The organism is Streptomyces sp. NRRL F-2580 (assembly GCF_000720115.1).
Lineage (GTDB): Bacteria > Actinomycetota > Actinomycetes > Streptomycetales > Streptomycetaceae > Streptomyces.
In genome coordinates, this window is record NZ_JOIR01000020.1 from 1 (window position 1) to 57671 (window position 57671).

Sequence of the window (57671 nt, forward strand, 5' to 3'; positions counted from 1 at the left end):
CTGGGCACCTTGCGTTCGACGCCCTGCGGGGATCACCCCGACACACACCCACCCCCGTCCCAACCGGCGGCTGCCCCGATCCCTCGGCCCCGCACCGCTGACCCCACCATCCAGTGCTGACGCACCATCCGGCCTCGCCGCACAATTCAACCTCGCCGCACCACTCCAGCCTCGCCGGCGTTTGAGGCGCGGGGCCCGGGGCGGAGCCCCGATCTTTGAGCCGCACCATCCAGCTGCGCCGCACCGCCCCAGCCTCCGCCGCACCATCCAGCCTCGCCGCACCACTCCAGCCCCGCCGGCGATTGAGGCGCGGGGTGCGGGGCGGAGCCCCGGGCTTTGCGCCGTGCCATCCGGCCTCACCGCACCATCCAGCCCCGCCGGCGTTTGAGGCGCGGGGTGCGGGGCGGAGTCCCGGTAGGGTGCGGCGGGGCTAGCCGGCGAGTTCGCGGGCCAGGGCGGCCAGTTCGGCGCGCCAGCCGCGGGGGATCCGGGCCCCGGCCAGGGCTTCGTCCGCGCGGACCACGAGCGCGGCGATGGTCTCCTCGGCCCGGTCCCGCGCCTGCCCGTCGAAGAACACGTCGCGCAGGAACTGGGCGTCGCCGTCGAAGCCCGGGCCGCCGCTCAGGAATCCGCGGATCCGCCAGGCCGCGTGCACGGCCCGCGCGTATTCCTCGTAGGCCTCGGCCAGGTCCTCGCGCCCCGCGAGCCCGGCGCCGATCAGCAGCGCGTGCCGCAGCCCGTACCAGCCCGCGCCGCACCCGCTGCCGCAACCCTCCAGGCACTGCCCCGGCCAGGCGTCGTCGAGGTACTCGGTCGCCGCGGCGGCCTCCATGTGCGCGCCGATGGCCCGCTCGGCGCGCAGGTCGTCCCACAACCGGCGGGCCTCGTGCGGCAGTCCGACCGCCAGCCGGTCCCCGTAGGCGAGGGCCAGATCCCCCGCGAGGACGGCGGTGCCCTCCCCGAACCGGCGCGGTTCGCCCCGCCAGCCGTTGCGTTCGTGCTCGGCGGCATGGCTGATGTGCAGGGTCGGGATGCCCCGGCGCAGCGGCGCGTTGTCCCGTACGTCGGCCCGTATCACCAGGCAGGTGTCGAGCAATTCGAGCGCGGCAGCCGCGGCCACCGCCTCCTGCCCCTCCGGGTCGCCACCGGCGGCGAGGTACCCGGTGAGGCAGATCGCGGGCCGGGCCCGTTCCCCGCCGGCCTGGACGAGCTCGGCCACGCCCATCACCAGGACGGCGCTGCGCGGGTCGGACGTGCGCCGGGTGCGGTGCTCCTCGGCGAGCAGTCCGGCGAGTCGTTCCTCGACCCGGTCGATCATGGCGTCACGCACCTGTCCGGGCGACGCGGTGCGCCACGGCTGGTCGTGTGTCGGTGTGGTCATGGTGCCCTCCCTGCGGGCTACGTCCTCATGACCGACTTTCCCGCACACAGGGCGCGGAAGCCACCGAAGAGCGCGCACAGACAGGTTCCGGCGTGCGCGGCGGGGGCCGGGAGTGCCTGGTGTCTGCCACGCCGGGGCGGGGAGGGATTGGCTTGCCATCACCTTGTCATACGGAGCCCCCGCCGCCTCGGACGAGCTCCGCGACGCCCGACTGGAGGTCGGCCGGGAGGGCTTGGCGGCCGGGAATGTTCAGTTTGCGGTAGACCCGGGTCAGGTGTTGTTCCACCGTGCTCACGGTGATGAAGAGCTTCTTCGCGATCTCCCGGTTCGTGTGGCCGTGCACCGCGAGCAGGGCCACCCGCCGTTCCGACTCGCTCAGGCTCGCCACCAGTGCGGCGTCCGGCGCCCCGGTCGTCTCCTGCGCCTCGTCGTCCTCACCGGTGTGGCCGGGCAGGATCTTCACGCACAGCGCCTCGGCCCCGCCGGCCTTGGCCAGGTGCCAGGCCCGGCGTTCGACCATGGCGGCCCGGGCCGGTTCGCCGACCTCGCGCAGCACCTGGCCGAAATCGCCCATGGCGCGCGCCAGTTCGTACTGGTCCCCGGAGCGCTGCAGTTCCTCGACGGCCCGGGCGAGCATCGCCTGGCGCTCCCTCGGCTCGCGCAGGGACGCCCGCAGCCGCAGCGATGTGCCGCGCACCCACGGGTCGGCGGCGTCCCGCGTGGTGAGCTGGTCCGCGAGGAACCGCTCGGCCTGGTGGGTCTCGCCGAGCCGGAGCAGTGCCTCCGCCGCGTCCGTGCGCCAGGGCAGGACCCGGGGCCGGTCCAGGCCCCACCGCTTCATGTGGCGGCCGATGTCCAGGAAGTCGCCGAGGGCCGCGTGGAACCGGCTCGTCGCCAGCGCGTACTGGCCCCGGGCGCGCAGGTGGCCCAGCACGTGGACGCTGCCCGCCAGTTCGCCGGGGACGGGCCGGCTGAGGGCGGCGGCCGCCTCCTCGGGCCGGCCCATGGCGATGCGGGCCCGGGCCAGCGTCCCCGCCACCGCGCTCAGCAGGATGCTGCCGCGCCGGCCCGGCGCCGAGCGCAGGACCTCCTCGGCGGTGTCCGCGGCGCCCGTCAGGTCGCCGGCGCGCAGTCGCGCCTCGGCGAGCAGACCGGCGAACACGGCCCGCCAGCCGCCGGCTCCGCGCCGCGTCGCCTGCCGGACGAACTCCTCGCACCAGGGCAGCGCGCGGGCCGGGCCGTCGAGGTAGAGCAGGGTGCGCAGGGCCTGCGCCACCGGTTCCACCGTGCCCTCGGCGAGGGTGGCACCGCGCAGGAACAGTTCGGCGGCGCGGACGGCCGTGCCCTCCTCCGCCTCGCCCGGCAGGGTCCACAGGGCGGCCGGGTGGACGGCGGTGCGGGCGGGGCGGGCCGCCGGGTGCGGCCCGGCCTCGGCGTTCCCGCGGCGGGCGGAGGCGGCCCACCGGGGGAACGCCGAGAGGCCGTCCAGCGGGTCCTCGCCCGGTGCGCCGGCGCGGCGCCCGTCGGCGGGCGCGAGCCGTTCCAGTACGTCGACCGCCGCGTCGATGCGGCCCTGGGCGGCCAGCGCCCGGGCCAGCGAACCGAGCGCGCGCGGGTCCAGCCGGCCCCCGGCCACGACGGCCAGCGGGGCCGCGAGGTGGTGTTCGGCGGCGGCCGGGTCGGTGCGTCCGGCGACGGTGCTGAGCCTGACGCTCACCTCGGCGCGCAGCGTGTCGTCCGGGCAGGCCTCGTGGGCGAGCCGCAGGAGGGCCTCGGCCCGGTCGGGGTCCCCGTCCGCGGCGTGCTGGTCGGCGGCGGAGCGCAGGACGGGCAGCGCCCATTCCGCACGGGTGTGCCGTGCGGCGAGGAGGTGTGCGGCGGCCGTGGTGTCGGGGGCGCCCGACGCGCGGGCCAGCAGGGCGGCTTCGCGGTGCAGGGCCGTTCGGGCGGCCGGGTCCATCCGGTGGAGTACGGCGGCCCGCGCGGCGGGGTGGCGGAACCCGCCCGCGGGGGCGAGCAGACCTGCGGCCTCCAGTGCCGCGAGCGCCCGGGCCGCGGTGGCCTCGGCGGCGCCGGTCAGCCGTGCGAGGTGGGCGGGGGTCGCCAGGTCGTCGAGTACGGCGATCGGCTCGGCCAGGTCGGCCGTGGCGGAACCGCTGTGGTGCAGGCAGGCGAGGACGGCCTCGGCGTAGCAGTCGCCGGGCAGGGCCCGCGGGTCCTGGAGCAGGGCCCGCAGCAGCAGCGGGTTTCCGCCGCTGGCCTCGTACAGCCGGCCGGCCTCCGCCTCGGTCCGGTCCGCCAGCATCGCGCGGACGGCCTCGGGGGCGAGCCGCTCCAGGCGCAGCCTCGCGAAGTGGGGCAGCCGGATCAGTTCGGTGCGCGGCAGCGGGTCGTCGCCGTGTTCGTGCGCGGACTCGGCGAGCACGAGCAGGACCGCGGCCTGCCGGGTCCCGCGCGCGAGGTGCAGCAGGTAGCGGCGGGACAGCTCGTCGACGTGGTGCAGGTCGTCGACGCAGACGACCACCGGGGCGGCGAGGCTCAGTTCGCGGACGGCGTTGGCGAAGGCCCGCATGGACTCGACCCGTTCCGCTTCGTCCGGCGACGCCGGCGGCGGGGGGAGCGCACCGGCCGGGGCGTCGGCGGTCAGCTGGCGCAGGACGCCCAGCGGTTGGCCTTGTTCGGCCGCGGTGCCGATGGCGCGCAAAACGGTTCCGCCGCGGATCTCCGCTTGTCCCGCGGCCGTTTCGAGGAATTCGCTCTTTCCGCAGCCGACCGCACCCTCGACGAGCAGAATTCCGGAATTCCCTGCCGCGCAGCCGGAAAGCAGCGCATCTAATAGGGCAATTTCCTCGGCGCGCCGGAACAAAAGCATAAGAGTCCCCCAGTGCCCCTGTTCCGCGCATTCGGCAGGAAGGCGCGAGCACGGAAAGGGACTGTTCGAGCGTGGAGCGAGCAGGAATTGACGGTCAGTCTAGGCGGGGACGGTACGGCCCACACTGTCCGGAAGTTGCCACGCATCAATTCCCGCGGCCGGGGGCGGGGAAGATACGGCGCGGGATGTCGCGCGGGTGGCCGGGCCTCTGCCACTCCCGTGGATAGCCCACGGACACCTCCTCGAAGCGCACGCCGTCGTACCAGGTGGTGCGCGGGATGTGCAGGTGGCCGTAGACGACGGCGGCGGCCCGGAACCGCGTGTGCCAGTCGGCGGTGAGCTCGGTGCCGCACCACTGGGCGAACTCCGGGTGCCGCAGGATCCGGGTGGGGGTGCGCACGAGCGGGAAGTGGTTGACGAGCACGGTGCGCAGGTCGGGATCACAGGCGGCCAGCCGCTGCTCGGTGACGGCGACCCGGGCCCGGCACCACGCCTCCCGGGAGGCGTAGGGGTCGGGGTGCAGCATGAACTCGTCCGTGCAGACCACCCCGGCCTCGTACGCCTGCTCCAGGGCTTCTTCCCTGGTGGCGGCCGTGGGGGTGCGGAAGCTGTAGTCGTACAGCAGGAAGAGGGGGGCCACGATCAGCGGGCCGCCCGGCCCCGCCCAGACGGGGTAGGGATCCTCGGGCGTGTGCACGCCGAAGGAGCGGCAGATCTCGACCAGCCGCCGGTAGCGCGCCTCCCCGCGCAGGGGGTGCGGATCGTCCCGTACGGTCCACAGTTCGTGGTTCCCGGGCGCCCACACCACGGTGGCGTAGCGCCGGGTGAGCAGGTCGAGCACCCATCGGAGATCGTCGAGCGACTCGCTCACGTCGCCGGCCACGATGAGCCAGTCGGCGGGACTGTCGGGATAGAGCTCCTCGACGATCCGGCGGTTCTCCGGGAATCCGACATGGAGGTCGCTGATACCCATGAGGTTTCCGTGCGGCATTCCGTGAGTGTGCACGGCCGGAGGCGACATGAACACCCCTTCCCTACCCCTCAATTGACGAGAACGAACCCCTGTTCGGGCACATGGCAGGGAGATGGCAATGCCCGCCCGGTCACCCGGCAGTGCCCCCGCAGGCACCGGTTGCACGGCCCGGTGGATGGCAGCAGCCTGGGAGAGAACCGGGGTTACTCCGGGTCAGTCCGGTTGACCTGGCACTTCGTTCCTGTTCGTGGCGGGGCGACGGCGCGAGCGTGGGAGCTGTCAGACCGAAACAGCGACCCGAGGGAATGCCGTGCTCACAAAGCTCCTGCCCGCGAACGTCGCGACCGCCGAAGCCACCACCGACCCTGCCGACGTCTTCCTCTACCCCGAGGAGGAGCGCCTGATCCGCAACGCCGTACCCAAGCGGCGGCTGGAGTTCGGGACCGTCAGGTGGTGCGCCCGTCGCGCCATGGGACAGCTGGGCCTGCCCCCCGCTCCCGTGGTGCCGGGCCGGCGCGGTGTCCCGCAGTGGGCGCCTTCGGTCGTGGGATCCATGACCCACTGCGCCGGTTTCCGGGGTGTGGCCCTCGCCCGCAGCACGGAGTTCGCCTCCGTGGGCGTCGACGCGGAGCCCAACGCCCCCATGCCGGAAGGCGTCCTCGCCTCGATCGCCCTGCCCGATGAGATCCGCCTCGTACGGGAGCTGGCGCGGGCGGTGCCCGAGGTGGCGTGGGACCGGCTGCTCTTCAGCATCAAGGAGGCCGTCTACAAGACCTGGTTCCCGCTCACGGGCCAGGAACTCGACTTCACGGACGCCCTGGTGAGCGTCGATCCCGGACAGGAGACCTTCCACGCCAGGCTGTTGCCGGACCCCTCCACACTCTCCCCGGCCGGGCCGACCGCGTTCAGCGGCCGCTGGTCGGCGGAGAACGGCGTACTGCTGAGCGCCATAGCGGTGCCGGCTGCCCGGCTCGCCGCCGTGGGCGCTCCGGTACGGAGAAGCGCTCCCCGCATCTGCCGTGCGGGGAGCGCTTCCTGAACCGCTAGCCGTGGGGGCCGGTCATCCCCATCGGTCGTCGTCCGGTACGACACCCACCTCCGGGGTGCCCCCATCGAGCGCGACGGCGATCACGGACTCGGCGGACACATTCGACGCCACCTGGCCCGCCACGGCCTGAACTCCCAGCGCTAATACCACACTCGTCACTACAGTCAAGCAAATCGAAGATACCTTAACGGAAATAGTTCTCACGACTTCCCCCAGTCGAAGATCGAGTTCCACTCCACCCGCACCGCCGGACACTTCCGACTCAGTGGCGCCGGGTGATGCGAACAGACTGCTCGATCTCGATCAGCCCCGCCAAGGGCGGTACGTTGGCGTAAAGTTACGTGGCAGCAAATACACCAACCAGCGGGGGCTGAGATGTTTACAGGGGAGGGCTCGGATTCGGGGTTCGCCGAGCTGGACGACGTCAGCGCCACCGCGTACGGTCTCGCGGTCGAGTGCGGCCGCTTCGTACGCGATCAGATCGCCGAGCAGCTGTCACTGACGACCGAAGAGGTCGTACGGGTGGAACAGGTGCTGACCGGGGTGCGCCTGTTGCAGTCCATGCCGGGGAACGCCAACGAGCTCACCCCCGTCACACCCGATGTCGCGGCCGCCTCCCTGGTGGGGCCCGCCGAACGGCACATACGCGACCTGCAACAGGCGGTCACCGATGTCCGGGCCAAGCTGCTGTCCCTGACCCCCCTGTACTTCGAGGGACGCCGCCTGCGCAACCGGCTGGAGGCCTTCGACGTCATCACCGACGTCTCCCGGATCCAGGCGATGCTCGACCACCTGAGTCAGAACTGCAAGAGCGAGCTGCTCACCGTCCAGCCCGGTGGCGCACGCCCGGCGGATCTGCTCGCGCAGGCCAGGGACTCGGCCCTCTCCACCCTCTCCCGCGGCGTCCGGATCCGTACCATCTATCAGCACACCGCCCGCAATGACCTGCCCACCCGCTCCTACGTCCGCGAGGTCAGCGAACAGGGCGCGGAGATCCGCACCGCGGACGAAGTCATCGACCGGCTGATCATCTACGACCGGGAGGTCGTCTTCCTGCCGGAACGCACCCATGGCGACAGCGCGCCCGGTGCGGCCATCGTCCGCGAGCCCACGCTCGTGGCGTTCCTGTGCTCCGTCTTCGAGTACCTGTGGGACGGCGCGTCCCCCTATGTCGTCGACTCCCAACGCTCCCCGGCCTCCTCGGACGAGCTCAAGTGGTCGATCATCAGGCTGATGACCAAGGGGTACAAGGACGAGATGGTCGCGCGCCGGCTCGGCATGTCCGTGCGGACCTGCCGCCGCCACATCGCCGAGATCACCGAGGAGCTGGAGGCCACCAGCCGCTTCCAGGCGGGCTACAACGCCGCCCGGCAGGAGATGCTCTCCGGGGGGGCGGTCCCCTCCCTGTCGTGATCCCGGCAACGTGGCCTCAGAGGCCGCCGCCCCCGCCGTACGGCGCCTCGCCGTTCGCCCGCTCCTCGTACGCCCGCTCCTCGTGCGCCGTCTCGTCGTATGCCGTCTCGTCGAGCGCCTCCGTGATCGCGTCCACGCAGTCCTGGTCGAGCATCGTGGTGACGTGGGCGTCCTGGAGCCGGCCGAAGCCCGCGTCGTACACCGCCGCACTGACGACGTAGCCGTCGGCGACCGGGAACGTACGGAAGATCCACTCGTCCCCGGTCCCCGAGGTCCCGTCCGGCCGCTGGACCCGCACGGCCCTGCCGTCCGGGCCGAATCCGAACTCCGTGAACCGGAACTGCATGCCCTGGCCGATGGCCTTGCTGTAGGCCTCCTTGAGGGTCCACAGCCGTACGAGCGCGTCGTTGCGCTCCGCCTCCGGCATCCCGGAGAGCAGCACCGACTCGTACGGCGTGCAGATGTGCCGGCCCAGCCCGCCGGCGTGCATCTCGCGGTCGGCCCGTTCCGCGTCCACCCCGATGAGGCCGGTGGTCGTCAGCCCGACGAGCAGCAGGTCCTCGGTGTGGCTGAGGCTGATGTCGATCTGGTCGCAGCCGCGCAGGTACGGACGTCCGGTCGGCCCGTAGGCCAGTTCCAGGTCCGCGGGATCGCTGTCGAGCACCGCGCTCGCCGCGTACTTCAGGAGCATCCGGGAGGCGGTGTAGCGGTCGCGGACCTCGGCGTGGGTCAGGTCGAGGTAGCGCGTCCAGTCCCGGCCGAGCAGCTCCCGCAGCCCGTCGCCGGACGGCACACGCGGTTCCAGGTCCCTCAGCCACGCGTAGACCAGCGCCGTCCCGTGCGTGGCGAGGTCCTCCCGGACCCGGTCCCACGAGTCGCCTCCCGGCACCACGGCGACGGGCGCGCCGAGCGGGGGGCCGAGCGAGGGGCTGCCCGGGGCAGTCATCCGTACTCCTTCACGAGGGTGTGGATCTCCCGGAGGCGGTGCGCCTCCAGCAGACGGTGTACCGGTACCCGGTGGCCGGACTCCTCCAGGAGGGCTACCAGACGAAGCAGGTTAAGTGAGTCCCAGCCGGGCAGGTCCACCAGTGCGGTGTCCGCGCCCTCGGGAATCGCGATGTCCAGGCCGAGGTCGTCACGGACCGTCCGCAGGAACCCGTCGAGGCTATCGATGCTCATCGGTCCCCCTTCCCCCCGGGGTTTCGGTGATGCGCACGTGCGCGGGTACTTCCGGTACCCGCGCCAGGTCGTGGTGGAACCTCACCGCCGCGTCCGCCGGCCCGCCGGTCCCCACCCGCGTGAAGCCGCAGGACGGGTAGAAGTCGCGGGCGCGGTGGTTGCGCGCGGTGGGGACGTACCGGGCGGTCACCCCGGACAGTCCGAGCGCGCGGGCCCGCTCCAACACCACGGCCAGGCAGGCCTGTTCGACCCCGCGGGCGAGCACCCGGCAGCTGAGCCACATGTTGTCCAGGTGCAGCACCCCTTCCGTGACGGTCCCGAGCACCGCTCCGACCAGGCCGTTGTCGCCGAACCGGTCCGCGCTGCGGGCGGCGAGCAGCAGCCGCGCCGGGTCGGCGGCCAGGGCCGTCAGCCCGGACTCCGGGTGGCCCCCGCCGGCCAGGTTGAACTGGTGTGTGCGCAGGGTCAGCTGGGACATCCGGGCGAACTCGTGGGGGCGGGGCGGGCCGAGCCCGACCCGGACCTCCAGCGCCCGCAGGAACTCCTCGTGCGAGCCCGAACCCGCGTGCAGCGCCCGGCGTTCACGCTGCCTGTGGTACTCGCCGGTCCGGGCCCGGTCCTCGTCGGTCAGCCGCGGGGTGTCGAACCAGCCGTCGGCCAGCAGCCGGGTGATGTGCAGCGCGGGTTCCTCGTCGAGCGCCACGACGGCCACTTCGGGCGTCCCGTACCGTACCCGGGCGCGCTCGGCCGGTGAGTCGTCGGCGAAGACGAGGGCGTCCGTGCCGAGGTCCAGTTCGCGGGCGATGTCGGCCAGATTGGCGTCCTTGGGCGCCCAGTTGGCGTTGATCCGTACGAAGTCGCCCTCTCGCAGCACCAGATCGGGGTGGGTGCTCAGCGCCCGCAGGACCGGGCCCTCGTCGTTCTTGCTGCTGACCGCGAGGAGCACGCCTTGGGAGCCGAGCTGTTTGACGCACTTCTGGAAGGCCCCGAAGGCCTCCCCGCGCAGGGTGCCGGCCGCCGCGATGCCCTCGGGCCCCTCCTCGCCGAGCACCCCGTCCCACAGGGTGTTGTCGAGGTCGAGCACCAGGCACTTGCGGACCCGGCCGGCCTGCGCGCGGGCCAGGTGCCCCACCTCGCGGGCATACGCGGCGAGGAGCTCCGCACCGAGCCGGACCTTGGCGTGGCCGGCCAGCCGCGGGTCGGTGACCGGCCCGCCCTCGCCGATCAGCGGGTCCAGGTCGATCACCACGAGCCGGCCGTCGGGATCGGACTCGGTGAGCCGCAGCAGCCGGGCGTTGAACTCCCGCCAGAGCGCGCCCAGGAGGGCCCGGGAGCGGTGGTCGATCAGCTGGTGGCTGCGGTCGCGCGGCAGCGGGACCGTGTTGAGCACCAGGGTCCCGGGGGCCCCTTCGGCCAGCGCGGCGCACCGGCCCAGCGCCTCCTCGGCCGCGCGTTCCACGTCCTCGGGCCGCCACACCGCGGGGACCTGCGCGAAGACGGTCTCGGCGTCGAGCAGGCACAGGGTGAGGTCCGGCCGGGCCGTCCGCAGCTCGCCGCCGGGGTCGGTCAGGTCGCGCAGGTACGTGCCGTGCTCGCCGAGTACCGGCTTCAGCAGCAGCCCGTGGCGGGCCAGTTCGCCCCGGAGGGGGTCGATGACGTGGCCGACGGTGGACTGGCCGGTGACCGCCACCGTCACGACGGGGGTCCTCGGGTGGTGGGCCAGCACGGCGTCGGCGTCGAGTCCGCCGAGCAGCCGGCCGGCCGCCGCCGCGGACACCGGCCCTCCCCCTGTCGTCCCGGGCCCGGCCCCGGGGCCGCCCGGCCCGCTCTCCTGCGCGAGCAGCTCGGGTACCTCGTCGTACGCCTTCTCCAGCAGACCCTGCGCGCGCAGTTCGCGCAGCCGGTCCAGTCCCGTCGTCATCGGCGCCTCACACCTTCTCCAGGGCGAACCCGGCCCGGATCCACCTGCTGGACTCCACGCACAGGGCCACCGCCCGGTCCCCGACGGCGAACTGCGGGAGCAGCCGCTCCAGTTGCAGGAAAGGCAGGGCGTTGCCCGTGTTGCCGGTGTCGGACACGCAGGACACCTCCCGGGCGGGGCCGGGCGGCAGCCGCTCGACGATGCGCGCGGTCATCCGCTCGGAGAGCTGGGGCGGCAGCAGGAAGCCGATGTCGTCGAGGCTCCATCCGAGCCCCCCGAGCAGCTCCCAGAGGATCTCCACGGCGATCTTCGGCACGTGCTCCTCGATCGCCTTGTAGTCCTCGGCCAGCATCCGCCGCTCCGAGTCGCGGTCGGTGGTCCCGTACCAGTCCAGGAGCTGGCCCGGCGGACGGCCCTGCCCGGTCCAGGAGTTCAGCACCGCCCGTACGGCGACCCGCTCGCCCTCGGGCTCGTCCGTGAGGACGGCGGCGCCGGCCCCGTCCCCGAAGAGGACGTGGTTGACCAGTTCCTCGGTGGGCATCCGGGCGGTGTCCCGCCGCGGCGACAGGAACCGGTGCGTGACGTCCCCGCCGAGGATCAGGCCGGCCCGGTGGCCGCCGAGGATCAGGGTGCGGCCCAGGTCGAGGGCCTGGACGGCGCCGGAGCAGCCCGCCTGGACCTGGTAGACCGGCAGGTGGTCGAGGCCCAGGCGGTCGGCGACCTCGCTCGCGGTGGTCGGCAGGAGCAGGTCGGGGGTCGCGGTCGCGAGCACCACGAACTCGATGTCGGCGGGGCCCGTTCCCGCGGCGCTCATGGCCTGGGCGCCGGCCTCGGCGCACAGGTCGGCGAGCGAGCCGCGGACCTCTCCGGTGACCGGGTCCCAGCCGAAGTGCCGGGTCCTGGTGCCGACGAAGATGTCGATCCACTCCTCGCTCACGCCCAGCAGCGCACCGAGGGCGCTGTTGTCCACCGGGTCGCCGGGCAGCGCCGTACCGGTCGCCGCGAGGTAGACCGTGGCGCGGTCCGCCGCGTCCGCCGCCTTCGTCGCCTCCGTCGCCCGCGTCATGCCGACCTCGCCAGGAGCATGTCGTCGAGGAAGGCGGCCAGCGACCCGACCGAGCGCAGCGCGGGCAGCATCTCCTGCACGGAGACCTCGCCGACCCGTGGCAGCCTGGCCTCCACCTGGTTCTTGAGCTGCATGATCATCACGGAGTCGAAGCCGAGGTCCTCGTAGAAGCGGGCCTCGCGCACGACGCGTTCCGGCGGGTAGCCGCCGACCTCGGTGACGGCCTGGACGACCGCGAGCAGCACCGGATCGTCGGCGTGGGTCGCGGTGCCGGTCCCGGAAGGCGCGGCGAGCGGCGGGACGGTGACCGGCGGGACGGCGACCAGCCCGGCCGGCTGCGGCTGGGGCTGGGGCTGGGGCTGGGCGGTGTGCACGAGCGCCTGCCGGTCCCAGTGGCGCTGCGCCGACGAGAAGACGTACGGGCTCAGCGCTTCGACGACCCGGTGCCCCGGTTCGTACAGCTCCTCCCAGAGCGGGTCCAGCCCGCCCCGGTACAGGGCGGCGACGGTCGCCGCCAGTTCCCTCCCCGTCGCCCCGGCGCCCGGGGCGGGGTGCAGGAGCTCCGCCGCCGCCGCGCGACCGCTCCGGGCGGCGATCTGCAGGAGCGTGCCGCGCGGGCCGATCTCGATCAGATGGGTGGGGGCGACGTCGGCGACGAGCGCGCCGAGCGCGGTGTCCATGAGCACGGGCTCCTCGATCTGGTCGGCCCAGTAGCCGGCGTCCATGAGCTCGTGGCGCAGCATCCGGCCGTGCCGGGTCGAGGCCACCGGCACGGCGGGCGCCCGGCTGCGCACCGACTCGGTGCGCAGGCCGGCGGCGGCCGGGGCCATCAGCGGCGAGTGGAAGGCGTGGGAGACGGGCAGCCGCTCGACCCGTACGCCGCGCCCCGCGAGCGCCCGCCCGATCCGCTCCAGCGCCTCCAGCGGTCCGGAGACCACGGTGTCCGCGGGGCCGTTGAGCGCGGCCAGGACCGTGCCCGGCTCCGCCGCCAGCAGCTCGGTGAGCCCCTCTGGGCCGGTGGCGGCGGCGATCATGCCGCCGCCCGCGGGCAGTTCGCCCGTCAGGGCGCCGCGCCGGACCACCAGGCGGGCGGCCTCGTCGAGGGGGAGGGCCCCGGCGGTCACGGCGGCGGCGTACTCGCCCAGGCTGTGGCCGAGGACGGCCGCCGGGGTGATCCCGAGCGAGGCGAGGGTACGGGCCAGCGCGCAGCCGACGGCGAACAGCGCCGGCTGGGCGAACTCGGGCCGGTGCACCCGTTCGTCGCCGCTGAGGATCAGCTCGCGCACCGACGTGCCGAGGTGAGCCGCGAGCGCCTCGTCGGCCTCGGCGAGGTGGCGCCGGTAGGCCGGGGAGTCGCGGTGGAGGCCCGCCGTCATGCCGGGGAACTCGCTGCCCTGGCCGGTGAAGAGGAAGGCCACGACCGGCCTGTCCCACGGGCGCCCACCGCTCCCGGCCGCGTCCTGCGGGTCCGCCGCGCGGCGCAGTGCGGATACGAGCTCGTCGGTGTCGCGCACGGGGACCGCGAACCGGTGCGGCAGACCGGTCTTGATCCGGTTGCTGCTCCAGCACAGGGCCGCCGCGCCGCCGCGCGGCCGCCGGGCCACCGCTTCGGCCTGCGCGGCGAGGTTGCGGCGCAGCGCCTCGGGGGTGTCGCCGCTGACGGTGAAGACGCCGACGGCGTCGCGCGCCCCGCCCGTACGGGCTCGCGCGGCGAGCGGGATCCGGGGCGCCGAGCCGAGCACGGCGTGGGCGTTCGTACCGCCCATGCCGAAGCTGCTGACGCCCGCGAGGCTCTCCCCGCGCGGCAGCCGCATCGGGGACTTCAGCAGCCGCATGCCGCGTTCGCCGAGCCGCAGCCGCGGGTTCTCGCGGTCGGCGAACAGGCTGGCGGGGACGATCCGGTGGTGCAGGGCCAGCACGGTCTTGATGAGGCCGGCGATGCCGGCCGCGCCCTCGGTGTGGCCCAGGTTGCCCTTGACGGAGCCGATCGCGCACGGGGTCTCGCGCGGGACCCCGTGGACCGCGCCGAGCGCCGCGCACTCGATGGCGTCGCCGAGTACGGTCCCGGTGCCGTGCGCCTCCACGAAGGCGACCTGGTCGGGGGTGACCCCGGCGCGCCGGTACGCGAAGTCCAGCACCCGCTGCTGCGACCAGCGGTTGGGGGCGATCACCCCGTTGCTGCGGCCGTCCTGGTTGACGGCGCTGCCGCGCAGGACGGCGTAGATCCGCTGTCCGTCGGCGAGGGCGTCCTCCAGCCGGCGCAGCACCACCAGGCCCACGCCGTCGCTGCGTCCGATCCCGTCGGCGTCGGCGCTGAAGGGCTTGCAGCGTCCGTCGGAGGCGGCCAGGCCCAGCTGGCCGTAGACCATGCCCAGAGAGGGCGAGAGCACGATGTTGACCCCGCCGGCCAGGGCGGTGTCGCACTCCCCGGTCAGCAGGGAGCCCGCGGCGAGGTGGACGGCGACGAGCGAGGACGAGCAGGCCGTGTCGACGGCCAGGCTCGGTCCGGTGAAGTTGAAGTGGTAGGAGATCCGGTTCGCCGCCATGCCGGCGCTGCTGCCGGCGCCGAGCAGCGGGGTGACGCGGGCGAGGTCGCTCATGGTGAGGCGGCCCCATTCGCCGCCCATCACGCCGACGAACACGCCGGTCTCGGTGCCCGCGAGGTCGCCGGGGGCGCGCCCCGAGTCCTCCAGCGCCCGCCAGGCGCAGGGCAGCAGCAGCCGGTGGTGCGGGTCCATCGCGGCGGCCTCGCGCGGGGTGACGGAGAAGAAGTCGCTGTCGAAGACATCGGCGTCGTCGATGAAACCGCCGCTGCCGCTGACGGCGGGGAAGTCCCCGGCCTCCCAGCGCTGCGCGGGGACGGGGCCGATGCCGTCCCCGCCGCGCATCAGCAGGTCCCAGTACGCCTGCACGCCCGCCGCCCCGGGGAACGCGCAGTCGATCCCGACGACGGCGATGTCCCCCATCAGTGCCGGCCCCGCGCGTCCGGCGTGCCGGCCGGGAGCGCCGTGGACAGGTAGCCGACCAGGCTGGTCACGGTCGGGTGGTCCCAGAGCAGCGTGGGCTCCACCTCCAGGCCGAACTCGTCCTCCAGGTCGCCGCACAGGCTGAGCGCCGCCACCGAGTCCATGCCGTACTCGGCGAGCGGCACGTTCGGGTCGATCGTCTCGGGTGCGCGCCGCAGGTAGAGCGAGAGCCGGGCGTACAGCCACTCGTGCGGCAGCACGCCGTCGATGGCCGCGGCGGGCCGAGCGGTGGGAACGGTCATCGTGGGACTCCTTCAGTGCGTACGGCGCGTCCGCCGGCCGGCCGGGGGACCGGTCAGCCGGGGAGGGGCGTGGAGTAGAGGTCGTAGCTGATCTGGGTGCTGAAGCGGAGCTGGACCTCGTGCCGGATCCGGGTCTCGCACTCCGCCGGCAGATCGGCGACGCGCGTGCCCAGCCGGCGGGCGATGCGGTGGAGTGCGGCGGCGGCCCAGGACGGGTCGGCGAGGAACGGGTCGGGGCCGTAGCGGCCCTGGTCCCACAGCCCCAGCACGGCGGCCGCGGCGAGCAGCAGCGCGTACCGGTCCATGAGGGCGAACTTGGCGGGCTGGGCGGTGGCCGATGCGCCGGCCGCGTCCAGTCGCAGCACCCGGGCCCGTACGTCGCGGAACTCCTCGACGAGCTGCCCGGCGAGCGTGCGCAGGGCGCTCTCGACGGGGCCGGTGCCGTCGATGCCGGCGCTGACGGCGAGCATGGTCGCGCTGAGGGAGTCCCGGCCGCACGCGAGGCTGAGCCGGTCGGTCCGCAGCGGCGGCAGGTCGCCCCGCAGCCGGAACAGCCCGGCGGGCGCCTCGTCCTCGACGAACCAGGAGGCCCGTGCCAGCCGCGGCATCTGCGGGATGACGGTGGCCTGGCAGGCGACGGTCCCGGCGTGGCCGAGGCTGAGCACCGGTACGTCCCTGACGTGCTTCTGGAAGATGCCGAGGGTGCCCTCGCGGGTGTAGAAGCCGGAGCCGAGCACGATGGACAGGTCGTACATGGCCTCGGTGAGCACGCGGGGCAGCAGGTACTTGAGCGCCGCCGAGTAGACGCTGGTCTCGGCGGGCAGCAGGTGCAGGGCCCGGGTGGCGACGACGGAGAGGGCGTCGTACAGCAGCAGGTTGACGAAGGCGTTGGTGAGCGCCGCGCCGGTGCGGCCGCCGTCACCGCGGCCGCCCGCCTGCCAGCCACCGGAGCGCTCCCGGTCGAAGCGGACGGCGGTGCGCAGGCTGGTGTCGAGGGCCGCCACGGCCGTCGCGGCGATCACGGTCCGGCTGATCTGGAAGGACCGCAGGGCGGTCGTGATCCCGCTTCCCTCCGGGCCGAGCAGGGCGGAGCCGGGCACCGGACAGTCGTCGAACTCGACCCCGGCGAACCGGCAGCCGCGCAGCCCGACGGGGGTCCGGCGGGCTGTCACCGCGGCCCGTGCGTCCGTCAGCTGCCCGGGTTCCAGGAGGAGCACCGAGTGGCTGCGGCTGCCGGGGGCCGGGTCGGTACGGCAGAACAGCACCAGCGCCCCCGCCCGCTCCAGGTCGTTGACCATGGGCTTGCCGCCGCTGATCAGATAGCCGTCGCCGCTGCGGCGGGCGGTGACCTGGCTGCGTACGTAGTCGTTGCTGTGGGCGGTCTCGTGCTGTGCGATGGCCGCCTTGCCGCCGTCGCGCAGCAGGCCCGCGAGCCAGTGCCGCTGCCGGGAGTTCCCGGCGGTCCAGACGTCGGAGGCCGCCATGAAGGTGGTCATGCCGTGGCCCATGGCCAGGCCCACGTCCCGGCGGAAGACCGGGCGCATGATCCTGACCAGGGTGTCCATCCCGTCGAGCCGCCCGCCCAGGGCGCGCGGGATGTACTCGTCGGTGATGCCGAACCCGTCGAGCAGCGCCTCGCCGGCGGCGAAGGGCACCGCGGCCCGGTCGGCCTCCAGCAGCGCGGTGTAGCCGACCGGGTTGGCCGGGTCCGAGGGGTCGCCGAACAGCTCCTCCAGCTCGGCCACCCGGGCCCGGACGGTCCTCTCGCGGTGCTGGGCCACTGCCTGGTCGCCGAGGAGCGACGTCACCACCGTCTTCCTCCGTCCGCTCCTTCCGGCCGCAGCAGGTCCTCCCCGAACAGCACGTCCTCGGCGCGGGCCAGCGCGTACACGTCCGGCGTCAGCACCTCGTACTCGCCGTGCAGGACCCCGTCGAGGAAGAGCTTGCGCATCAGGGTGCGCTGGACCTTGCCGCTGCTGGTGCGGCGTACGGTGCCGGGGCGCACCAGGAGCACGTTGCCGGCCGGGATCTCGAACTCCTTGCCGATCAGGGCCTGCATCCGCTGTGCGACGGTGCGCAGTTCGGCGCTGCCCGCCCCGCGCACCTCCTGGACGAGGACGAGCTGCTCGCCGCCGGCGTCCACGGAGAACGCGGCGCCGGCGCCGAAGGTCAGCGCGGGGCTGACGGTCCGGGCGGCCCATTCGATGTCCTGCGGGTACACGTTGCGGCCGTTGATGATGATGACTTCCTTGAGCCGCCCGGTGACGAACAGTTCGCCGTCTTCGAGCATGCCCAGGTCGCCGGTGCGCAGGAAGTTGCTCTCCTCGCCGTTGAGGCTGGCGAGGAAGGTGTGGGCGGTCTCGGTGGGCCGCCGCCAGTAGCCGCGGGCCACGCTGTAGCCGCGCAGCCAGATCTCGCCGACGGCGCCGGCGGGCAGTTCGCGGTGGGTCAGCGGGTCGACGATGCGGACCTCCATGTCGACCGGGGTGCCGCAGCCGATCAGGGTCTTGACGTCCTGTCCGGATCCGGCGCGGAGCACCTGGTCGCGCTGGAGAGCGGTCCGGTCGAAGTCCCTGCGGACGTGCGGGGTGCCGGGGACCCCGCCGGAGACGACGAGGGTCGCCTCGGCCAGTCCGTAGCAGGGGTAGAGGGCCTCGGGGCGGAATCCGGCCGGGGCGAACCGTTCGGCGAACTCGTCGAGGCTCTCGGGGCGTACGGGTTCGGCGCCGTTGAGGGCCAGCCGCCAGCGGGACAGGTCGAGCGCCGCGATCTGCTCGTCCTTCACGCGGCGCACGCACAGGTCGTAGGAGAAGTTGGGGCCGCCGCCGACGGTGACGCCGTACTCGTCGATGGCCTGGAGCCAGCGCAGCGGGCGCTTGACGAAGGACAGCGGGGTGACCTGGACGCTGTGGCCGCCGAGCCACACCGGGTGCAGGAGGTGGGCGACCAGTCCCATGTCGTGGAAGTAGGGCAGCCAGCTGCCGAAGACGTCCTCGCGGGTGGTCCGGAGGACCTTCTGCAGGGCGGCCTGGTTCGCCAGGAGGTTGCGGTGCGAGACGGTCACGCCGCGCGGTTCGGAGACGGAGCCCGAGGTGTACTGGAGGAACACCAGGTCGTCGGGGCGGGCGTTGACGGGCTGGAAGGCGTCGGCGTCGCCGATGCCGGGCACGTCGCTGACCACGCACAGCGCGTCGGGGCCGGCGTTGCGGGCGAGCCACAGCGCGACCTCGGGGGCGGCGGCCGTCTCGGTGAGGACCACCTTCGCGGCGGTGTCCTTGAGCACGGCGGTGGTGCGGTTGAGCCGCTTGTCGCGGCCGGCCTCGCCCGGCATGGGTACGGGAACCGCGATGGCGCCGGCGTAGAGGCAGCCGGCGAACGCCTTGAGGAACTCGACGGTGGAGGAGTAGACCAGCAGCACCGGCTGCCCGGTCGCCCCGTGTTCCCGCAGGCAGGCTCCGATCCGTCTGCCCTCGCGGTCCAGTTCGCCGTAGGTGAGGTGTTCGGCCTCCACGCCGCCGGCCGTGTCGCGGAGGAAGACGTGTACGTCCTCGTCGGCGAGTTCAGCCGCCCGAACCCGGAGGAGTTCGGTGAAGGTGGCGAAGCGTGACGGTGACATCCGCGGCATCCCCTCGGGTCAGCGGGCCCGTGGAATGGCGGACCTCGATTCCCCCGGATCCTGCGCGCAGGTCCTTAAGGGGCGCTTGCGCCCGCCGCCCGCGCGGCCCGCGGCGCCCGCGGCCGCCCGCTTCCGCGGACCCGCGGACGGCACCCCTATCCCGGTCAGGGGGGTGGTCGGTGTTCTCCGCGCGCCCCCCGGCCGCCTTCAATGGCGGGCACTGCCCAGGGGCCGCCATCGGTGCGCCCCGATGGCCGAGGAAACGGGTGGAGCATGACAGTTGCCGATGTCGGTGTCCGAGTGGCCGAACTAGGAGCGATCAAGGAGTCCGCCGAGCTGGGCCCGTCCCCGAGCGCCTCCGAGGCGCAGCACGCCCGCGGCAAGCTGACCGTGCGCGAGCGCCTCGACCTGCTCTTCGATCCGGGCACCTTCCGCGAGATCGAGCAGTTGCGCCGGCACCGGGCCACCGGTTTCGGCCTGGAGGACCGCAGACCGCACACCGACGGCGTGGTGACCGGCTGGGGCAAGGTCGGGGGCCGCCGGGTGTTCGTGTACGCGCACGACTTCCGGATCTTCGGCGGCTCGCTCGGCGAGGCCCACGCGCAGAAGATCCACAAGGTGATGGACCTCGCGCTGGCGGCCGGCGCGCCGCTGGTGTCGCTCAGCGACGGCGCGGGGGCCCGGATCCAGGAGGGGGTCACCGCGCTCGCCGGGTACGGCGGCATCTTCCGCCGCAACGTGGCGGCGTCCGGGGTGATTCCGCAGATCAGCGTGATGCTCGGGCCGTGCGCCGGCGGGGCGGCGTACTCCCCCGCGCTGACGGACTACGTGTTCATGGTGCGCGACATCGCGCAGATGTACATCACCGGCCCCGACGTGGTGCAGGCGGTGACCGGCGAGCGGATCAGCCACGACGATCTCGGCGGCGCGCAGGTCCATTCCTCCGTCTCGGGTGCGAGCGCCTTCCTCTACGACACCGAGGAGGAGTGCCTGGAGGAGGTACGGCACCTGCTGTCGCTGCTGCCCGCCAACAACCGTGAGATGCCGCCGGCCGTGCCGGCCGGCGACCCGGCCGACCGCCGGACCGGGGCGCTGTCCGAGCTGGTGCCGGCCGATCCGGCGCGCGCGTACGACATGCGGGCGGTGATCGAGGAGATCGTCGACGACGGCGATCTCTTCGAGGTCCACGCCCACTGGGCGACCAACATCGTCTGCGGGCTGGCCCGGCTGGACGGCCACGTGGTGGGGATCGTCGCCAACCAGCCCGCCTCGCTCGCCGGGGTGCTGGACATTCACGCCTCGGAGAAGGCCGCCCGCTTCGTGCAGACCTGCGACGCCTTCAGCATTCCGCTGGTGACGCTGGTGGACGTGCCGGGCTTCCTGCCGGGCAGCGGCCAGGAGCACGGCGGTGTCATCCGGCACGGCGCGAAACTGCTGTACGCGTACTGCGCGGCCACGGTGCCCCGGGTGCAGGTGATCCTGCGCAAGGCGTACGGCGGTGCCTACATCGTCATGGACTCCCGCTCGATCGGCGCGGACCTGTCGTTCGCGTGGCCCACGAACGAGATCGCCGTCATGGGCGCCGAGGGCGCGGCCAACGTCGTCTTCCGCCGGGAGATCGCCGCCTCGGACGACCCGGAGGCGGCGCGCGCGCAGCGCGTCAAGCAGTACCGGCAGGAACTCATGCATCCCTACTACGCCGCCGAGCGCGGCCTCGTCGACGACGTCATCGACCCGGCCGCCACCCGGCAGGTCTTGGCGGACGCACTGGAGGTCCTGCGGGCGAAGCACGTGCCGCTGCCCGAACGCAAGCACGGCAATCCGCCGTTCTGAGCGCGATGGGCGAGCGGGCCGAACCACACGTGAAGATCGTGCGCGGCGCACCGGACGGCACCGAACTGGCCGCCGTCCTCCTCGCGCTGCTCGCCGCCGCCCGGCGGCCGGGCGACGGCGCCGGGGCCGCGCGACCGGCCCGGGCCGGCTGGGGTCCCGCCCGCGGCTGGCGCCCGCCGGGCACCTGGACCGCGCCGTGAGCGGGACCGGCGCATGAACCGGACCGACCCGCGAGCGGGACCGACCCGTGAGCCGGACCGACCCGTGAGCCGGACCGCCTCCCCCCCGAAAGGACACCGACCGACGATGACCCGTACCACCCTGACCTCTTCGACCCTGACGGCGACCAGCGCCTGGCTGCGCCGCTTCCACCCCGCCGAGGACGCCCCCGTGCGGCTGTTCTGCTTTCCGCACGCGGGCGGCTCGGCGAGCTACTACTTCCCCGTCTCGCGGGCCCTGTCCCCGGACGCCGACGTGCTGGCCGTGCAGTATCCGGGCCGCCAGGACCGCCGCCACGAACGGTGCGTGGACGATCTGCACGAGCTCGCGGACCGGGTCTTCGCGGAGCTGCGGCCGTGGTGCGACCGCCCGGTGGCGCTGTTCGGGCACAGCCTGGGCGCGTCCCTGGCCTTCGAGGTGGCGCGGCGGATGGAGGCGGCCGGCGATCCCGCGCCCGTGGCGCTGTTCGCCTCGGGGCGCCGGGCCCCCTCGCGCCCGCGCGCGAACCAGCTGGTCCACCTCGCCCCCGACGCCGAACTGCTCGCCAGGATCAAGGGGATGAACGGCACGGACCCGGCGGTCCTGGCCGACGACGAACTGCTGCGCTCGGTGCTCCCGGCGATCCGCGGCGACTACAAGGCCGCCGAGACCTACCGCTACCGCCCCGGCCCCGCCCTGACCTCCCCGATCACGGTGCTCACCGGGGACAGCGACCCCGAGGTGACCGCCGAGGAGGCCGCGGCCTGGGCCGACCACACGGACGGCCCCTTCTCCTTGTACCGCTTCCCCGGCGGCCACTTCTACCTCAACGAGCACGCCCCCGAGGTGATCTCCCTGGTCCGGCGCGGGCTCGCGTAGCCCCGGCGTTCCAGGACCGGATCGGCGGACAACCCGCACGAGTCGGCGCGTTGACGTGCGCAAAATGATGAAACCCGATCGGCTGTGGGGCGTTAGAGAGGTGGGCCGCCGTTCGCCCGCGGTGCAGACGAAAGTACGAGGAGCACGATGAGAGACCCGAAGCCGGCCGGACGCGGCCGGATGAAGCTGGCAGCCCGATGCCGGGTGGCCACGGAGGCCCCCGCCTTCGGGTTGGTCGTCTTCTGCGCGATCCTGCTCAACGCCGCCCTGATGGGCATGGAGACGTACAGCGGGCTCGCCTCGGAGCACCGCCAGCTGCTGGAGGCCGCGGAGAACTGCTGCCTCGCCCTGTTCAGCCTGGAGATGCTGCTGCGCATCGGCGCGTGCGCGGACCGGCCGAAAGCATTCTTCCGCGACCCGTGGAACCTCTTCGACCTCGCGGTCGTGGCCTCGGCCTTCGTCCCGCTCGTACGGGAGAACACCACCCTGCTGCGGCTGCTGCGGCTGGCCCGCGTACTGCGCACCGCGCGCTTCCTTCCGCACCTGCGCATCCTGCTGATCGCCGTCGGCCGCAGCCTGCCGGGGACCGCCAGCTTCCTGTTCGTCGGCGCGCTGGTGCTGTACGTGTACGCCATGATCGGCTGGGTCTGCTTCGCCGACTCCGACCCGCAGCACTACGGTTCGGTGGGCCGCGCGATGCTCACGCTGTTCCTGCTGACCACCCTCGACGGCCTGACCGACGCCGTCCGGGCGGGGCTGCAGATCTCCCGGCTCAGCATCGTCTACTACGCGTCCTACGCCCTGCTCGCCTCCTTCGTACTGGTGAACGTCCTCATCGGGGTCGTCCTCAACTCCCTCGACGAGGCGCGCGAGATCGAGGACGCGGCCAACCGCGACCGGAAACAGCCGGGGCCGCCGCCGACCGACACGGACGTACGGGACCGCATCGCGACGGCCCGCCGCGCCCTGGACGAGATCGAGGCGACCCTCACCACGGTGGACGGCCGCCCGTCGCGCCGGCTGGAGGCCTCGCACAGCGGGCCCTGAGGAGCCGGGTCACCCGTCCGCGGTGTCGAGGAGGCGGATGTCCCACGTGCCGTCCAGACGTCGGCGGACCGCCCAGCGCCCGGGCTGGTCGGTGAAGGGGGGCACGGCGTCCGGGTTCGCTTCGAAGCGCACGCCCTCGAAGCGGACCCGGCCCCGGAAGGCGGCGTGTCCGAAGTCGACCGGTCCGTGGAACACGGCGCCGCCGGAGACCAGCCCGCGTTCCCACGTGGCGGACGAGAAGGAGACCGGCCCGGCGAAGTCGGCACGGCTCAGCCCGGCCGGACCGCCGAAGACGGTGCGGGAGAAGTCCGCCGTCCCGGTCACCCGCATCCCGTTCAGGTCGGCCGCGGACTCCAGCGCGGCCTGGCCGAAGGAGACCCCTTCGAGGAACTCGGTGTCCGTGAACTCCGCCGAGCCGCGGAAGACCGTACGGCGGAACGTACCCGCACGCTGGAAGAGGCTCCTGTCGAAGACGGCGACGCCGTGGAACACCGCGCCGGTGAAGGAGGCCCGACCCGCGACGGCGGTGCGCACGAACATGGCCCGGCCCGCGAACGCGGCCCGGGAGAAGGAGGCGCGCCCGGAGAACTCGGCGTCCACCGTGTTCCAGTCGTCCACGAAGCGCGCCCGGTCGAAATCGGCCGGGCCGAGCCTGACGCGCCGCGAGCTCGGATGCCGCACGGCCTCCAGGACTTCTTGGAGCAGTCCGTGCTCGAAGGTGGTGCCGCGCAGGTCCACAGGTGACCCCGGTTCGAGCGTCCCGAGGTAGGCCCGCTGCTCCGCGCTCTCCAGATGGGCCAGGCACCGGGCGTGTCCGGGCAGCCGGATCCCCAGGCACCCCGCCGGCTCGGCGTCCGAGGCGCCGACGCCGCAGGTCGGCCAGCCGATGTCCTCGCTCCTCAGCTCACCGGCCTCCGCGAGGGTCGGCCCGAGCCCGGTGGGGTCGCCGGTCCACAGCCAGCCTTCCGACCCGCCGGCGGACGTGCCGAGTGGACGCAGCACGTCGGGCCCGACCAGCTCGCGCAGTTCCAGGTACAGGCGGTGGGACAGGGCCAGAGCCAAGGATCCCGACCCGGACGCGCCCAGGTCTCGATCCGCGAGCCCTGCGTACCGGAGGGCGCGGACCGCATCGGCCATGGCCGGGACCGCGATCGGGCTCACCGCGGCGACGAACTCGGCGATTCCCACGGACACGTCAAGGGAAGGGTGCATGCCGTCCGTCCGCCGGGCACCGAACAGGGCCATGACCCGGGGAAGTTCCGCCAGCAGCCGGCCCGCCTTGCCCAGAGCCCCGGGGCCGTCCAGCGTCAGGACCGCCGGCTCCCCTCCTTCACCGGTGGTCAGCCGCCCGCTCACCTGCGTGTCCCCCATGAGCTGCATCAGGAGGTCGCCCACTTCCCGGTTCGGCGAGCTTCCGGTCGGATACACGCCGTCATCGCGGGGCCGCACGGCCAGGCACACCGTCGGACCGGGATCCCGGATCCCGAGGACCTCCGCCGCGCGCTCCTGCCCGGGCTCGGCCAAGGCGGCCCGGAAGCCCGGCAGTTCCCGCAGTGCGCGGCCCGACAGGAACACCATGCGGTCCGGCCAGACCCCGTGCACGACGCCGACCAGCTCGCCGGCGTGGGAGACGGGGCCGCCGCGGTAGTGCGTCCAGCTCTCGGGCTCGGCGGAGAGCCGGACGAGCTCGCCGTTGCGGGCACCGTCGTTCGGGACCACCTCGCCCGTCAGCGCGACGGATTCGCCCCGGTCCGTGAGGCCGTCGACGCGGACCCGCGCGGTCCCCGCGTCCGCCTCGGCTTCCGCCTCCGCCCAGGGCAACGGCTCCGGCCGGGCCGCCCGGTCCTCCAGGTCCTCGTCGGCCAGCAGCAGGGCGACCCTGGGCAGCGCGTCGTCCCACCACACCGGGCGGCAGGAGACCTCCCGGGCGCCGGCCCGCACCCAGGCGACCGCGCCCCGGGAGAGCGGGCCGTCGCCGACCGTGAGCACCAGCCGTGGCGTCAGCAGGGTGCCGACCTCCTGGGGCTCCGGCATGGCGTCGTAGCGGACGCGTACGACCCGGTCCCGCAGGCCCGGCTCGTGCGGCGGCCCGGCCGCGAAGGGCAGGGCCTCGTCGGCCACCGCGCGGCGGCCCGTCCCTCCCGGGGTGACCCGGACCGCGGTGAAGTCCGGTGCGGGTCGCCGGTTGCGGGACATGAACTCCCAGACGCGGCGGCGCACCAGCTCCCGTACGGCGGCCACGTCCCCGCGCAGCTGCGAGCCGAGCAGGACCTCGCGCACCCCGGGCAGGAAGTCGAACTCCGCCTCCTCGGAAACCCGTTCGGCGCCCCAGGGGGCGAAGAGTCCGCCGAGGGCGACCTCCGCGAGGTGGCCGTGCTCCGAGTCCCGCAGCAGGGAGCGCCGCACCAGCGTCATCACCGGCAGGGTCAGCGGCACGGCTGCCAGGTGCGCGGCGAGCTGCTGCGCGGTCGGGGAGGCGCTCGCCCGGAAGCGTTCCACCACCTCCAGCGCGCTGCGGGCACCGGCCGGGGCGGGATCCTCCGGGGCGTTCGCGGCCCCCGGCTCGGCGTCCAGCCGCAGACAGGCCAGCCGCCGCCACCGGCCGTCGCCGGAGACCACCCGCACCAGCCGGGCCAGGCTGCCCGAGGCGATGCCGACCACGGGTACGACGGCCGCGGCGGCGGCGCGGCGGCGGCCGGCGCCGGACCGCCGGGTGGCCGGGACCTGCTGCCAGGAGCGGGTGGCGGCCGCCGGCCGGTCCGCGCGGACGGCGAAGGGGACGGGCCGGACGGCGCCGCGCGTCCAGAGCCGTTCGGGCAGGACGTTCAGGACGGCCACGGCGTTGTGCGCGCACCAGTGCCGGAGCACGCCCTGCACGGACGCCTCCCGCCAGCCGCCCGCCACGGTGTCGGAGAGGACGAGGATCAGCCGGCGGCCCGCGGGGTCGGCCAGTTCCAGCGGGTTGCGGGGCGGCCCGCCGCGGCGGTGCGTGAGCATCGGGGTGGCGCCGGGTCCGGTACCGGTCAGCTGCCAGGTGCGTACGTCGCGGAAGACCCCGCTGCGGGTCAGGACGCCGCGGAGTTCGTCCACGAGGTCCGACCACAGCAGCATCGAGTGGTGCGTGTCGACGACCAGCGCCAGGTCCAGCCAGCGGCTCTCGGCGGGCCGCAGGACCGGGGTCGGCACCATCCGCTCGATACTGCGCTCGACGGTGAGCTGCTCGTCCAGTTCCTCCCCGGGTCCGCCGATGGAGCGCCGGCCGACGGGGCGCAGGGAGCGCATCAGGGCGAGCGGATCGTCGAGGGAGGCAGCGCGGGGCAGCCGTACGGGCGAGCCCCGGCGGCCCGCGGCGGTGTCGGCCGGTCTTCCGGCGGCACCGGGCGGGGCGGCCGGGAAGAGCTGGACGGCGGGCGTGCCCCCGTCCGGGCGGTCGGGCTCGGGTGGCGGGAGGGCGTCGGGGCCGGCCTCGGGTGAGGCCGGTCCGGGGGCCGGCGGCTGCTCGCCCGTCGGGTCGGCGGCGGGCATGCCGGGCGGGCGGGCCCCGTCCGGGTCCACCCGTGCCGCGAGCCACAGGATGTCGGCGATCTCCTCCACGCCGACACCGGTGCGCGGGCCGCCGTCGTCGGCGCCCTCGGCGAATGCGGCGAGCAGCCTCTCGATCACGCCGTGGGCCCGGTCAGGTGCTGCATGACGGTGGCGAGGAAGCGGTCGCGGTCCCCGGGGGCGGACCAGGCGCCGGCGAGGCGCAGTTGGATGGCGTTGAGGAGCTGGTCGGTGGCGAGGTCCCCGTCCTCGCCGCGGTCGAGGAAGCTCTGGACGAGTTCCTGGTACTCCTCGCCCGCCTCGATGTCGACGCCCAGCCGGCGGCGCACGATGCGGGCGAGCTTCTCCGGTCCGGGCGGCTCCAGGTGGAGGCGGACGCACCGCCGCAGGAAGGCGGGCGGGAAGTCGCGTTCGCCGTTGCTGGTGAGGACGACGACGGGGAAGTACCGGCACTGGACGTGGCCCTGGGTGATCCGCACGCCGGCTTCGGGGTCGTCGTCGGTGCCGATGGCGACGGTGGGGTCCTCCTGGGCGAGACGGGCGAGTTCGGGGATTTGGAAGCCGCCGTCCTCGAAGACGGTGAGGAGGTCGCCGGGCAGGTCGATGTCGCTCTTGTCGATCTCGTCGACGAGCAGGACACGGGGCCGGTCCTGCGGCAGCAGCGCGGTGCCGAGCGGTCCGAGGCGCAGGTAGCGGGAGATCGACGGGGCGGCGGGCACGGCCGCCGGTGCGCCGGCGGGGTCGGCGGCCGGGTCCGGTGGAGGCGGTACGGCCGCCGCGCCGGGCGCCCCGGCGGCGCCCGCCGGGTGCGCGACCGGCGTGCGCAGCTGTTCCAGCCCGGCCTCCTGGAGGCGCCCGATGGCGTCGTACAGGTACAGCCCGTCCCGCAGCACGGTCCGGCTGGTGATCGGCCAGTGCAGTACGGGGCCCAGGCCCAGGTCCGTGGCGATGCCGGCGGCGAGCGTGGACTTGCCGACGCCCGGCTTCCCGGTGACGAGCAGCGGCCGGCGCAGGTACAGGGCGGTGTTGACCACGTCCTTCTCCGCCTCGTCCGGTACGTAGCCCACGCCGCGCCGCCAGGTGCGCTCCCAGGCCGGTCCCTCGCAGCCGGGTGGCTCGTATCCCGGGTCGGGAATGCCGGTGAAGTCCCGCCAGGGGGGCGGGGATCCGGCCTCCAGCCGGGCGCGCCGGTCCTCGCCGGGGCCGCTCCCGTGGTACAGCCACCAGTCCTTCGCCACTGCCTCTGCCTCCATCGTCCGTGTCGCGGTCTGTCGGTGGTCGGGGGTCGGGGGTCAGGCCAGGGACCGGAGGCCCGGCACGTCGTCGGGATCGTCCCACAGGAGCACCAACTGGTCTCCCCCAGGCGGGGGTTGACGGGCGCTCGCGGCGTCGCAAGCCGCGCCCGGGGGGCGCGCGGCGGCGAGCGCGGCCGCCCGGCGCACCTCCCGCACGCGTGCGGGCAGTGCCAGGACGTCGAGCGCGCCGGGGTCGGGCCGGCCGTCCGGCCCGGCCGGTGCGAGCAGGTCGAGGAGCGCGGGCGCCGGTACGCCGCCCCCGCGCCGCCACACGGCCACCGGGACCCCGCCTTCGAGTACGGATTCCAGCAGCACTGCGTGAGACGCCGCCGACGTGTGCGCCAGGACGCAGGCGGGCGCCGGCCCGTCGGCCAGTTCCAACCCGAGCGCGTCCGTGACCTCGGAGTCCTCCACCACCCGGACGGCGTCGGGGTGCCGGCCGCCCCGGGCGCACAGCCACCGCCAGGAGGTGTGCCATTCGGCCCGGGTGTCCGCCCGCTCCTGCGGGCAGCGCACCACCACCTGGTGGAGCTGGCCGAGGGCGTGGGCCCGGCCCCGCGGGCCGCGGGGCACCGGCCACTGGTCGAAGTCGGCGTCGAGCAGTTCGTACGGCACGTGGAACTCGACGCGGTCCACCGCGCGGTACGTCCGCCGGCCGGCCTCCCCGCTCCCGTCCGACGTCGCCCCGATGAGGGCCAGTTGCCGTACGAGTTCCTCCCGTACGGCGTCGAGCCGGACCGGCGCGCCCTCGGACTCCCATATGTGCTCGGTCCGTTCGCCGCGCAGCCACATCCGGGCGAGGTGGCCGGGGCCGCCGTCCGGCGGCGCCTCCAGCCGGACGTGCACGACCGTCCTGTGCGGCGCGGGCGGGGGCTTGGGCACCGCGGGCAGGCCGAGGCGCTCACGGGTGGCGTGCACCCAGTCCGTCAGCCGGCCCGCCCAGGCCTCGTCGCCCGCCTTGGCGGCCCGCTCCGCGAGGAACCGTACGAAGGGCACGGCCAGCGGCATCCCGCCGCGCCCGCCCTGGCGCTCGTCCAGGTCCTGGACCACCTCCAGGAGGCTGTCCCCCGGCAGGCCGCCGCCCACCGGGGTGGTGCAGCCGGCCACCTTGAACGCCCAGGTGTAGGCCTCGTGCGCGCCGCGCGGCAGTTCGCGGCCTTCGAAGAGCTCCCCGAGCCCGTCCCAGGCGGGCTGGTCGAGCCGGGCGGCGCGGGGCGGCCGGGGCCCGGGCGGCCCGTCGTCGAGGAAGGAGCAGGCGTCCCAGTCCCGGTCCACCACGAACTGCGGCAGCTGCCAGCCCTCGCCGCGCTCGCGCAGCTCCTGGAAGGAGCGGTGGATGCTGAGGGCGGCGCCGGGCAGCCCGCTGACGCTCTCCCGCAGGGACCGGTGCCCGATCTCGCCGAGCAGGGCCTCGGTGAAGCGACCGGCCCCGCGCTCGGCGTCGTTCTGCGCTGCCTCGCCCTCCCGGGAGGCGTAGAGCCGGAACTGGCGGCGGCCCGGCACCGAACTGCCGCCGCCGTAGTCGGTGGTGCCGAAGTTCCACCGGGCGTCGCGGGGCGCGTCGACCCGGCAGGAGTCCACGAGTGCGGCCTGGAGCGGGAAGCGGCGCGGTTTGACCAGGTCGGTCCGCCACCAGCGCAGCGCCGAGTCGAGGTTGAGGTGCCTGATCTGGCCGCGGCTGGCGTCGGCGCAGGGCAGCATCAGCTCCTGGCGCGGGCCGAGGTAGCCGTGTCCGGCCCAGAAGATCCACAGCAGGTCGCCTTCGCACTGCGGGAGTTCGTCGAGCAGCACCGCCTTCACGTTCTCCTCGGTCGCCGGACGGTGCGCGGTCCGCAGGGCGGCCATGGCCGGCGTGTCCGTCCAGTCGAGGTCGTCCGGCGCGTCGAGCGGGGACAGCAGCAGCCGGACGTTGCCGGCCGGCACTTCGGCGGGGCCGGTCAGCCAGCGGGCGAAGCGCAGGGCGTCGCGGGCCGGGCCGCGCAGGTTCCAGTGGTGGCTGATCTCGTAGCGCTCGACCCCGGCGACGAGCGCGAAGGTGCGCCGCGGCCCGAGGGCCGGGGGCAGGAAGTCGGCGGGAGTCACCCGATCTCCGCCTCGGCCACCGCCTGTTCGATCCGCTCGTAGAGGGAGTCCTGTTTCCAGTAGGCGCTGTGGCAGGCCGGGAAGGGCTGGCGACTGCCGACCTCGTGGTCGGTGACGCGCGGGTCGCCGGGGAAGACCGGCCCGGCGAGGTAGGAGAGCACGTCCTGGCGGTCGTAGACGTTGAGCCAGCGCGGGAAGCCGTACGGGAGTTTCGCGCCCGGTTCGAGCGCGGTCAGCGCGCCGAGCTCGTGGAGGAAGGGGGCCTGGGATCCGACGGTGACGAGCAGTTCCGCCCCGGGGACGGCCTCGCCGCGGGCGGCGGCGAGGGCGAGGAGGTCCACCAGGGCGATCCCGCCGAGGCTGTGGCCGATGAGTACGGTCGGCGCCGGGTCGGCGGCGATCCGGGCGTGCAGGAACGTGCGCAGGTCGTGGCCGCGGGCCTGGTAGCGCAGGATGTCGCCGAGCGCGGGTGTGGCGCCGACGGTGAGCGAGCCGCGCCAGGCGTTGAGCAGGGGCTGGGTGGTGACCCGCAGGGCGAGCCGGCCCAGGACGGCGGCCGCGCGGGCGCCGGGCACCCGGGCGTCGCCGCCGAGGCGGGTGGTGAGCAGTTCGACGAGGCGGTCCCGCTCGGCGCCGGTGCAGTCGGCCTCGGCTCCGGCGCGGGCCAGCGCGGCGGCGGTCACGGCCCGGGCGAGGGCGGTGGCCAGCTCCCGCGCCTGCGGCTCGTCGGCGGCGCGTGCCCCGGCCCGGGCCGCCTCGGCGGAGCGGGCGGTGGTCTCCAGGGCGGCGGCGAAGCCCGCGGCGAGTCCGGTGCCGTGGAGCAGCGCGCCGAGCTCGTCCCCGGCCCGGGGCGGCGCGGGTGGTACCGCGGCCAGCAGCCCGAGCACCCCGGCCCCGGCGGGCTGGACGCCGGGCATCGCGAAGCCGTCGTCCTCCGCATCGCCGCCGTCCCCGCCGTCCCGGCCCTCCCAGCCGGCCTCGGCGAGGACGCGCAGCTCGCACAGCGGGTCGGCGAGCAGGAGCGCCCACTCGGCCGTCTCGGCGTCCACGGGGTCGGGCTCGGCGTCCGGACCCGGCCGCCGCAGCCCGGGGACGGAGCGGCCGCCCGCGCCGAGGGTCGCGCCGAAGCGGTCGCCCCAATAGCAGGGTTCGACGGCCGCGTCGGGGAATCTCGCCGTCAGCCGCTCCCGTACCAGGGCGAAGAGCCGGTCGTGCCGCTCGCGCCGTACCCCCGTGCCGTGGACAAACAGAAAACGCATCGCCGCCCCGCCCCCCCTACGTACGGTCGCCCCCGCCCGCACCATAGCGCCGCGCGGGTGACAAGGGGCGTGGAACCGGGAGTTCGGGGCCGGTCAGCAGCGCGTCGAGGTCGGCCGGGCCGCGCCCGGGGTTGGCGGCGAAGCCGTCCCTGAGCTCCGGCTTGAGGACGACCGGCCGGCGGCCGGGGTGGGCGTCGTGCCGGCTGCGGATGTCGGCGAGGAAGCCGGCGAGGTTCTGGTGGCAGGCCTTGTCGTAGGCGTCGTGCACACCGACGCCCGTCGATCCCGCGTACGGGAGGTCCTCGGCCGCCCCCGCCGGGGACGCGAGGGCCACGACCGCCGGCAGGGCGGTCACCGCAGCCGCCGTCCGCTTCCGCGATCTCATACCCTGACCCCTGTCGATCAAGGTGGGACGCACAAGTCGCCTGGAGCGTAGGACGGTTGTGTGGACAACGGAAGACCCGAGAATGACACGCACACGACAATGCGGTCGCCTGTGAGCACGGACACGTCCGGTTCCCGGAACCCGGGCCGCCGTCCCCTCATCGAACGAGGAGTCAGAAGTGTCGGTGGGGTGGGAGCAGCAGATGGCCAGCAGGGTTGACGGGCGGAAGCGGGGACGGGAACGGGGGCGGGGGCGGAGCGCACGGGGCTCCCTGCTCCTCGGCCTGCTCTGCACCCTGGTCCTGGCGGGCCTCGGGTACGCAGCCTGGGAGCTGCGCGGCATCGCCGCCAACCGTGCCGACGGAGACCCCGCCCGGGGCACCTACCAGCAGGACCCCGAACGCGCCGACAAGACCGCGGGCGCCGTCCTGGACGGGATCGTCCGGGAGGACCCGGAGGGGGCGACCGACGGCAAGGCCTTCGCCGGGGGCGGCGCCCCGGCGAACTGGCGGACCACCGGCTGGCAGCCCTCCGATCCGCTGGAGGCCCGGCCCGCCCCCGCCGAGCCCGCGATCGGCGCGCTCTTCTCCCCCGGCTCCGACGGCGACCCCGACCACCACTGCTCGGCCGTCGTGGTCCACTCGCCGGCCGGCGACCTCATCGCCACCGCCGCCCACTGCGTGTACGGCGGCGGCTTCCGCACCAACCTCGCCTTCGCCCCCGGCTATCACGACGGCGTGGCCCCGTTCGGCGTCTGGGTGCCCACCCGGATCGACGTCGACCCGCGCTGGACCGAGGACCAGGACCCCGACCACGACATCGCCTTCCTCCGGCTGCGCCGGCCCGGCTACCCCGGCCAGCGGCTGGAGGACGACACCGGGGCCGAGACCATCGCCTTCCGGCCCGAACTGCCCGCGCCCGCCCGCCTCGTGGGCTACCCGAACTACTCCGAGCAGCCGCTGGAGTGCCGCAACACCGCCCGCGCCGCCGGCCCGACGCAGCTGCGGCTGGACTGCGCGGACGTGCCCAACGGAACCAGCGGCGGCCCCGTGCTGACCGACGGCCGCACGCTGATCGGGGTGATCGGCGGCCGCGACGGGGGCGGCGACGACGAGACCTCGTACAGCGTCTACTTCGGTGACGACACGCGGGCGCTGTACGAGCGCGCCACCAAGCCCTGACCCCCGTCGCCGCGGGACGTCACGAAGGATCTTCTGGAAAGTTCTTCCAGTTCCGCGATCTTGCTACGCTCGGTGGCGCAGATTCCGGACAGCACCACGCCCACCGACGGGACCGCAGCATGTCTCCCAAGCAACAACGCGGCGAAGCCACCGTCGACCTGCTCCTGACCACCGCGCTGCGCGTGTTCGCCGAATCCGGACAGCAGGGCTTCACGGTGAACGCGGTCGTCTCGGCCAGTGGGGTCAGCCTCGGCAGCCTCTACCACCACTTCGGCAGCTTCGACGGCCTCGCCGCCGCGCTGTACGTCCGGTGCATGGACATGCTGTGCGACGACATGGTCGCCGCGCTCACCCGGTGCCGCACCGCCCGCACCGGGGTGCGCTCCTGGGTCGCCGCCTATCTGGCCTTCACCCAGGAGCACCGGGACGTCGCGCTGTTCCTGCACGCCTCCGCCTACTCCGGCTACCTGGCGGCCCATGCCGAGGAGATCGGCGCGGCCAAGGCGGAGAAGTTCGCGGCCATCATGCAGTGGCTGGGGGTCCGCATGGAGCGCGGCGAGATCGCCCCGCTGCCGGCCCCCGTGATCGAGGTCCTGGTCATGGGCCCGCTGGCCGAGGCCGCCCGCCGTTGGCTGTCCAGCACCTACGAGATCGACCTCGCCGAGGCCGCCCGCCACCTCCCGGAGCACATCTGGCGCTCCCTGCGCCCCGAACCGGCCTGACCGCCCCGAGGACCACCGCGTGGTCGTGGGCTTCTGGGTGGTTGTCCGTATCGTCGTCGCTCATGCCGCCGAGTCTCCAGCGCGGGCGGCGCCCGGGTCAGGCCCGGGCCGGGGCGCCCGGAGGCGACCCGGGGGCGGACGGACTCACGGCGGGGGCGCCCGCGCGGGCCGCGTCCGGAGTCGTTGCGGGCGGCCCGGTGGTGGCCGCACTCGGCGAGGTCGCTGCGCAGCCGGCCCGGGAAGTGCAGGTCGGCCCCCGCCGGATCAGCGCGGGAGGGATGCGTACGAGACTCCTGTGAGCTTCTCGGACGCCGCCCAGAGCAGTTCGCCGGACTTGTCGTCGAGGGTCCACTTCGCCCGCCAGGACGGCGCCGGCGCTCCGCGCCAGCCGAACCGCGGGCCGATGAACGCGTCCTGGCGGACGCCGGGCGCGGTGGCCGCGTACAGGGTGGGCAGTGCGCCCGAGGAGGTGGGCTGGGCGACGACCGCGTTGCCGAAGGCCGCCACGCGCGAGTTGAGGCTCGGCCCCTCCACCTTCGAGGCTCCGGAGTGCAGGTTGCTGGAGGCGTATCCGGGGTGGGCCGCGGCAGCGGTGATCGTGGAGCCGGCGGCGGTGAAGCGGCGGGACAGCTCGTGCGTGAAGAGCAGGTTGGCGGTCTTGGACCGGCCGTAGGCGACCCAGCGGCGGTAGCCGTGCTCGCCGGAGAGCGCGTCCGGGCCGCCGCCCTCGACGTCGATCCTCCCCAGTACGTGGAAACCGCTGGAGACGTTCACGATCCGGGCCCCGGGGGCGGCCTCCCGGAGCCTGCGCAGCAGCAGTCCGGTGAGGGCGAAGTGCCCGAGGTGGTTGACGCCGAACTGGGTCTCGAACCCGTCGGCGGTGCGCCCGTACGGCAGCGCCATCACGCCGGCGTTGTTGACCAGCAGGTCCAGGGCGGCGTGCCGCTGCCCGTACGCGGTGGCGAACTCCCTCACGGAGGCCAGGTCGGCTAGGTCCAGCGGTAGGAACTCCGCCTCGGCTCCCGGTACTTCCGCACGGAGCCGGACCAGCGCCGCCCGGCCGCGCGCCGCGCTGCGGCAGGCCAGCACGACCGAGGCGCCGTGCCGCGCGAGTTCGCGGGCGGTGACGTAGCCGATGCCGCTGTTGGCCCCGGTGACGACGGCCGTCCTGCCGCTCTGGTCGGGGATCTTGCTGGCGTTCCAGCCGGGCATGGCGGCTCCCTCGTGTCGCGGTGGGTTACCGAGGGTAGACCCTGGCGTCGCGGGGGTGCCGCGAGGGTGCCGCGAGGGTGCCGCGGGGGTGCCGCGGGGGCCTTGCGAGGGTGGGCGCGGCCCCGGATCCGCAGGCCAGTAGGCTGCGGGTCCGTCGTCTTTCCCCTTCCCGTCCCCGAGGTAGCGCGCAGTGAGCTCCGCACCGCCCCCCAGAACCGTCACGGTCGTCGGCCTCGGCGCCGACGGCTGGGCCGGGCTCACCACCGCCGCGCGCTCCGCGCTGTCCTCGGCCCAGGTCCTGATCGGCGGGCCGCGCCAGCTGGACCTGCTGCCGGCCGGGGAGTGCGCCGGTGAGCGGGTGGCCTGGCCGAGCCCGCTGCGCCCGGCCGTGCCGAAGCTGATGGCCGAGCACGCGGGCCGCCGGATCGCGGTGCTGGCCAGCGGCGATCCGATGTTCTACGGGATCGGCCGCGCCCTTGCCGAGGAGCTCGGGCCGCGGTCCCTGCGGGTCCACCCGCACCCGTCGTCCGTGTCGTACGCCTGCGCCCGCCTGGGCTGGCCGGTGGAGGACACCGAGGTGGTCACGGTGGTCGGCCGCCCGGTGGCCCGCCTCGCGGCGGCGCTGCACGACGGCCGCCGGGTGCTGGTGCTCAGCGCCGGAGCGGCGACCCCGAACGAGATCGCTGCTCTGCTTCGAGAGCGGGGCTTCGGCCCGAGCCGGATGCGGGTGCTGGAGCAGCTCGGGTCCGAGCGCGAGGACGCGTACGACGGCCGCGCCGACAGCTGGGACCACGCGCCCGGCGACCCCCTGAACGTCGTGGCCCTCGACTGCCGCCGCGACCCGGCCCATGCCGCACCGCGCCTCGGCGCGACCCCCGGCCTGCCGGACGCCGCCTACGAACACGACGGGCAGCTCACCAAGCGCCACGTCCGCGCCGCGACCCTGTGCGCGCTGGCCCCGGCCCCCGGCGAGCTGCTGTGGGACATCGGCGGCGGCTCCGGCTCCATCGGCATCGAGTGGATGCGCACGCACCCCTCGTGCCGGGCGGTGGCGGTGGAGCGCGTACCGGAGCGGGCCGCGCGGATCACCCGTAACGCGGCGGCGCTCGGCGTACCGGGCCTGCGCGTGGTCGTCGGCGCCGCGCCGCAGGCCCTCGACGGACTCCCGGCCCCCGACGCGGTGTTCATCGGCGGCGGCCTCACCGCGCCGGGCCTGCTGGACGCGGCCTGGGCGGCGCTGGCCCCCGGCGGCCGCCTCGTCGTCAACACCGTCACCCTCGAATCGGAGGCGGTCCTCACCGACCGCTACCGCCGCCACGGCGGCGAGCTGGTGAAGCTCGCGGTCGCGCACGCCGTGCCGGTCGGCGGATTCACGGGCTGGCGGCAGGCGATGCCGGTCACCCAGTGGTCGGTGACGAAGCCTGCCGAGCCGGCCACCGCATCCAAGGAGAAGGATCGAACATGACCGTGTACTTCATCGGTGCGGGCCCCGGCGCCGCCGACCTGATCACGGTGCGCGGTGCCCGGACCCTGGCCGCCGCCCCGGTCTGCCTCTACGCGGGCAGCCTCGTACCGCGCGAGCTGCTCGCCGAGTGCCCGGCGGACGCCCGCCTCGTCGACACCTCGCAGCTGAACCTCGACGAGATCATCGCCGAGTGCGTACGGGCCCACGCGGCGGGCCGGGACGTGGCGCGGCTGCACTCCGGCGACCCGTCCATCTTCAGCGCCGTCGCCGAGCAGATGCGCCGGCTGGACGCGGCCGGCATCCCCTACGAGGTCGTCCCCGGCGTACCGGCCTTCGCGGCGGCGGCAGCCGCCCTCAAGCGGGAGCTGACGGTGCCCACCGTCGGCCAGACGGTGATCCTCACCCGCGTCGCCCAGCAGGCCACCCCGATGCCGCCCGGCGAGGACCTGGCCACCCTGGGCCGCAGCGGCGCGCTGCTGGTCCTGCACCTGGCCACCCGCTACGTGGACCGGGTCGTCGACGAGCTGCTGCCGCACTACGGGGCCGAGTGCCCGGTGGCGGTCGTGGCGATGGCCAGCCGCCCCGACGAGCTGATCCTGCGCGGGACCCTGGCCGACATCGCCGCCCAGGTGAAGGAGGCGGGCCTGGTCCGCACCGCCGTCATCGTGGTCGGCCGCACCCTGGGGGCGGAGCAGTTCCGGGACAGCCACCTGTACTCCCCGGAGCGCGACCGCCATGTCTGCTGAACCCGGCCGCGAGCCGGACCGGCACGTCCTGATCCTCGGCGGCACCACGGAGGCCCGCCGCCTCGCGGAGGCACTGGAGCACCACCCCTCGTACCAGGTGACGACCTCGCTCGCGGGCCGGGTCTCCGCACCCGCCCTCCCGCCGGGCGACACTCGTATCGGCGGCTTCGGCGGCATCGCCGGACTCGCGGGCTGGATCATCGGCTTCGAGGTCACGCACGTGGTCGACGCCACGCACCCCTTCGCGGAGCGGATCAGCTTCAACGCCGCCGAGGCGGAGGCGCTCACGGGCGTCCCGACGCTGGCGCTGCGCCGGCCCGGCTGGACCCCGGGCCCCGGCGACGACTGGCGGTTCGCCGACTCCCTGGAAGAGGCGGCCGCCGCGCTGCCCCCGCTCGGCGGCCGGGCCTTCCTGACCACCGGCCGGATGGGCCTGCACACCTTCGCGCACCTCACCGACACCTGGTTCCTGGTGCGCTCGGTGGATCCGCCGGACGGTCCCGTGCCGCCCCGCCTGGAAGTGCTGCTGGACCGGGGCCCGTTCACCCTGGCCGACGAGCGGGAACTGCTCGCCCGCCACCGGATCGACGTGCTCGTCACCAAGGACAGCGGCGGCTCGGCCACCGCCCCCAAACTCACGGCCGCCCGCGAGGCCGGCATCCCGGTCCTGGTCGTCCGCCGCCCCGCGGTCCCGCAGGGCCAACCGCAGGCGACCTCGGTCCTCGAGGCGCTGCGCTGGCTCGACGCCGATCCCGCGTAGGGCGCGGACGCCGCCCCCGGGCCCGCGGACGGCCCGGACCCGTGAACGGCCCCGGGCCCGGAGGCGGTTCGCCGCCCCGGACCCGGTCAGACGTACGCGGCCGCCCTCACGGGTAGCGGCGCGGGGTCCACGTGATCCGCGACCCGTCGGGCCGCTCGGTGATCTGCGTCTGCGAGGAGCCGATCAGCAGGATCGTACGCATGTCGACCTCGGACGGCTCCAGTTCGGCGAGCGTGACGATCCGCACCGACTGCTCCGCGCCGCCCACGTCGCGGGCGACGACCACCGGGGTCTCGGGAGCCCGCAGTTCCAGCAGCAGCTCGCGCGCCTGGGCGACCTGCCACGTGCGGCTGCGCGAGCCGGGGTTGTAGAGGGCGAGCACCAGGTCGGCCGCGGCGGCCGCGCGCAGCCGCTCCGCGATGACCTCCCACGGCTTGAGCCGGTCCGAGAGGGAGACCGTGGCGTAGTCGTGGCCGAGCGGGGCGCCGGCCGCGGCGGCCGCCGCGTTGGCCGCGGTCACACCCGGCAGCACCCGTACGGGCACGTCCTCGTACTCCGCCTGCCCGGCCACCTCCAGGACCGCCGTGGCCATGGCGAAGACACCGGGGTCGCCGCCGGAGACCACGGCCACCCGCTGCCCGCGCCGGGCCAGGTCGAGGGCGAACTCGGCGCGCTCCGACTCCACCTTGTTGTCGGAGCCGTGCCGGATCTGCCCCGGCTTCACGGGAACCCGGTCCAGGTACGTCGTGTAGCCGACCAGCACCTCGGCGTCGGCCAGCGCGCGCCGGGTCTGCGGGGTGAGCCACAGCGGGCCCGCCGGGCCCGTGCCGACGACCACGACCTCGCCGGGGCCGGACGGCACGCTGCCAGGGTTGCCGATCCGGCTGGGCACCACGGCGACGGCGAAGTAGGGCACGCTCTCCGGATCGGTGTCGGCGAGCCGGCCGGTCCGCTCCCCCTCCATGGTGGCGCGCTCGACGTAGTGGGCCTCGGCGAGCCGGCCGCTGTTCTCCATCGCGCCCCGCACGGCGGGGAAGGTGCGGCCGAGCTTCATCACGACCGCCGAGTCGGTGGCGGCGAGACGGGCGGTGAGCTCCTCCTGGGGCAGGGTGCCGGGGAGGATGGTCAGGACCTCCTCGCCCTCCACGAGCGGGGTGCCGAGCCGGGCGGCGGCGGCGCTCACCGAGGTGACCCCGGGGATGACCTCGGTCTCGTACCGGTCCGCGAGCCGCTTGTGCATGTGCATGTACGAGCTGTAGAAGAGCGGGTCGCCCTCCGCGAGCACGGCGACGGTCCGGCCGGCGTCCAGGTGCGCGGCCAGCCGGGCGGCGGCGGCCTCGTAGAACTCCTCCATCGCGCCCTGGTAGCCGCCGGGGTGGTCGGTGGTCTCGGTGGTGACCGGGTAGACCAGCGGCTCCTCGATGTGCGTCTCGCGCAGGTGCGCCGCGGCGATCGAACGGGCGATGGAACGCCCGTGCCGGGCGCTGTGATAGGCGACGACATCGGCCTCGCCGATCACCTGGACGGCCCGCAGCGTCATCAGGTTCGGATCGCCGGGCCCGAGCCCGACCCCGTACAGGCGCCCCCGGAGGGCCTGGTCGGCGCTCATTCGGCCACGCTCGCGATGGCGTTGACGGCGGCCGCGGCGATGGCGCTGCCGCCCCGCCGGCCGCGCACGATCAGGTGGTCGAGCCCCGAGGGGTGGGCGGCGAGGGCGTCCTTGGACTCGGCGGCGCCGATGAAGCCGACGGGGACGCCGATGACGGCGGCCGGGCGCGGAGCGCCCTCCTCGATCATCTCCAGCAGCCGGAACAGCGCGGTCGGGGCATTGCCGACGGCGATCACCGAGCCTTCCAACAGGCCGCGGTCACGCCAGACTTCGAGGGCGGCGGCGCTGCGCGTGGTGCCCATCTTCGCGGCGAGATCCGGCACCGCCGGGTCGGAGAGGGTGCAGATCACGTCGTTGCCGGCGGGCAGCCGCTTGCGGGTGACCCCGCTGGCGACCATCTGGACGTCGCACAGGATCGGCGCGCCGGCCTCCAGCGCGGCGCGGGCGCGCAGCACCACCTCGGGGGTGTAGCCGAGGTCCTGCGGGAGGTCGGTCATTCCGCAGGCGTGGATCATGCGTACCGCGACCTGGGCGACCGAGGCGGGCAGGCCGGAGAGGTCCGCCTCGGCGCGGATCGTGGCAAAGGACTGGCGGTAGATCGCGGCGCCGTCCTTCTCGTACTCGAACACGGTGTACTCGCTCATTTCTGCACTGAGTCGGGGAGGTTGTCACGTACGTGATCTGCGTGGCGGGCGTCCGCGAGGGCGGGGGCGAGCTCGTGCTCCGGTACGCCGTGTCGCGGTGCGCGGCCTTCGAGGTGGAGGTCGTATCCGGCGGGGGTGGCGACCAGGTCCACCCAGGCGGAGCCGCGCGGGTGCCCGCAGCGGCGCTCGCAGCCGGACCAGTGCACGGGCAGCGGCCCGCGGGCGCGTTCCATGACGGCGCGCGCGTCGGCGCGTACGTCGGCCAGGGACTTCGCGCAACCGGGCTTGCCCGTACAGGCGGTGACGGACCGCCAGGGGCTGTCGGGAGCCGTGACCAGCCCCGCGTCCGCGAGGCCGGCGAGCGCGGCGGCGGCCGCGGGGCCGGGCAGTCCGGGGGTCACGATCCCGCGCCAGGGAGTCAGCCGGATCCGGCCCGTGAGGCCGGCGAGCCGACGCCACTGCGCGGTGGTGAGCCGCCCGAGCGGCGCGAGAAGGGAGAGCGAGGCGGTGCCGTCGGGCCCGGGCACGACACCGGGCTCGGGCGGCCGGGCGGACGGGGCGGACGAGGCGGACCGGGCGGACGGGTCCGGCGTCGCCACGACGGCGCGGAGACCGGCATCGCCCAGCCGCTCGGCCAACCGGGCACCGGACAAGGCGTGTTCGGGAGCCAGCTCGGCAACGCGCCAGACCCGGGTACCGGCTTCCCGGACGGCGTCGAGGAAGTACTCGGCGGCCACCAGCGCGGCCCGCGGCGCGTCCTGCGCGGAGACGAGCACGGCTTCCCTCGGGTCCCCCGCCCAGAGCAGGGCGCTCCCTCCACCGCACGGGACGAGGTTCACGTCCGCGTCGAGCGAGGTCACGTCGCCCCGGCCGTCGTCGAGGGCGAAGAGGAACCGCCCGGACAGCCCGGCCGCCGCTTCGCTCGCGCACAGCAGCGCGTCCAGCTCCGCGACCCAGGGGGACACATCGGGCAGGCCCAGCAGGTCGAGGCCGGTGAGCGGCGAGCAGACGATGTTGCGTACCCGCTCGTGCGTGGGCGCGGGCAGCAGCCCGGCGGCCGCCAACAGCCCGGCCAGTTCCCCGCCGCAGCTCTCGCCGAGGCCGCGCAGTTGTACGTTGCCGCGCGAGGTGAGGTCGAGGTGGCCGTCGCCGAGCCGGTCGGCGGCATCGGCCAGCAGCAGTGCCGCGGCGCCGCCGAGCAACCCGCCGGGAATCCGCACCCGCGCCAGGAACCCGTCGTCCGCCGCGTGCAGCCGCAGCGCGCCGGGGCAGGCGTCACCACGGTCCCGTATGACGGGTTCGTCCCGCGATGCGGCGGAAGCTGGCTGGGGCATGGCGGCGAGCATACCCACGATTCCCCTCCCCCGACCTGTGTCCGTCACCACCCCCACCAGCCCGGACACCATTCCGGCCGGCCCGACCAATCCCACCCCGCCCGGCCAATCCAGCCCCGCCGGCGTGTGAGGCGCGGGGGCCCCGGGGCAGAGCCCCCGCAACGGCGCCGCACACCACCCACTCCACCCAAACTCCGCCCATCCATCCCGGCCGGCGGGCCAATCGACCCAGGCCCGCCAATCCAGCCCCGCCGGCGTTTGAGGCGCGCGGCCCGGGGCAGAGCCCCGGCAACGGCGCCGCACCCACCCAGCCACCCCGGCCCGGCCCCGGCCCCAGCCAGTCCACCCAAGGCCCCACCACATCCAGCCCCGCCGGCGTTTGAGGCGCGGGGGCCCGGGGGCAGAGCCCCCGCAACGGCGCCGCACACCACCCGGCACGCGCCCCCGCCGAGCCCAGCGGAGCACCCCGCGCCACCCACCCCTAAGATGACCTTCCGGCGGACCACACGGCCCGCCGTCGCCGAGGACGGCGACATGGGAGGAAGCCCGGTGCGATTCCGGCGCGGTCCCGCCACTGTGAACCCGGCAGAGCCACACCGCCGGGCAAGTCAGGAACTCCCGCTGTCCTCACTGCCCGGGGCGCGGAAACCCCGAGGAAGGCCTGCCGCCGCATGATCCTGCTGCTGTCGACGTCCGACACCGATCTGCTCAGCGCCCGCGCGGCGAACACGGCGGACGGCCTCGTCCCGTACCGGTTCGCCAACCCCTCCCGCCTTCCCCTCGACGACCTCCCCGGCCTCCTCGACGGGGTCGACCTGGTCGTCGTACGCCTCCTCGGCGGCCTCCGCGCCTGGCAGGACGGCCTCGACCTGCTCCTCGCCCCCGGCCAGACCCGCCCTGTCGTGGTCCTGACCGGCGAACAGGCCCCGGACGCCCAGCTGATGGAGGCCTCCACGGTCCCGATCGGCATCGCGGCCGAGGCCCACGGCTACCTCGCGCACGGCGGCCCCGCCAACCTCGACCAGCTGGCCCGGTTCCTCTCCGACACGGTCCTGCTCACCGGCCACGGCTTCGATCCGCCCGCCGCCGCCCCCACCTGGGGCCCCCCGGAGCGCGACGCACAGCAGACCACCGCCACCAGCACCGCCAGTGGCAGCGGCACCGGCACCGGCACCGCCAGCGGCACCGCCACCGCCGCCCCCAAGGTCGCCGTGCTCTATTACCGCGCCCACCAGATGAGCGGCAACACCGCCTTCGTCCACACCCTCTGCGAGGCCATCGAGGCGAAGGGCGCCCAGCCCCTCCCCCTCTACGTCTCCTCCCTGCGCACCCCCGAGCCGGAGCTCCTCCAGGCCCTGGAGTCCGTGGACGCGATCATCACCACCGTCCTCGCGGCCGGCGGCACCCGTCCCGCGACCGCCGGCGCCGGCGGTGACGACGAGTCCTGGGACGCCGGCGCCCTCGCCGCGCTCGGCGTGCCGATCCTCCAGGCCCTGTGCCTGACCGGTTCGCGCAGCGCCTGGGAGGAGAACGACGAGGGCCTGTCCCCCCTCGACGCCGCCACCCAGGTCGCCGTGCCGGAGTTCGACGGCCGCCTGATCACCGTCCCGTTCTCCTTCAAGGAGCTCGACGAGGACGGCCTGCCCGCCTACGTGGCCGACCCCGAGCGGGCCGCCCGGGTCGCGGGGATCGCCGTACGCCACGCCCGTCTGCGCCACATCGACCGCCGCGACAAGAAGGTCGCGCTGGTCCTGTCCGCGTACCCCACCAAGCACTCCCGCATCGGCAACGCGGTCGGGCTCGACACCCCCGCCAGCGCCGTCGAGCTGCTGCGCACGCTGATCGCCGGCGGCTACGACTTCGGCCCCACCCAGGACATCCCCGGTCTGGTGTCCGGCGACGGCGACGAGCTGATCCGCGCCCTGATCGAGGCCGGCGGCCACGACCAGGACTGGCTGACCGAGGAGCAGCTGGCCCGCAACCCGGTCCGCATCCCGGCCGCCGACTACCAGCGCTGGTTCGCCGAGCTCCCGGCCGAGCTCCGCGAGAGCGTCGAGCGGCACTGGGGCGAGGCCCCGGGCAACATGTTCGTGGACCGCTCGGCGAACCCCGAGGGCGACATCGTCCTGGCGGCTCTGCGCCGCGGGAACCTCCTCATCCTCATCCAGCCGCCGCGCGGCTTCGGCGAGAACCCGATCGCGATCTACCACGACCCGGACCTGCCGCCCTCGCACCACTACCTGGCCGCGTACCGCTGGATCCAGGCGCGCGCGGAGGACGGCGGCTTCGGCGCCGACGCGATGATCCACCTGGGCAAGCACGGCAACCTGGAGTGGCTGCCGGGCAAGAACGCCGGCCTGTCCGCGGCCTGCGCGCCGGACGCCGCGCTCGGCGACCTCCCCCTCATCTACCCCTTCCTGGTCAACGACCCGGGCGAGGGCACCCAGGCCAAGCGCCGCGTGCACGCGACCCTGGTCGACCACCTCGTCCCGCCGATGGCCCGGGCCGAGTCCTACGGCGACATCGCCCGCCTCGAACAGCACCTCGACGAGTACGCCCAGATCTCCGCGATGGACCCGGCGAAGCTGCCGGCCATCCGCGCCCAGATCTGGACCCTGATCCAGGCGGCGAAGCTCCACCACGACCTGGGCCTCGAAGAGCGCCCGGACGACGACGGCTTCGACGACTTCCTGCTGCACGTCGACGGCTGGCTGTGCGAGGTCAAGGACGCCCAGATCCGCGACGGCCTGCACGTGCTCGGCGGCGCCCCGACCGGTGAGGCCCGGGTCAACCTGGTCCTCGCCATCCTGCGCGCCCGGCAGATCTGGGGCGGTACGACGGCCCTCCCGGGCCTGCGCGAGGCGCTCGGCCTCGACGAGTCCAAGGCCACCCGTACCTCGGCGGACGCCGTCGAGGCGCAGGCCCGCGCCCTGGTCCAGGCGATGGAGGACGCGCACTGGTCCCTCGACGCCGTGTCCTCGGTCGCCGCGGACCAGTCGCCGGAGGTCGCGGCGGTCCTGTCCTTCGCGGCCCGCGAGGTGGTCCCCCGCCTGGCCGGCACGACGGACGAGATCGCGCACGTCGTCGCGGCCCTCGACGGCCGCTTCATCCCGGCGGGCCCCTCGGGCTCCCCGCTCCGCGGCCTGGTCAACGTCCTGCCGACGGGCCGCAATTTCTACTCGGTCGACCCGAAGGCCGTCCCCTCCCGTCTCGCGTGGGAGACGGGCCAGGCCCTGGCCGAGTCCCTCCTGACCCGCTACCGCACGGACAACGGCGAGTGGCCCGCCTCCGTCGGCCTGTCCCTCTGGGGCACGAGCGCGATGCGCACCTCGGGCGACGACGTGGCGGAGGCCCTGTCCCTCCTCGGCGTCCGCCCGGTCTGGGACGAGGCCTCGCGCCGCGTCACGGGCCTGGAGCCGATCCCGCTCGACGAGCTCGGCCGGCCCCGCATCGACGTGACCCTGCGCATCTCGGGCTTCTTCCGCGACGCGTTCCCGCACGTGATCGGCCTGCTGGACGACGCGGTCCGGCTCGCGGCCTCCCTGGAGGAGCCGGCGGAGTCGAACTTCATCCGCGCCCACGCCCAGGCGGACCTCGCCGTCCACGGCGACGAGCGCAAGGCCACGACCCGTATCTTCGGCTCGCGCCCGGGTACGTACGGAGCCGGCATCCTCCAGCTGATCGACTCCCGCGACTGGCGTACGGACGCCGACCTCGCGGAGGTCTACACGGTGTGGGGCGGTTACGCCTACGGCCGCGGCCTGGAGGGCCGTCCGGCGCGCGACGAGATGGAGACGGCCTACAAGCGCATCACGGTCGCCGCCAAGAACACGGACACGCGCGAGCACGACATCGCGGACTCGGACGACTACTTCCAGTACCACGGCGGCATGGTGGCCACCGTCCGCGCCCTGCGCGGCACGGCCCCGGAGGCGTACATCGGCGACTCCACGCGTCCCGAGACCGTGAAGACCCGCACGCTGGTCGAGGAGACCAGCCGGGTCTTCCGCGCCCGCGTCGTCAACCCCAAGTGGATCGAGGCGATGCGCCGCCACGGCTACAAGGGCGCCTTCGAGCTCGCCGCGACGGTCGACTACCTGTTCGGCTACGACGCCACGACGGGCGTGGTCGCGGACTGGATGTACGACAAGCTCACCGAGACGTACGTCCTGGACCCGACCAACCGCGCCTTCCTGGAGGAGGCCAACCCCTGGGCCCTGCACGGCATCGCGGAGCGCCTCCTCGAAGCCGAGTCCCGCGGCATGTGGGAGAAGCCGGACGCCCGGATCCTCGAAGCCCTCCGCCAGGTCTACCTGGACACCGAGGGCAACCTCGAGGGCGAAGGCGAGTAGGACACGAAAGAGGCCGTCCTCTCCACCCCGGAAGGGTTGGAGAGGACGGCCTCTCGCATGGCGCGACTGCCCGGCTACACCTTGACGGTCTGGTTCAGCGCGACGAGCGCCTGCGCCCACCGCACGTACTTCAGCTGCCCGAAGTCGGCGACGGTCTTGACCCCGAACGCCTCGTGCAGCAGCTCGCCGTCCTTGTCGCTGACGCCCTTGAGCGCGGCCACGGGAGCCGCGAGCACCTCGGCGAGCGGCTTGTCGGCCCACGCCTTGTCGAGCACCTTGTCCAGATCAATAGCCACGAGTGTCCCTCCCGGAACGCCGAAACCAAATACCGTGGCAAACCTAACCGAACCAGACATTCCCCCCAAGCTCCGACACCCCCACCGCCCACGCTCGACGACGTTCACCCAGGCGTTCGCAGCGAAATCACCCGGCCGCGTCGCAGGCCAGGCGCACCGACCTTGCGCGTAGCCCCCGGCAGGTCGGTGAGGTGGGGAATGGTGGGGGTGTCACCTGAAGCGGTGAAAACTCCCTTATCCCAGGGGCACCACGGGTAGGGCACTGCTGATCTCGTGCGGAGGCCCGGGACGACCAGCCCCCGCACCCTTGGACGAAAGGCCCATCCCGTCGTGACGCAGCCGTTTCAACTGCCGGATTTCTACGTGCCTTATCCGGCGCGACTGAACCCCCACCTGGAGGCCGCGAGGGTCCACACCAAGCGGTGGGCGCGCGACCTCGGGATGCTGGAGGGTTCCGGCGTCTGGGAGGAGAGCGATCTCGACTCGCACGACTACGCGCTGCTCTGCTCGTACACCCACCCCGACTGCGACGCCGAGGCGTTGTCCCTGGTCACCGACTGGTACGTGTGGGTGTTTTTCTTCGACGACCACTTCCTGGAGACGTTCAAGCGCTCGCAGGACCGGGCCGGCGCCAAGGAGTACCTCGACCGGCTGGCCGCCTTCATGCCGATGGACCTGGCCGCCGGCTTCCCCCCGCCGACCAACCCGGTCGAGGCGGGCCTCGCGGACCTCTGGGCGCGGACCGTCCCCGCGATGTCCAAGGACTGGCGGGAACGGTTCTCCTTGTCCACGAAGAACCTCCTCGACGAGTCGATGTGGGAGCTCGCCAACATCGACATCGGGCGGGTGGCGAACCCCCTCGAATACATCGAGATGCGCCGCAAGGTGGGCGGCGCTCCATGGTCGGCCGGCCTGGTCGAATACGTCGCCGCCGAAGTCCCGGCGCGCGTCGCGCACTCGCGCGCGCTCGGCGTCCTGCGCGACGCCTTCTCCGACGCCGTGCACATCCGCAACGACCTCTTCTCCTACCAGCGCGAGGTCGCTGACGAGGGTGAACTGTCCAATGCAGTCCTGGTGTTGGAGACCTTCCTCGGCTGCACCACCCAGGAGGCCGCCGAGGTCTCCAACGACCTGCTCACCTCCCGCCTGCACCAGTTCGAGCAGACCGCGCTCGCCGAACTCCCGCAGCTCTTCGCCGACCACGCGATGGACCCCGCGGAGATCGCGGCCGTCCTCGCCTACGCCAAGGGCCTGCAGGACTGGCAGTCCGGCGGCCACGAGTGGCACATGGTCTCCAGCCGCTACATGAACAAGGAGGCCAAGGCCACCGCCCCGCTCACCCTGCCGTTCCTGCCGTCCGGGCTCGGCACCACCGCGCTCGACGTGAAGTCCGTCTTCACGCAACGCTCGGCGGACCTGCGCCGCCGCTCCTTCACCCACGCCCCCTTCGAGCGCACCGGACCCTCCGTGATCCCGGACGTCTACATGCCGTTCACGCTCTCCCTCAGCCCGCACCTGGACCACGCGCGCGAGGGATCGGTCGACTGGGCCCGGCGCATGGGCCTGCTCCAGGCCCACCCCGGCGACCCCGGATCCGCCATCTGGACCGAACAGAAGCTGCGCGGTTACGACTTCGCGCTCTGCTCGGCCGGCATTGACCCGGACGCCACGCCCGACGCACTGCTCCTCAACGCCTGCTGGCTGACCTGGGGGACGTACGGGGACGACTACTACCCGGTGGCCTTCGGCCAGACCAAGAACCTCGCGGCCGCCAAGGCGACGACCGCGCGGCTGATCGCGATGATCCCGGTCGACCACGCCGAACAGCCGCAGCCGCTCACGGCGATGGAGCGCGCGCTCGCCGACCTGTGGGTCCGTACGAGCCGGGGCATGAGCCGGGGCGTCCGCGCCGAGTTCCGGGCGACCCTCGTCAGCATGCTGGAGAGTTGGGTGTGGGAGATGGACAACCAGGTCCAGAACCGCATCCCGGACCCGGTGGACTACGCCGAGATGCGCCGGCACACCTTCGGCTCGAACCTCACCATGTACCTGTGCCGGCTCGGCCAGGCGGGCCGCGGCATCCCCGAGGAGATCTACGCCTCCGGGACCATCCGGTCCCTGGAGAACGCGGCGGCCGACACGGCGTGCCTGATGAACGACATCTTCTCCTACCAGAAGGAGGTGGAGTTCGAGGGCGAGGTCCACAACCACGTCCTGGTCACCCGGAACTTCTTCGACATCGGCTACCCGGAGGCCCTGCACATCTGCCACTCGCTGATGACGCAGCGCACGGAGGAGTTCGAGCACATCGTCGCGAACCAGCTGCCGCTGCTCTACGACGACTGGAAGCTGTGCGCCGAAGCCCGCGCCGGACTCGACGCGTACGTCGGCGAGCTCCGGGACTGGCTCTCCGGAATCCTCAACTGGCACCGGAAGTGCCGCCGTTACCGCGAGGAGGATCTGCACCGGATCGGCTCGGGCCCGGCCACCGGCGTCTGGAGCTCCGGCTTCGGCATGTCGGCGGCCCGGATCTCCCTGCCGGCCTGACCCGCCGGCCTGACCTGCCGACCTGACCCGCCGGCCTGACCCGCCGACCTGGCCCGCCGGCCTGACCCGCCGGCCTGACCCGCCGGCTTGACCCCCGGCCCGCGGCGGGGGCGGTCCGCTCGCCCGCCCCCGACGCGGTCCGGCCCGTGCCGCCCGCCCTCAGAACTCGTCGCCCGTGTGCGGCAGTACGGGCGTGCGCAGGGCCGCGTCCAGCGCCGCGGCCGCGCCCGGTGTGTGCTCCCGTACCAGCCCGGCCGCCACCAGCTCGGCGACCCGCGTCCCGCCCAGGTAGCAGGCGGCCAGCTCGCGTACGTCCAGGGCCAGGTCGGCGGCGTCGTCCGCGGGCTCGTACGCCGCCCGGCCCGGCCCCGCGTCGAGCCGGAACCGCCCGGTGTTGCCGGGCAGCCGTACGTCGTGCACCTCCAGCACCACGTCCACCGGCGCGGCCCACGACCGCGCGGTCAGCGCCGCGCGTACGTCGACCAGGCGCAGCCAGAGCGCCGGGTACTGGGCGGTGACCCGTACCTGGTCCCGGTCGGCGGCGAAGTGCAGCAGCGGGTCGTCGGCCGGGCGGCCCCACGCGCGGACCCGGCCGGTGAGGTCGAGGGCGGCCAGGCACTCCCACAGGGCGGCGGCGACGGCCGGGGTGTCGGCCTCCAGTTCCTCGACCCGGACCAGGCCCTGGGGTGCGCGGGAGGGCCCGCCGTCGTCCTCTGGCTTCGTGCGGTAGAGCACGTAGCCGGCGATCGGCTCGCCCGGCTCCCCGAGGACGATGATCCGCGGCGGGCTCAGTTCCTCGTCCTGCTCGTCCTGTTCGGTCAGCCACTCCTCGCGCCAGCGCGCCGCGCTGCGGGTGGGGCGGCCGGCGCGCCGTGCGCGGGCGGACTCGTGGAAGGGCCCGATCACGGCGAGCGCCTCCTCCGGGTCGACGAGCCGCAGCGGGCGCCGGTCCGGGTCGATGCGCAGGGCCAGCGGCCGGGTGGAGTCGATCTCGATGGTGACGCCGGTGGTCGCGCCGCCGTAGCCGAAGCGGCCGTAGATGGCGGCCTCGGAGGCCCACAGGGCGGCGAGCGGGCTGCCGGTGGCCGCGGCGCGCTCCAGCATCTCGGTCATCAGCCCGGTGAGCACGCCGCGGCGGCGGTGGGTGGGGGCGACGCAGACGAAGGTGAGCCCCGGGCAGGGCAGGTCCGCCCCGGGTACCGAGAGCCGGAAGTCGTGGGCGGCCATGAAGCCGACGAGGGCGTCCCCGTCGTAGGCGCCGATCCGCAGGCACCGCACCAGCAGCGCGTGGTGTCGGGCGCGGGCCTCCTTCTCGGGCCGGTCGTGGAAGACGAGGTACGCGAGTTCCAGAGCGCGGTCGATGTCGTCCTCGGGTACGTCGTGGATGTCCACCATGATCGCGAGACTAATCGGTCATCGCGGACTGGTCACCCCATAAGGGCCGGAGGTCACGGGTTTCAGCCGTTCCGGCGGCCGGCCGCGAGGTGTGGCACCTCTCCGGCTCCGAAAATCCGTCGCCGCCGTGATCATCTGGGGGTACGGTGTGCCGTCGGCCGTCACGAGGAGAGGATCACGGCTTGATCGAGGGAGAGCTCGTCGCACTGCGCGCACTGCGCGCGGAGGACGCCGAACACCACCTGCGCTGGCGCAACGACCCCGAGGTGGTCCGTTGGGCGACCGCCGGAGACCCGTGCTTCGGCCCGGTCACACGGGAGGCGCTGACGATGTCCTTCGAGCGGATGCTGATGCTCTCGCCCCGGGAGTCGGCGGTGTTCACGGTGGAGACCTTGCCGGACCGTCGGGTGATCGGCATGGCCGACTACCGGGACCTGGATCCCTGGGCCGGCTCGGCCACGCTCGGGATCACCATCGGCGAGCGGGAGTTCTGGGGCCGGGGACACGGCTCCGAGGCGACGCGGCTGCTGGTCGACCACCTCTTCGGCACCTTCCCGCTCACCCGGCTCCAGCTCGACACCTGGAGCGGGAACGAGCGGGCGGTCCGGGCGTTCACCCGGCTCGGCTTCCGGGAGGAGGGGCGGCGGCGGGCCGCCGTATTGCTGGCGGGTGAGCGGTACGACGAGGTGCTGTTCGGGATGCTCCGGGAGGAGTGGCGGCCCTGAGCCCGCCCGTGGTGCGCGCGTCGGACGCCGACGGCGGCGCCGATCGCCTCGCGGAGGAAGCGGGCGCGGCCGTCGCGAGGGCCGTACGATCCACGTCGGCGGCCCGGCACCACCCGGCACCACCCGGCACCGCCGCTTCCACGTCCCGGACACCCGCGCCGCCCAGTCCCGTACCCGAGAGAGCCAGTCCCGTACCCGAGAGAGGGAGTAGCCGCCATGGCCCGACTGCACTCCTACGCCACCCGCGTCACCTGGACCGGAAACCTCGGCACCGGCACCAGCCACTACCGTGCCTACTCGCGGGCGCACGAGGTGGCCGCCGGAGAGCTGCCGGTGATCCTCGGCAGCTCCGACCCGACCTTCCGCGGCGACGCCTCCCGCTGGAACCCCGAACAGCTGCTGCTCGCGGCGCTGTCCCAGTGCCACATGCTCTCGTACCTGCACTTCTGTACGGTCAACGGCGTGGTGGTCACCTCGTACGTCGACGAGGCGACCGGGACGATGGCCACCGCCGGGGACAGCGGGCGGTTCACGGAGGCCGTGGTGCACCCGCGGATCACCGTCAGCGAGGAGTCGATGGTGGCCGCGGCGATCGAACTGCACGAGGAGGCCCACCGGGCCTGCTTCATCGCCAACTCGGTGAACTTCCCCGTCCGGCACGAGCCGACCGTGACCGTGGGCTGAGCCTCCGGGCAGGCTCCGTCGGGCCGTTGTCCCGCGACAGGACCTAGTGCGGCCACAGCACTAGCGGCCGGCGGGGCCGGTCCAGGCGGCCGGCACGTGGCCGATCCGGACGCGCTGGGGGTGGTCGCCGACGGGGACCGAGACCCGTTTGGCGCCGGTGGCGAAGTCGATGGCCGTGACCCGGTCGGCGCCGCTCTCGGAGATCACGCAGGCCGTCCCGTCGCCGTCGACCGTGGCCCAGTACGGCTTGACCGCGGGCACGAGCGGCCCCTCGGTGAGGGTGGCGCGGTCCACGACGGTGGCGTAGTCGTCCATGGTGCCCGCGATGCACAGCTTGGCCCCGTCGGGGCTCATGGACATGCCGTGGTGGCGGGAGTCGTTGACCCACGTGGTGCGGTCGGTGCTGGTGGCGGGGTTCTCGGGGAGGGTCTTCAGGCGAGTGATCCGGTCGGAGGCCACGTCGTACTCCAGGAAGCCGTTGAAGAACGACACCTGGAAGTAGAGCTTGGACTCGTCGGGGCTGAAGGACACGGGGCGCACGGCGTCGGACAAGTCGCGGCGGCCGAAGGCGTCCAGCCGCTCCCGCATGTCGATCACCCGGACGGTCCGGAAGGTCTGCGCGTCGACGACGGTGATCTTCCGGTCGCCCTTCGTCCAGTCCAGCCAGGGCGCGTCGAGTGCGGTGTTCACCTCGCCGATCGAGCTGTTCCACAGGAAGCGGCCGTCGCGGGTGAAGGTGTTCTCGTGCGGCTTGTCGCCGGTGCCGAAGGAGCCGACCTGGCGTCCGGTGGCGATGTCCAGGACGTGCACGGTGTTGGAGGTGGAGGCCGAGACGGCGATGCGGGTGCCGTCCGGGGAGAGCGCCATGTGGTCGGAGCGGTAACCGGAGACGGGGAAGCGCCAGTTGATCCGTCCCGAGGTCACGTCGACGGAGACGACGTCGGCGAAGCTGGGGCGGGAGACGACGACCGCGGAGCCGTCCGGGGTGGTGAACATGTCGTCGACGAACTGGTCGTGGCCCTCGCCCGCGCTCTCCCGGATGCCGAGGAAGAAGGCGAGTTTCACGGGGTTGAGGTGGATCTCGCGGAGGCGCTCCGCCTTGTCGGGGATCACGTCGATCCGGCCGACCTTGGCGAGGTCGCCGGTGGAGGCGAGGACGTCGGCGGTCCCCTCCCAGTTGTTCCCGACGAAGAGCACCTCGCGCAGGCCGGCCGCGGGAACCGCGGGGGCAGCGGCCGGGGCAGCGGGGGCCGGTGCCGACGTGAAGGCGGTGAGGAGGGTGGCCGCCGCCAGCACACCCAGGGTTCGCACGGTACGCAACATCCGCTCAACTCCGGTGTGGAAAAGGGATGGAGAGGGCGCTTCCGGTGAGGGCACCCCCTATTACCGGCCGGTAAGATAGGGGGAACGCCACAAGGGCGCAACCCCTACGGGTGGCGCCCTTTTCTCACCTTCGGCCGTCACTCACCCCTTCAAGCGACGGAACCGATCCTGCTGATCACCGTGTTCGCGACGTCCGGGTGGATCGGGATGTGCGCTCCGGTGAGGGCCGCGCCGCTGCCGCCGCGGCGGTTCGCGACGATCTCGGCGGCGATGGACAGCGCGGTCTCCTCCGGGGAGCGGGCGCCGAGGTCCAGGCCGATCGGGGAGCGCAGCCGGGCCAGTTCGAGCTCGGTGACACCGACGTCGCGGAGCCGCTTGTTGCGGTCCTCGTGGGTGCGCCGGGAGCCCATGGCTCCGACGTAGGCGACGGGGAGCCTGAGGGCCAGTTCGAGGAGCGGGACGTCGAACTTGGCGTCGTGGGTGAGCACGCACAGGACGGTCCGGCCGTCCACTTCCGTGCTCTCCAGATAGCGGTGCGGCCAGTCGACGACGATCTCGTCCGCCTCGGGGAAGCGGGTCTTCGTCGCGAAGACGGGCCGCGCGTCGCACACCGTCACGCGGTAGCCGAGGAACTTGCCGATCCGCACCAGGGCGGAGGCGAAGTCGATGGCACCGAAGACGATCATCCGCGGGGGCGGGACGCTGGACTCGACGAGCACCTTCAGCGGCTCTCCGCAGAGCCTGCCGTCGGCGCCCATCTCCAGCACGCCGGTCTTGCCGGCGTCGAGCATGGCGCGGGCCTCTTCGGCGATGGTGCGGTCCAGCTCGGGGTGTCCCCCGAAGCCGCCCTCGTGGGCGCCGTCCGTACGGACGAGGACGGCGCGGCCCATGAGCTCGGCCGGACCCTCGGCGATCCGGGCCACGGCTGCGGCCTCACCGCGGGCCGCGGCGGCCAGGCCGGCCGCGAACACCTCCCGTACGGGAGAGCCCACGGGGACCGGGGTGACGAGGATGTCGATGATCCCGCCGCAGGTCAGACCCACGGCGAAGGCATCGTCGTCGCTGTAGCCGAAGCTCTCCCGGACGCTCTCGCCGTCCTCCAGGGCCTGTCGGCACAGCTCGTACACCGCACCCTCCACGCATCCGCCGGAGACGGAACCGATGGCCGTGCCCTCGCTGTCGACGGCGAGCGCGGCCCCGGGCTGGCGGGGTGCGCTCCCGCCGACCGCCACGACCGTGGCGACGGCGAAGTCACGTCCCTGCTCGACCCACCGGTTCAGTTCGTCGGCGATGTCCAGCATGGGGGCCTCCTCGGAGAGGTTCGGTTCCAGTATCGGATACGTGGAGCGTGCGGTACTTCGTACGGATCAGCCCGGTCCGGATCAGCCCGGTCCGGGTCAGCCGACCCCGAGCCAGCTCTCGATCGGGTTGAGCGCGAAGAAGACCAGGAAGATCCCGGTCAGCGCCCACATGAAGCCGCCGATCTCACGAGCCTTGCCCTGAGCGACCTTGATGGCGACGTAGGAGATGACGCCCGCGGCGACACCGGCGGTGATCGAGTAGGTGAACGGCATGATCACGACGGTCAGGAAGACCGGGATCGAGGTCGCGCTGTCGGCCCAGTCCACGTGGCGGGCGTTCTGCATCATCATCGCGCCGATGACGACCAGGGCCGCGGAGGCGACCTCACCCGGGACGATCTGCGTGATCGGGGTGAAGAAGAGGCAGGCGGCGAAGAACAGGCCGGTGACCACGGAGGCGAGACCCGTGCGGGCACCCTCGCCGACGCCGGTCGCGGACTCGACGAACACGGTCTGGCCGGAGCCGCCCGCGATGCCACCGATGGCGCCACCGGCGCCGTCGATGAAGAGGGCCTTGGACAGACCGGGCATGCGGCCCTTGTCGTCGGCCAGCTTGGCCTCGGTGCCGACACCGATGATGGTGGCCATGGCGTCGAAGAAGCCGGCGAGCACCAGGGTGAAGACGATCATGCCGATCGTCATGTAGCCGACGTCGCCCCAGCCGCCGAAGGAGACGTCACCGAAGAGCGAGAAGTTCGGCATCGAGATCGCGGAGCCGTCGAGCTCCGGCGGACCGTTCTTCCAGGCCTTCGGGTCGATGTCGACGACGGCGTTGAGGATCGCGGCCAGGACGGTGCCACCGACGATGCCGATCAGGATGGCGCCGGGCACCTTGCGGGCCTGGAGCATGAAGATGGCGATCAGGGTGATGCAGAAGAGCAGGACGGGCCAGCCGGACAGCTCACCGACGGCGCCGAGCTGGACGGGGGGACCGAACTCCGGACCCTTGCCGACGAAACCGGCCTTGAAGAAGCCGATGAGGGCCACGAAGAGGCCGATGCCCATGGTGATGGCGTGCTTGAGCGCGAGGGGGATCGCGTTCATGATCATCTCGCGGAGGCCGGTGACGACCAGGAGACAGATCACGACGCCGTACACCACGCACATGCCCATGGCCTGCGGCCAGGTCATCTGCGGGGCGACCTGCGAGGCGAGCACGCCGGACACGGAGAGGCCGGCGGCGAGGGCCAGCGGCACCTTGCCGACGAAGCCCATGAGGAGCGTGGTGACGGCCGCGGCGAAGGCGGTGGCGGTGATGATCGCCGATCCGTCCATCACGGTGCCGGCAACGTCCTTGCCCGAGAGGAGCAGGGGGTTGAGCAAGAGGATGTACGCCATGGCCATGAAGGTCGTGATACCGCCACGGACCTCGTTGCCGACGTTGGAACCTCTGTGCGTGATGTGAAAGTAGCGGTCGAGCCAAGAACGCCCCGCGGGATTGCGGGAGCCGTCGCCGGCATCCTCCGCGGTGGTCTTGGTCTCTACAGACGACTGGGTCATGGTGCCTAACTCCCAAGGTTCAAAGGGGCACCCGCTTGGGGATTGGAGATTGCGGGATTTGGGATGGTGCGTTTGGCTGCACGACCCGGGGTGACGGCCCGAGGCGACGCGAAGGTGCACTGCGTGTACTGCGGGTAGTGCGGGGGTGACCGCTGGTACTACATGGGGGTTTTCGCAGGGGTACTGCCGGCTGAAGGGACCGCGAGCGGTGCGGTGCTTCGTATGTACTCCGGACGGTGCGCTGTGAAGTGTGACGTTCCCATTTCGCACCGCCCGGAGAGTCTGAGGGGGTCCGGGGGCCTCGCGGCCCCCGGACCACGCCGGTCTAGAGGGTCCCGGTAAGGGCTTCCGGACGGATCGGCGTCTTGTTGATCTCAAGACCCGTCGCCTGCCGGATCGCCGCGATGACGGCCGGGGTGGACGAGAGGGTCGGCGCCTCGCCCATACCGCGGAGGCCGTACGGCGCCTTCGGGTCGGCGAGCTCCAGGACGTCGACCGGGATGGTCGGGGTGTCGAGGATGGTCGGGATCAGGTAGTCCGTGAAGGAGGGGTTGCGCACCTTCGCGGTCTTCGGGTCCACGATGATCTCTTCCATGATCGCCACGCCGAGGCCCTGAGTGGTACCACCCTGGATCTGGCCCACCACGGAAAGCATGTTGAGCGCCTTGCCGACGTCCTGCGCGGTCGCCAGCTCGACGACCTTGACGAGGCCGAGCTCGGTGTCCACCTCGACGACCGCGCGGTGCGCGGCGAAGGTGTACTGGACGTGGCCGTTGCCCTGGCCGGTCCTCAGGTCGAAGGCCTCGGTCGGCGCGTGCCGGAACTCGAGCTCCAGGTCGATGGCCTCGTCCTCGAGGATGTCGGCGATGTCCGCGAGGACCTCGCCGCCGTCGGTGACGACCTTGCCGCCTTCGAGCAGCAGCTCGGCGGTGGCCCACGCCGGGTGGTACGAGCCGTTCTTGCGGCGGCCGATCTCCAGCAGGGCCTCGCGGACCGCCTCACAGGTGTTCTTCACGGCGCCACCGGTCATGTACGTCTGCCGCGAGGCGGACGTGGAACCGGCGGAGCCGACCTGCGTGTCTGCCGGGTGGATGGTCACCTGGGTGACACCCAGCTCCGTACGGGCGATCTGCGTGTGGACGGTGATGCCGCCCTGGCCGACCTCCGCCATGGCCGTGTGGACCATCGCGACGGGCTCGCCGTTGATGACCTCCAGGCGCACGCGGGCGGTGGAGTAGTCGTCGAAGCCCTCGGAGAAGCCGACGTTCTTGATGCCGACCGCGTAGCCGACGCCGCGGACGACGCCCTCGCCGTGGGTGGTGTTGGAGAGGCCACCGGGCAGCGCGCGGACGTCCGCGTTCTCGCCGGCGGACTCCCACTGGCGCTCCGGCGGCAGCGGGCGGGCCTTGACCCGGCGCAGCAGCTCGGCGACGGGCGCCGGGGCGTCCACGACCTGGCCGGTCGGCATGACCGTGCCCTGCTCCATGGCGTTGAGCTGGCGGAACTCGACCGGGTCCATGCCCAGCTTCGCCGCGAGCTTGTCCATCTGGGCCTCGTACGCGAAGCAGGCCTGGACGGCGCCGAAGCCGCGCATCGCGCCACAGGGCGGGTTGTTCGTGTAGAGCGCGATCGCCTCGATGTCCACGTCCTCCAGGACGTAGGGACCCACCGAGAGGGAGGAGGCGTTGCCCACGACCGCCGGGGAGGCCGACGCGTACGCGCCGCCGTCCAGGACGATCTTGCACTTCATGTGCGTGAGCTTGCCGTCCTTGGTGGCGCCGTGCTCGTAGTACAGCTTCGCCGGGTGGCGGTGGACGTGGCCAAAGAAGGACTCGAAGCGGTTGTAGACGATCTTGACCGGCTTGTTCGTGGCCAGGGCCAGGAGGCAGGCGTGGATCTGCATCGAGATGTCCTCGCGGCCACCGAAGGCACCGCCGACGCCCGAGAGCGTCATGCGGACCTTCTCCGGCGGCAGGCCCAGGACCGGGGCGATCTGCTGGAGGTCCGAGTGCAGCCACTGGGTGGCGACGTACAGCTCGACGCCGCCGTCCTCGGACGGCACGGCGAGGCCGGATTCCGGGCCGAGGAAGGCCTGGTCCTGCATGCCGAAGGTGTACTCGCCCTCGACGATGACGTCGGCGCGCTTGCGGGCCTCTTCCACGTTGCCGCGGATGATCGGCTGGCGGTGCACGATGTTCGGGTGCGGGACGTGGCCGATGTGGTGGTCGTCGCGGTTCTCGTGGATCAGCGGCGCGTCGGGGGCGAGGGCGGAGGCCTCGTCGGTGACGAGCGGCAGCTCGCGGTAGTCGATCTTGATCTTGGCGGCCGCGCGGCGGGCGGTCTCCGGGTGGTCGGCGGCCACGAGGGCGACCGGCTCACCGTGGTGGCGTACCCGGCCGTTGGCGAGAACCGGGGTGTCCTGGATCTCGAGGCCGTAGTTCTTCATCTCGGCCGGCAGGTCGTCGTACGTCAGCACCGAGTAGACGCCGGGCATGGCGAGCGCCTCGGAGATGTCGATGGAGACGATCTCGGCGTGGGCGACGGTGCTGCGCAGGGTC

41 protein-coding genes and 1 riboswitch (1 of these 42 running past the window's edge) are annotated in these 57671 nt (G+C 73.6%); of the genes, 15 read left to right on the top strand and 26 right to left on the bottom strand.

From position 1 onward, the window contains the following. Positions 1-430: 430 nt before the first annotated feature. From IF88_RS0122730 to IF88_RS0122740, 3 genes are all read right to left on the bottom strand, one after another. Positions 431-1381, bottom strand: coding sequence for a polyprenyl synthetase family protein (locus IF88_RS0122730; RefSeq protein WP_234323655.1), 951 nt, complete (start codon positions 1379-1381; stop codon positions 431-433). Positions 1382-1547: 166 nt separating this feature from the next. Then, the gene (locus IF88_RS0122735; RefSeq protein WP_078893057.1) at positions 1548-4253 is read right to left on the bottom strand and encodes a helix-turn-helix transcriptional regulator; all 2706 of its coding nucleotides are present in this window, start codon (positions 4251-4253) and stop codon (positions 1548-1550) included. Positions 4254-4398: 145 nt separating this feature from the next. Continuing rightward, complete coding sequence (locus IF88_RS0122740) at positions 4399-5226, bottom strand: metallophosphoesterase family protein (protein WP_078893058.1); 828 nt, start codon at positions 5224-5226, stop codon at positions 4399-4401. A gap of 310 nt (positions 5227-5536) precedes the next feature. On the opposite strand from IF88_RS0122740, the gene IF88_RS0122745 reads away from it, so the two are divergent. Beyond that, entirely contained in the window at positions 5537-6265 is a 729-nt protein-coding gene (locus IF88_RS0122745; RefSeq protein WP_030715463.1) for a 4'-phosphopantetheinyl transferase family protein, read from the top strand. Between the two features lie 384 nt (positions 6266-6649). Continuing rightward, the gene (locus tag IF88_RS0122755) at positions 6650-7687 is read left to right on the top strand and encodes a LuxR C-terminal-related transcriptional regulator (protein ID WP_030715466.1); all 1038 of its coding nucleotides are present in this window, start codon (positions 6650-6652) and stop codon (positions 7685-7687) included. A 16-nt stretch (positions 7688-7703) separates the two neighbouring features. Here the strand turns inward: IF88_RS0122755 and IF88_RS0122760 are convergent, their stop codons facing one another. Genes IF88_RS0122760 through IF88_RS0122795 form a run of 8 tightly spaced genes read right to left on the bottom strand, consistent with a single transcriptional unit; the run spans position 7704 to position 18737 of the window. Next, positions 7704-8633, bottom strand: coding sequence for a 4'-phosphopantetheinyl transferase family protein (locus IF88_RS0122760; RefSeq protein WP_078893059.1), 930 nt, complete (start codon positions 8631-8633; stop codon positions 7704-7706). Then, the gene (locus IF88_RS0122765; RefSeq protein ID WP_030715473.1) at positions 8630-8866 is read right to left on the bottom strand and encodes a phosphopantetheine-binding protein; all 237 of its coding nucleotides are present in this window, start codon (positions 8864-8866) and stop codon (positions 8630-8632) included. Before IF88_RS0122765 ends, IF88_RS0122760 begins: the two co-directional genes overlap by 4 nt. Then, positions 8853-10787 carry an HAD-IIIC family phosphatase gene (locus tag IF88_RS0122770; RefSeq protein WP_030715475.1) on the bottom strand — a complete coding sequence of 645 codons (1935 nt, stop codon included), beginning with the start codon at positions 10785-10787 and terminating at the stop codon, positions 8853-8855. The genes IF88_RS0122765 and IF88_RS0122770 overlap by 14 nt, the downstream gene beginning before the upstream one ends. A gap of 7 nt (positions 10788-10794) precedes the next feature. Continuing rightward, positions 10795-11853, bottom strand: coding sequence for a 3-oxoacyl-ACP synthase III family protein (locus IF88_RS0122775; protein WP_051837364.1), 1059 nt, complete (start codon positions 11851-11853; stop codon positions 10795-10797). Next, the gene (locus tag IF88_RS0122780; RefSeq protein WP_030715481.1) at positions 11850-14819 is read right to left on the bottom strand and encodes a type I polyketide synthase; all 2970 of its coding nucleotides are present in this window, start codon (positions 14817-14819) and stop codon (positions 11850-11852) included. The genes IF88_RS0122775 and IF88_RS0122780 overlap by 4 nt, the downstream gene beginning before the upstream one ends. Next, positions 14819-15121 (bottom strand): acyl carrier protein, encoded by a 303-nt coding sequence (locus IF88_RS0122785; protein WP_030715484.1) that lies wholly within the window; start codon positions 15119-15121, stop codon positions 14819-14821. Before IF88_RS0122785 ends, IF88_RS0122780 begins: the two co-directional genes overlap by 1 nt. Before the next feature lie 53 nt (positions 15122-15174). After that, positions 15175-16929: an acyl-CoA dehydrogenase gene (locus IF88_RS0122790; protein ID WP_051837390.1), complete on the bottom strand. Its 1755-nt coding sequence runs from the start codon at positions 16927-16929 to the stop codon at positions 15175-15177. Continuing rightward, complete coding sequence (locus IF88_RS0122795) at positions 16926-18737, bottom strand: fatty acyl-AMP ligase (RefSeq protein WP_037806700.1); 1812 nt, start codon at positions 18735-18737, stop codon at positions 16926-16928. Before IF88_RS0122795 ends, IF88_RS0122790 begins: the two co-directional genes overlap by 4 nt. A 273-nt stretch (positions 18738-19010) precedes the next feature. On the opposite strand from IF88_RS0122795, the gene IF88_RS0122800 reads away from it, so the two are divergent. From IF88_RS0122800 to IF88_RS0122815, 4 genes are all read left to right on the top strand, one after another. Next, positions 19011-20570 carry an acyl-CoA carboxylase subunit beta gene (locus IF88_RS0122800; RefSeq protein ID WP_051837366.1) on the top strand — a complete coding sequence of 520 codons (1560 nt, stop codon included), beginning with the start codon at positions 19011-19013 and terminating at the stop codon, positions 20568-20570. Positions 20571-20599: 29 nt separating this feature from the next. Beyond that, complete coding sequence (locus IF88_RS0122805; protein ID WP_158754514.1) at positions 20600-20770, top strand: acyl-CoA carboxylase epsilon subunit; 171 nt, start codon at positions 20600-20602, stop codon at positions 20768-20770. A gap of 106 nt (positions 20771-20876) precedes the next feature. Then, positions 20877-21647, top strand: coding sequence for a thioesterase II family protein (locus IF88_RS0122810; RefSeq protein WP_051837368.1), 771 nt, complete (start codon positions 20877-20879; stop codon positions 21645-21647). Positions 21648-21794: 147 nt separating this feature from the next. Next, entirely contained in the window at positions 21795-22694 is a 900-nt protein-coding gene (locus IF88_RS0122815) for an ion transporter (protein WP_051837370.1), read from the top strand. A 9-nt stretch (positions 22695-22703) separates the two neighbouring features. Here the strand turns inward: IF88_RS0122815 and IF88_RS0122820 are convergent, their stop codons facing one another. The 5 genes from IF88_RS0122820 to IF88_RS0122840 are packed head-to-tail and all read right to left on the bottom strand — an operon-like array spanning position 22704 to position 31258. Next, positions 22704-26357, bottom strand: a complete 3654-nt coding sequence (locus tag IF88_RS0122820; protein ID WP_030715500.1) for an SAV_2336 N-terminal domain-related protein — start codon at positions 26355-26357, stop codon at positions 22704-22706. Further along, on the bottom strand, positions 26354-27475 hold the full coding sequence (locus IF88_RS0122825) for an AAA family ATPase (RefSeq protein WP_107050603.1): 1122 nt from the start codon (positions 27473-27475) through the stop codon (positions 26354-26356). Before IF88_RS0122825 ends, IF88_RS0122820 begins: the two co-directional genes overlap by 4 nt. Positions 27476-27529: 54 nt before the next feature. Then, positions 27530-29614, bottom strand: coding sequence for a caspase family protein (locus IF88_RS49075; RefSeq protein ID WP_030715506.1), 2085 nt, complete (start codon positions 29612-29614; stop codon positions 27530-27532). Further along, positions 29611-30873, bottom strand: a complete 1263-nt coding sequence (locus IF88_RS40670; protein ID WP_051837372.1) for a hypothetical protein — start codon at positions 30871-30873, stop codon at positions 29611-29613. Before IF88_RS40670 ends, IF88_RS49075 begins: the two co-directional genes overlap by 4 nt. A 16-nt stretch (positions 30874-30889) precedes the next feature. After that, positions 30890-31258, bottom strand: a complete 369-nt coding sequence (locus tag IF88_RS0122840; RefSeq protein ID WP_158754516.1) for a hypothetical protein — start codon at positions 31256-31258, stop codon at positions 30890-30892. A 202-nt stretch (positions 31259-31460) separates the two neighbouring features. Between IF88_RS0122840 and IF88_RS40675 the strand changes: the two genes are divergently transcribed. Together IF88_RS40675 and IF88_RS0122850 are read left to right on the top strand one after the other, a co-directional pair. Further along, a complete protein-coding gene (locus IF88_RS40675) occupies positions 31461-32438 on the top strand; it encodes a trypsin-like serine peptidase (protein WP_078893064.1) in 978 nt (325 codons plus the stop codon). A 119-nt stretch (positions 32439-32557) separates the two neighbouring features. Further along, the gene (locus tag IF88_RS0122850; protein ID WP_030715518.1) at positions 32558-33160 is read left to right on the top strand and encodes a TetR/AcrR family transcriptional regulator; all 603 of its coding nucleotides are present in this window, start codon (positions 32558-32560) and stop codon (positions 33158-33160) included. Positions 33161-33424: 264 nt separating this feature from the next. Here the strand turns inward: IF88_RS0122850 and IF88_RS0122855 are convergent, their stop codons facing one another. Then, on the bottom strand, positions 33425-34372 hold the full coding sequence (locus tag IF88_RS0122855) for an oxidoreductase (protein WP_030715520.1): 948 nt from the start codon (positions 34370-34372) through the stop codon (positions 33425-33427). Between the two features lie 190 nt (positions 34373-34562). Here IF88_RS0122855 and IF88_RS0122860 point away from each other — a divergent pair, with 190 nt between their 5' ends. From IF88_RS0122860 to IF88_RS0122870, 3 genes are read left to right on the top strand one after another with little or no spacing between them, the layout of a single operon-like run. Continuing rightward, positions 34563-35837 carry a bifunctional cobalt-precorrin-7 (C(5))-methyltransferase/cobalt-precorrin-6B (C(15))-methyltransferase gene (locus tag IF88_RS0122860; RefSeq protein WP_037806703.1) on the top strand — a complete coding sequence of 425 codons (1275 nt, stop codon included), beginning with the start codon at positions 34563-34565 and terminating at the stop codon, positions 35835-35837. After that, positions 35834-36583 (top strand): precorrin-4 C(11)-methyltransferase, encoded by a 750-nt coding sequence (gene cobM / locus IF88_RS0122865; RefSeq protein ID WP_030715523.1) that lies wholly within the window; start codon positions 35834-35836, stop codon positions 36581-36583. The genes IF88_RS0122860 and cobM overlap by 4 nt, the downstream gene beginning before the upstream one ends. Then, positions 36573-37343 (top strand): cobalt-precorrin-6A reductase, encoded by a 771-nt coding sequence (locus IF88_RS0122870; RefSeq protein WP_030715525.1) that lies wholly within the window; start codon positions 36573-36575, stop codon positions 37341-37343. Before cobM ends, IF88_RS0122870 begins: the two co-directional genes overlap by 11 nt. Positions 37344-37449: 106 nt before the next feature. Here IF88_RS0122870 and IF88_RS0122875 read toward each other — a convergent pair whose 3' ends face one another. Genes IF88_RS0122875 through cobG form a run of 3 tightly spaced genes read right to left on the bottom strand, consistent with a single transcriptional unit; the run spans position 37450 to position 40930 of the window. Continuing rightward, complete coding sequence (locus IF88_RS0122875) at positions 37450-38952, bottom strand: precorrin-2 C(20)-methyltransferase (RefSeq protein WP_030715528.1); 1503 nt, start codon at positions 38950-38952, stop codon at positions 37450-37452. Beyond that, entirely contained in the window at positions 38949-39596 is a 648-nt protein-coding gene (locus IF88_RS0122880) for a precorrin-8X methylmutase (RefSeq protein ID WP_078893060.1), read from the bottom strand. Before IF88_RS0122880 ends, IF88_RS0122875 begins: the two co-directional genes overlap by 4 nt. Further along, positions 39593-40930 (bottom strand): precorrin-3B synthase, encoded by a 1338-nt coding sequence (gene cobG / locus IF88_RS0122885; protein ID WP_234323656.1) that lies wholly within the window; start codon positions 40928-40930, stop codon positions 39593-39595. The genes IF88_RS0122880 and cobG overlap by 4 nt, the downstream gene beginning before the upstream one ends. A gap of 538 nt (positions 40931-41468) precedes the next feature. Continuing rightward, positions 41469-41548, top strand: a riboswitch (cobalamin riboswitch). Between the two features lie 53 nt (positions 41549-41601). Here cobG and cobN point away from each other — a divergent pair. Then, positions 41602-45282, top strand: a complete 3681-nt coding sequence (gene cobN / locus IF88_RS0122890) for a cobaltochelatase subunit CobN (RefSeq protein ID WP_030715539.1) — start codon at positions 41602-41604, stop codon at positions 45280-45282. A 74-nt stretch (positions 45283-45356) separates the two neighbouring features. On the opposite strand, the gene IF88_RS0122895 is transcribed toward cobN, so the two are convergent. Beyond that, complete coding sequence (locus IF88_RS0122895) at positions 45357-45638, bottom strand: hypothetical protein (protein ID WP_051837378.1); 282 nt, start codon at positions 45636-45638, stop codon at positions 45357-45359. Positions 45639-45908: 270 nt separating this feature from the next. On the opposite strand from IF88_RS0122895, the gene IF88_RS0122900 reads away from it, so the two are divergent. Further along, positions 45909-48125: a terpene synthase family protein gene (locus IF88_RS0122900; RefSeq protein ID WP_030715544.1), complete on the top strand. Its 2217-nt coding sequence runs from the start codon at positions 45909-45911 to the stop codon at positions 48123-48125. 159 nt (positions 48126-48284) lie between these two features. Here IF88_RS0122900 and IF88_RS0122905 read toward each other — a convergent pair whose 3' ends face one another. After that, positions 48285-49520, bottom strand: coding sequence for a GNAT family N-acetyltransferase (locus IF88_RS0122905; protein WP_030715553.1), 1236 nt, complete (start codon positions 49518-49520; stop codon positions 48285-48287). Between the two features lie 182 nt (positions 49521-49702). On the opposite strand from IF88_RS0122905, the gene IF88_RS0122910 reads away from it, so the two are divergent. Further along, the gene (locus IF88_RS0122910; RefSeq protein WP_030715556.1) at positions 49703-50245 is read left to right on the top strand and encodes a GNAT family N-acetyltransferase; all 543 of its coding nucleotides are present in this window, start codon (positions 49703-49705) and stop codon (positions 50243-50245) included. A gap of 216 nt (positions 50246-50461) precedes the next feature. After that, positions 50462-50929 carry an OsmC family protein gene (locus tag IF88_RS0122915; RefSeq protein WP_030715559.1) on the top strand — a complete coding sequence of 156 codons (468 nt, stop codon included), beginning with the start codon at positions 50462-50464 and terminating at the stop codon, positions 50927-50929. Between the two features lie 60 nt (positions 50930-50989). Here the strand turns inward: IF88_RS0122915 and IF88_RS0122920 are convergent, their stop codons facing one another. The 4 genes from IF88_RS0122920 to pucD all read right to left on the bottom strand — a co-directional run. Beyond that, positions 50990-52252 (bottom strand): YncE family protein, encoded by a 1263-nt coding sequence (locus IF88_RS0122920; RefSeq protein ID WP_030715560.1) that lies wholly within the window; start codon positions 52250-52252, stop codon positions 50990-50992. A gap of 149 nt (positions 52253-52401) precedes the next feature. Next, the gene (locus tag IF88_RS0122925; protein WP_030715562.1) at positions 52402-53553 is read right to left on the bottom strand and encodes an XdhC family protein; all 1152 of its coding nucleotides are present in this window, start codon (positions 53551-53553) and stop codon (positions 52402-52404) included. Between the two features lie 96 nt (positions 53554-53649). Next, positions 53650-55113 carry an NCS2 family permease gene (locus IF88_RS0122930; RefSeq protein WP_030715569.1) on the bottom strand — a complete coding sequence of 488 codons (1464 nt, stop codon included), beginning with the start codon at positions 55111-55113 and terminating at the stop codon, positions 53650-53652. A 325-nt stretch (positions 55114-55438) separates the two neighbouring features. Beyond that, positions 55439-57671, bottom strand: the 3' portion of a protein-coding gene (gene pucD, locus IF88_RS0122935) for a xanthine dehydrogenase subunit D (RefSeq protein WP_030715572.1). It continues 170 nt past the right edge of the window; the window shows 2233 of its 2403 coding nt (coding positions 171-2403); its start codon lies beyond the right edge, outside the window; its stop codon occupies positions 55439-55441.

What these genes read in the sequence shown, in the direction of transcription:
- IF88_RS0122895 (WP_051837378.1), bottom strand. Translation starts at nt 45,638, where the DNA reads ATGTCTGGTTCGGTTAGGTTTGCCACGGTATTTGGTTTCGGCGTTCCG.
- cobN (WP_030715539.1), top strand. Translation starts at nt 41,602, where the DNA reads ATGATCCTGCTGCTGTCGACGTCCGACACCGATCTGCTCAGCGCCCGC.
- IF88_RS0122810 (WP_051837368.1), top strand. Translation starts at nt 20,877, where the DNA reads ATGACCCGTACCACCCTGACCTCTTCGACCCTGACGGCGACCAGCGCC.
- IF88_RS0122795 (WP_037806700.1), bottom strand. Translation starts at nt 18,737, where the DNA reads ATGTCACCGTCACGCTTCGCCACCTTCACCGAACTCCTCCGGGTTCGG.
- IF88_RS0122880 (WP_078893060.1), bottom strand. Translation starts at nt 39,596, where the DNA reads ATGAGCGAGTACACCGTGTTCGAGTACGAGAAGGACGGCGCCGCGATC.
- IF88_RS0122850 (WP_030715518.1), top strand. Translation starts at nt 32,558, where the DNA reads ATGTCTCCCAAGCAACAACGCGGCGAAGCCACCGTCGACCTGCTCCTG.
- IF88_RS0122740 (WP_078893058.1), bottom strand. Translation starts at nt 5,226, where the DNA reads ATGGGTATCAGCGACCTCCATGTCGGATTCCCGGAGAACCGCCGGATC.
- IF88_RS0122755 (WP_030715466.1), top strand. Translation starts at nt 6,650, where the DNA reads ATGTTTACAGGGGAGGGCTCGGATTCGGGGTTCGCCGAGCTGGACGAC.
- IF88_RS0122760 (WP_078893059.1), bottom strand. Translation starts at nt 8,633, where the DNA reads ATGACTGCCCCGGGCAGCCCCTCGCTCGGCCCCCCGCTCGGCGCGCCC.
- IF88_RS40675 (WP_078893064.1), top strand. Translation starts at nt 31,461, where the DNA reads ATGGCCAGCAGGGTTGACGGGCGGAAGCGGGGACGGGAACGGGGGCGG.
- IF88_RS0122800 (WP_051837366.1), top strand. Translation starts at nt 19,011, where the DNA reads ATGACAGTTGCCGATGTCGGTGTCCGAGTGGCCGAACTAGGAGCGATC.
- IF88_RS0122840 (WP_158754516.1), bottom strand. Translation starts at nt 31,258, where the DNA reads ATGAGATCGCGGAAGCGGACGGCGGCTGCGGTGACCGCCCTGCCGGCG.
- IF88_RS0122920 (WP_030715560.1), bottom strand. Translation starts at nt 52,252, where the DNA reads ATGTTGCGTACCGTGCGAACCCTGGGTGTGCTGGCGGCGGCCACCCTC.
- IF88_RS0122815 (WP_051837370.1), top strand. Translation starts at nt 21,795, where the DNA reads ATGAGAGACCCGAAGCCGGCCGGACGCGGCCGGATGAAGCTGGCAGCC.
- IF88_RS0122855 (WP_030715520.1), bottom strand. Translation starts at nt 34,372, where the DNA reads ATGCCCGGCTGGAACGCCAGCAAGATCCCCGACCAGAGCGGCAGGACG.
- IF88_RS0122870 (WP_030715525.1), top strand. Translation starts at nt 36,573, where the DNA reads ATGTCTGCTGAACCCGGCCGCGAGCCGGACCGGCACGTCCTGATCCTC.
- IF88_RS0122775 (WP_051837364.1), bottom strand. Translation starts at nt 11,853, where the DNA reads ATGACGCGGGCGACGGAGGCGACGAAGGCGGCGGACGCGGCGGACCGC.
- IF88_RS0122785 (WP_030715484.1), bottom strand. Translation starts at nt 15,121, where the DNA reads ATGACCGTTCCCACCGCTCGGCCCGCCGCGGCCATCGACGGCGTGCTG.
- IF88_RS0122770 (WP_030715475.1), bottom strand. Translation starts at nt 10,787, where the DNA reads ATGACGACGGGACTGGACCGGCTGCGCGAACTGCGCGCGCAGGGTCTG.
- cobG (WP_234323656.1), bottom strand. Translation starts at nt 40,930, where the DNA reads ATGCCCCAGCCAGCTTCCGCCGCATCGCGGGACGAACCCGTCATACGG.
- IF88_RS0122875 (WP_030715528.1), bottom strand. Translation starts at nt 38,952, where the DNA reads ATGAGCGCCGACCAGGCCCTCCGGGGGCGCCTGTACGGGGTCGGGCTC.
- IF88_RS0122915 (WP_030715559.1), top strand. Translation starts at nt 50,462, where the DNA reads ATGGCCCGACTGCACTCCTACGCCACCCGCGTCACCTGGACCGGAAAC.
- IF88_RS40670 (WP_051837372.1), bottom strand. Translation starts at nt 30,873, where the DNA reads ATGCGTTTTCTGTTTGTCCACGGCACGGGGGTACGGCGCGAGCGGCAC.
- IF88_RS0122765 (WP_030715473.1), bottom strand. Translation starts at nt 8,866, where the DNA reads ATGAGCATCGATAGCCTCGACGGGTTCCTGCGGACGGTCCGTGACGAC.
- IF88_RS0122735 (WP_078893057.1), bottom strand. Translation starts at nt 4,253, where the DNA reads ATGCTTTTGTTCCGGCGCGCCGAGGAAATTGCCCTATTAGATGCGCTG.
- IF88_RS0122905 (WP_030715553.1), bottom strand. Translation starts at nt 49,520, where the DNA reads ATGGTGGACATCCACGACGTACCCGAGGACGACATCGACCGCGCTCTG.
- IF88_RS0122730 (WP_234323655.1), bottom strand. Translation starts at nt 1,381, where the DNA reads ATGACCACACCGACACACGACCAGCCGTGGCGCACCGCGTCGCCCGGA.
- IF88_RS0122930 (WP_030715569.1), bottom strand. Translation starts at nt 55,113, where the DNA reads ATGACCCAGTCGTCTGTAGAGACCAAGACCACCGCGGAGGATGCCGGC.
- cobM (WP_030715523.1), top strand. Translation starts at nt 35,834, where the DNA reads ATGACCGTGTACTTCATCGGTGCGGGCCCCGGCGCCGCCGACCTGATC.
- IF88_RS0122925 (WP_030715562.1), bottom strand. Translation starts at nt 53,553, where the DNA reads ATGCTGGACATCGCCGACGAACTGAACCGGTGGGTCGAGCAGGGACGT.
- IF88_RS0122780 (WP_030715481.1), bottom strand. Translation starts at nt 14,819, where the DNA reads ATGGGGGACATCGCCGTCGTCGGGATCGACTGCGCGTTCCCCGGGGCG.